Consider the following 46,145-nt stretch of genomic DNA (forward strand, 5'->3'; position numbering starts at 1 on the left):
GCTATAGAAGACTATGAAAAGCTAGTGTCAAAAGGAAAAGATGATGCTTATGTGCACATGCGTTTAGCAGAAGCTTATTATAATATTTACAATAGCAAAAATGCTGAGAAGTATTATGGGATGTATATCGCAGAAGTAGATACAGCGACAGCAGAAGCGCATGTGCGTTATGCAGAAATGCTAAAAGCCAACAAAAAACACGACCAAAGCAACCAAGCGATGGATGCTTTTGCAAACAAATATCCGCAGGATGTTAGAGCAAGAGAGTATAAAAACAATCCTAGTTATTTAAATGATCTGCTAACTAAAGAAACAAAATATACAACAATACTTGCAGGGAGTTTAAATACAGCGAACTCCGATTTTGGTGTATACGAAAAAGGAGATAAAATCTACTTTGTTTCAGCAAGAAACGAAGCTAGAAAAAACTATGGTTGGAACCAACAACCTACCTTAGATGTCTATGTTGCCGATAAAGTAGCAGACGATTTTAGTAATGCTACTTTATTGCCGGGTGAAGTGAATACTAAATACCATGAAGGTACGATAGCAATATCTCCTGATGGAAATACGATGTACTTTACCAGAAATGACTATACAGACGGTGATTATGAGAAGAGCTCAAACGGTATAGGTCAGTTAAAACTATATACTGCTAAATTAGTAGAAGGTTCTTGGGAGGATGTGCAAGAAGTGCCTTTTAATAGTTCTGAATACTCTACAGGTCATCCAGCTTTAAGCCCTGATGGTAATACGCTTTACTTTTCAAGTGATATGCCAGGTGGATTTGGGATGTCAGATTTGTATAAAGTAACCGTTAATGGCGATGGGACATTTGGAGAACCAGAGAATTTGGGAGGCAATATCAATACCCCAGGCAAGGAAAGCTTTCCATTTGTAGATCAAGAAGGAACTCTCTATTTTTCAAGTGATGGTCACTTAGGGATGGGAGGCTTGGATGTTTTTTATATCGATGCCGGGAAAACGTCTTTAGCTGATGTAAAAAATATGGGACAACCTGTTAACAGTACAGGAGATGACTTTGCATTTTCTTATGACAAAACTGCAAAAATGGGTTATGTAAGCTCTAACAGAGGAAGTGTAGATGCATTGGTAGCAAATGATGAAATCTATAGAGTAGGAGAAGTAGAGCCAGAATTACACCTTATTGTTAAAGTAATCAATGCAGAAAACGGAGCCTTGGTTGCAAATGCAGATGTAGACGTATATAGTGATGCTGGAATGAAATTGGCGGGTAAGCAAACCAATGCTAGTGGCCTGACAGACTTTAATCTTCCTGGCAAAACAATGTATGAGCTTCAAGTAAATGCAGAAGAATACGAGAGTGGTTCAGCAAGTGTAAGTGAAAATGAGGAAGGGGAACTTTCTATCGTAGTAGAATTAACTCCAATCGAAAGAATGATAACAGAAGAAGAGGTAATTCTAAATCCAATCTTATTTGAGTATGATAAAGCAAGAATTACTCCAGAAGGAGCGATGGAGCTTGATCGTTTAGTGGCAGTGATGAAAAAGCACGAAAACATGGTCATCTTCGTAAGATCTCATACCGATAACAGAGGTTCAGATTCGTACAACTTAGATCTTTCTGAAAGAAGAGCACAAAGTACAGTTCAATACGTTATTTCTAAAGGTATTGATGAAAGCAGAATCTCAGGTCAAGGTTTTGGAGAAAATGATCCAAAAATTAAGTGTGGCGGAAACTGTACCGAAGAAGAACATCAGACAAACCGTCGTTCGGAGTTTAAGATTGTGAAGCGGTAGTGCTTCACTTCGACAGGTTCAGTGACCACGGCAATCTCAGCAACCCAAGTGAGATGTGAGATTTTAGACGTGAGTAGTACACTTCGAAAAGCTCAGCACAGACCGATCAGCAACCGATTTGAGTGATGTGAAAGATGAATGATTAATTGAAATATATTGTTGAGTTAATAATTATATTTCAACAACTATAAAAGGCGTGAAAAAGAAAAATGTTTAGTTTCAGAGACTACTTTGACCCAATACCCTATACAGCTACTGGAATTTGGGTTTTGTAGTGACTTTAAGTCATTCCGATGGTCCCGTTTGCGCCTTCGGGACTAAGGAATCTCACTTAGAATTATAGAAATAAAAATATTAAATGTATAAGGAGTCCATTGTTTTCCATCCGATGTCAAAAAAACCTGAACGAGATCAGAATGATTTGAGTTTTAGTCGTACTGTATTAGTTTATAGCGAGCAATTTGATTTTATCGAATTAGGGTATTTCGATTTTGAAGATGACAGCTGGTATCATTTTGGAGCGGACTCCTTTTTATTGAAATGTTGGTGTTATGTTCCGCACCCAGATCCAAAACATTTAAATGATCGAGAATGGCCACTGATTAAACATCAAGGCTATCAAAATGATATTGTAGATGAACTCCATGAAAAAATAAAACAACGTGGAAGTAAAAAACCATCTATTGATTAAAATGAATTGAATAATAATTTTATTAAATATTCTAAACTGAACTATTAATGATTAAGATTAGTCGACATATTTCTATAATTATTTTGCTATTTTTTAGCTTAAATGAATTAACAGCCCAAAATATATACATAGGCACTGGGGATATACACTATGAGTGTTCTGGATATTTCTTTGATAATGGAGGAGAAAATGGTTACAGTGAAGATGATGGAGTTGTTACTTTGTGTCCGAACAATACTGGAAATAGCATAAAAATTGATTTTACTAATTATTCTTTTTTATTGGCTCAAGGAGATGTATTAAAAATTTATGATGGAACATCAGTTTCAGCCCCTTTGATAGGTGAATATACCACAGTTAATAATCCAGGTTTGGTTTTGCCTACCATAGCAAACACTTCAGGGTGTCTTACATTTGAATTTATTACAGATGGCAATATTTCTCCTGTTCCCGGTTGGAAAGCTTCTATTGACTGTCAAGACTGTCCTGACATTAATTTTGAAATAAATGTTAGCCCTTCTGAAATAATACCCAATGGGTATAGGGTAGAAAAAGGTGTTCCGATTACATTTGATGTTGATATTCCGAATGCTACCTATTTCTGGGATTTTGGAGATGGAGCTACCGCATCTGGTCAGAGTGTGACGCATACATTTAATCCTAACCCTCAAAATGCACAAGAAGGATTACTTGGCACCTATCAAGTCAAATTAATTGTAACTACTGCTAATGGCTGTCTATATAGTATAGTATATACCTTTGAAGTTACCCATTACAGAGTGGTTATTGATGAAAATTACTCGGTTGATGAACTCATCGAAGATGTATTTATTACTGGAAATTGTGGAAATGTTACCAATATTCATTCACCGTCGAATGCTATTTTAGGAGGTTTTGGTCTCCATAGTTTAGGGTATTTTGAAAAAGCCTATTCTAATTTTCCTTTTGAAGATGGTATTGTTCTTTCAACTTCATATATCGATTATGTTCCTGAAGGCCCGAATAGTGGAGGAGGGTGGCCTGGTGACACTGACTTAAATACAATTGCTTCTCCCACTTATGACGCTACCAGTATTGTTTTTGAGTTCACTCCTTATATAAGCGAAATAAATTTTGAGTATATTTTTGCTTCTTACGAGTACCCTCAATATATATGTAATTTTGCAGATACATTTGCTTTTATATTAAGTGGCCCTGGGATTAATAATATTAATGCTTATGATCACGATGCTAATCCCAATACTCCTGATGTTAATTTAGATTTAGGAGGACTTAATATAGCTTTGATTCCTGGTACGAATATCCCAGTAAGTGTAACCAATATCCATCAACAGATCGATTGTCCCGGCACTAATTCTTTAGGGGAATATTATACTGATGCATATTATGATTACGCTGCTGATGGACACGGAACATCAGGGATAGATATGTATGGACAAACTGTTCCGTTAACAGCTACCGCTCAGGTGGTACCCGGAGAAACTTATACCATTAAACTTGTAGTAGCAGATTATGGAGATAGAAGATATCAATCTGCTGTTTTTTTAAAAGGTCAAAGTTTTACTTTAGGCCCAGATTTAGGTGAAGATATTATTTCCAATAATGAAAATATTACTCTTCCTTGCGAAGGGGAATCTATTATACTTAATCCTTTTGAAAATGTTCAAACAATAATAGGGTTGACTTACGAATGGTATAAAGATGGAGTTTTGCTACAGGGAGAGACAGGCGAAACATTAGAAGTTACAGAAGAAGGCACCTATGTAGTATACGTTTATTTTGATAATAATTGTGCAGGTACTGATGAAATTATCGTTGAATTTTTACCACAACCAAACCTTAAAGAAGGAACATTAGCTTCTTGTGATAATGGTTTTGGTGAAAATGTTTTTGATTTACTTGCTGTAAAAGATGATATTTTATTAAATCAAAGTAGTAGTGATTTTTCTTTCTTTTTTTATCTTACAGAAGGAGATGCTATTTTAAATATAGAATCAAATCGTATACAAAATCCAGATGAATACTACAGTGAAGATAACGTTATATGGGTTCGAGTAGAAAATGACGAAGGCTGTTATGCCATTACTTCTATTGAATTGGTATTATTACAACGTCCTGCAATAAATTCGACAGCTATTACTAAGTATTTATGTGAGTATACAGAAACAGGTTTGAGTACCATTGACTTAACACAATATAATGAAATGATTAATCCTGATACTTCTAATGGCACAGAAGTAATTTATTATGCAACTGCAGATGCTTATGAGAATGGAGAAGCTATTAACAATCCTAGTACTTATAGCACTATTTCTAATCCACAAACTCTTATTGCCCAAGTTATAAATACTTCTAATTTTTGTACTTCTTTGGAGGTTACAGAATTAACTATTCATACTTTGAATTTTCCCGAAGTGGATATATCTAGGTACCATGGAGCTGTGATATGTTTAGATAAAAATCCTTTAACTCCAGTATATGGTGGAAACTATGAAACCCTCCCCATTCACACTGATTTACCCGCAGATGGAACCTATTTATTTCAATGGATTTATAACGGTCAACCCATAGAAAATGATACACCTAGTCTAATAATTGATCAAGCTGGCACCTATGAAATTGAGGTTACTCATGTGGAAAGTGGATGTACTTCTAGCAGTAAGGCTACTATCATTGAGAGTAATCCTCCAGAATTTAATATTTCACCATTAACATTTGTTTTTAGTGAAAATAATTCTTTGGAAGTGTATTCTATTAGCGGAAGTGGAGATTATGAATTTAGAATTGGAAATAGTTCATGGGTAGATATAGGTGGACAAGACCGTTTGGTATTTGATGGTATCTCTTCTGGAGAGCATATTGTTGAAGGAAGGGATAAATATGGTTGTGGCGTTACAAGGCATTCTATTGTTTTTGTAAGCTATCCTAAATTCTTCACTCCTAATCAGGACGGGTATAATGATTATTGGAGTCTTTCAGATATTCACTATAATTACGATACTATTAATATTACCCAAATCTGGATTTTTGATCGTTATGGAAAATTATTAACCACCTTTCCTCCCCATGGAAGATGGGATGGCACTTACAATGGACAACCCCTACCATCAAATGATTATTGGTTTAAGGTAGAGTATGTAGTTTTGCTACCAAATGGTATAAAAGAAAGAAAAATTTTTAAAGCTAATCTCACTCTTAAAAGATAAAAAAATAAAAATACATCTAAAGCCTTTTATCTTCACTTGTTTTATCAAAGGACAACAAATTAAACATTGCCCGCATTCTGCTTCTCACTCGATTGCCATATCTTTCTTCTAATTCTTCCGCATTGAGGTTGGTGGTGATGTGGGTGGTGTGGAGATTAGAGGGGAGTGGTGAGTGTTGAGATTTTTGGTGGGATTTTTGTCTCTGTTTATCGGTAGACAAGTTTCGGAGGAATAAATCGTAACGGGAGAGGAGAATTTCTCCCATTACATTACAGTCTTTTCCGTAATGTCTTCCTGTGGGTTCAACGCCTAAATCATCGAAACAAAAGCTACCTTCGTTTCCAAAGTCCTCAATGGTTCTAAACCCTAGGTTATTAAATCCGAATACGATATTCCGGCAAGGGGAAATTGTATAAGCTTTTTTTTGAGGTGTAATAAAACGCATTAAATTCATCAAACTTGTTTTACCACAGCCTACAGGTCCGGTTAGTAAAATTCCTTTATTAAGATCAATTTGCAGTTTTTTACAAGATTCAAAATCCTTAATAAAATAAGTACATAGTTTGTATAGTATAGGTTTGTCTTCGTGGTAAATTTTGAATTTTTTCCCATAAAGTGATTTTCCTTTTACTTCGAGATACTGGAGTATTTTTTTGAAATTGTATAGGATGTAATCTTGTTTGTGTTCACCGAGTTGGTATTCGACTCCTTTTTCGATTTTGATATGTGGTTGATGGGTGTTCATTTGAATTGAATTTTTACTCTTTACTTATTTTCATTATGAATAATTTTTATTGTTGTTTATTCTTTCTTTTTTGCATCGCCCAAAAAAGAAACAAAAAACGCTAGCCTGGAATTTTCGGCGGTCAATTTTGTTTTTGAATTCTAAAAGAAATGAACTCGCCCGAATGGATCGTTCTCAAACAGCATTTTTTTTTACGAATTCTTCAAACTATTGACGCTCGCCTGCCAAATTCAAAAGGCAATTCTAAAACTTAGATAGGCCATTTTATTTTATTTTCGCGTGCTGAATTCAAAATCCAGTTTCTTTTTATTTTTTGGACCTCTGGTTTATGAATCCGACGGTATCATTTGAGATTCCCGCTTTTACGGAAAAATTTTTAAAGCGGTTCGTTGTAATTTTTCTCTTTTTTAACTTTTAAAAAATCCTTTTTATATTTTTTATGTTTATCATGTTTATTAAAGTTTATATAATGCCCCACTACTTGTTCACTACCTGTCCCAGTAGTTGTCGTAAAAGTGGTACAAGTATCGAACATGTATATTTTGCTTCCTCTTTGAGGATTGTTTGAAGGTTGGTATTTGATGTATTTCCATTGGTGTAATTGATTGATGCATTTATGATATGTGCCCTTTGAGCCGATATGTGCCATTCGCATTACTTCCTGCCTGTTGATGTAGAACCATTTGGCAAATCTGGTATTGTTCCAAAATGAAAATAAAGCGAGGTATAAACTGATGTGTGTAGGATTTAGATTGTCATCTTCATAAACTTTTTCAAAAAAAGTTTTGAGATGAGTGATGTAGTTTACTTGTTTCATAAGATAAGATTCCGTGTCAGCCACGGAATACTTGATTAATAAGAATTATCGACTCGGTTGTCTGCGAGGACTTTTTGAATGACTTCGTATTCGTAAAGAATTACTCCACCGAGTTTTGTGTAAGGCAGGGTTCCGTTTATTCTTAGATTCTGCAGTGTTCCTGGACTGATTTTTAGGAGCTCCATCACTTCGGAAGATTTTAGGTACTTCTTGGTAGTACTAGCTTTTACCTTTAGTAATTCTTTGATTTCATTTAAGAGCTCGATTTTGAAATCGTGAAGATCGTCTGTTGTAATAATGGATGTTGGCATAATTAATTGGGTTTTAGAATTGTTAATGAAAAGATCCCCTATCAAGTAAGGGATAAAAAAGCCGTTGGTACAATAGCATACCAACGACTTTTCGTTAATTTAACCCACGAACTTTACTATTTTAATAAATTTGGTGTTCGTGAATCGTTGATTTGACTTTCGTACTACAAACTTGCATAATTGTGAAGAATTAATTTCACCAGTAGGCAGGAGGTCAGGTCAAATTTTAACACTTTTTCGTGTTTTTTGTGGATTCAAGATTTACGAATGTGCTCTTTTAGGTTGTGAGAAAGTTCATCGAGGTATTTGGTATGATTATTTTGACGATTCTTGATTTCAGCAAAAATCTTATAGTAATCGCCAATTTCAATATTAAAGAGACTTTGAAAGCACACAGCAATTTGTTTAATATCTACATTACCATTATTGATTGCTTTCTTGTGATAAAGTGCATAAATAATTTCCACTAAAGCCACTTTTGAGGCTGTCCATTGTAGATTGGATTCAATCAAAATATTAATTGATTGATTAGGGTTATTTATCATTTTCTTTTTTGCTTTGAGGTATTTCATAAATTTCAAGTAGGCTTTTGTTTTAGCAAAGAGTTGATCTTTAGAAGTGTTGAACTGAGGATCAAAAAAATAACTTCCTTTATGAAACAAATGTGTGTGTTCTTCTTGAGTCCGTGTAAAGAATATATGATCAAGATGATTTAAATTGTTATTGATGTATTGAAGTGTTTCTATATGTAATTGAAGAAATTTATAAACTTTTTTTAATTGTTTTTTGATAACTCGTTTTCTGATATGAACAGGTGTATTTTGAATTTTCAATTCAAAACTTCTTACTTCTCTATAGTAGATAAGTGAGACCAAGGGTTCACTTTTTATATTTTTAAAGAAATTAATTTCATCATCTTTTGAATCTATTTTTACGATTTCAATCTGTTTCCTCATTTTGTGCAAACAGCTATTGCAGCAAACGATGCTAAGGTTTGCTTTTTTCATAATATTATGATTGGAAATATTGATTTGTCTTAACTCCTCTTGAAATTCTTTGAGTAGGTGGCTAAGGGTTTTCATGGGGGTAAAATCGGTTAATTGATAACAGTCATCAATTTACTAATAATCAAACTTTTCACCTCGGAATTTTAGTGATTTATACAGGGTTTTTGGGTGTTTTTAATTTATAAGCTTTATTTTGTTATATACATCTCATTATTAATCTTATCTCTAACCTCATTGTAGATAGATTCTAAATATGAGAATATCGCTGCAGATAAACAGTTTTAGGGGTTGTCACAATAAAATTGCTATTACTTTAAATTGTATTTTACTGTAGTAGTGAACGACATAAGATCTATACTACCCAAATAATATATAAATCAAATCAGAGAAAGTTTTTTGATTTTGGTGGCATGAATGTTCATTGCTTATCATCACAGCTGTTCCTATAATTATTAAATAAAATTAAGCCACATTTAACGCAACCAAATCGAAAAGTATGCATCTAATAAATAAACAGAACCATGAAATACCAAATTTTAATTAGCTTGACTTTTTTCAGCATGTTTACTTCTTGTAGTAATGATGATGATAATGGAACTCCTCCAGTAAATAATTGTGATTTTGACACCATTATTAGTGACGATTTATATGCAAATGCACCTAGTGATCAACTTTCAATCACCGATCTAAGTATCCTAGATGACTGTTTGCAAATAACTTTTAGTGCAAGTGGTTGTGATGGAAATTCTTGGGTGGTTAAATTAATCGACTCGGGAGAAATATCAGATTCTTCACCCGCTCAAAGGGATTTAAGACTTTCGCTGGAAAACAACGAAGCTTGTACTGCTGTTCCTTCTAAGACCTATACATTTGATATTTCTGAATTACAAATCCCCAATGACAGTGAAGTCAATCTGAATATAACTAATTCAGACGATCAGATTCTTTATGAATATTAAATAATGAGTGTAAGGGATTGCCTTCACTATATACTTTAAGCAATATCCTTATTTTTCCTTGAGCATAGTTTTTGCTTTAGAATACTCATATCTTCACTGATTTTGGTCTCTATGACTTTTGCATAAATTTGTGTGGTTGATATCTTATTATGCCCCAATAGTTTTGAAACGGTTTCAATTGGTACTCCGTTGGAAAGTGTTACCGTTGTAGCAAAAGTATGTCTTGCCGTATGAAAGGTGAGGTGTTTATTGATTTTGAGTATAGCGGTTACTTCTTTGATGTATTTATTCATTTTTTGATTGGAATATACCGGGAGTAACTTTTGCGTATCTTCCAGTCTAGGGTAGTCTTTGTACTTTTTAATGATACTTTTTGCTCTATCTAATAAGGGAACCATCACTTTGGTAGAAGTTTTTTCCCGTTGAGTGCTGATCCATTTTTCACCATCGATACCGATCACTATATTATTATTTGTTAGGTTATACACATCGCCGTATGCTAAGCCGGTATAACACGCAAAGACGTAAATATCCCTTGCAATTTGATGTGTTTGTTTATCCAAAACAGAAGTTGTTAAAATTTCTAATTCTTCTTTGGTTAGCATTTGCCTTTGTGTTTTTTCAAACCGAAGCTGGTAGCTTTTGGATGGATTTTTATCAATCCATTCTAGTTTATAACCAAAGTGACATAGCTTTTTAAGGCGTTCCATATGCTTCATTAAGCCATTGTTATTGAGATTAGGATTTTTCTTAAGGAAATGCTCAAATTCTATTACAAAACTATAACTAAGCTGTTTTAAAGATATATCATCTATATTGAATTTTGCTTTTAAAAATTGCTTGATATAGAGTTTGGTAGTTTTATAGTTTTTTAAAGTTCCTGGCTTCAAAATACCTTGCATGGATTCATTATGGTAGGTCACAAGGTCTAATAAAGTTTTATTAATTTGATCATCACCAAAATACCTGGCTTTTATGGTCTGGGCACTTATAAAAGCATCATTTTGTTTGAGTTCTTCGTAAGCTTCAAAGATTTGTTCTTCTACCTGAGCTAAATACCTATTTAGCTTTTCCGATTTCGGGGTATTCTTTTTGGCTCTACTTTTAGAAGAATCCCAATAATTAGGATTAATTTTCCTGTTTAAACTGAAGTTAGTTCTCTTGCCATTTACCGTAATTCGTGCGTAAATAGGGGCAAGGTCGTTCTTTACTCTAGAAGCATGTACCCAGATTAAAAGGCTGAAAGTTGTAAAATGTGTCATAGTTGATGTCTTAAAAGTGTTAACCGGTGTTTAAGACGAAAATCAAATCAACTATTTCAATAACAGGGTTTTAACATTAAAAAGTGTTAACCGAATTGTTAACCTAATCATATGATTTCAAACCATTTTGTATGATAGTCCAAAAACGACAAAACCTTGATAATCATAAGATTAGCAAGGTTTTGATGTTGTTTAGCTTACGCTAAGTCGGGGTGGCAGGATTCGAACCTGCGACCTCCTGCTCCCAAAGCAGGCGCGATAACCGGGCTACGCTACACCCCGAATACAGCTATACAACTGTAAGGTATTCTTTACTTTTTTTCGAATTCTCTCGAAAGGTGGCGGAGAGACCGGGATTCGAACCCGGGCATCGAAAAACGATGACAGCTTAGCAGGCTGCTGCATTACCACTCTGCCACCTCTCCGTAAAATTTAAGAACGTGCATTAAATTTTGCGTTTGCAAATATACATGTAGACTTAGTTGATACCAAACATTTTCTCGCTTTTTTTGAAATTAAATTTACTTGAGACATTATCTATTTGAAATCAAGAATATTAGTAGGCTGTTTTTTTTCTGTTTTTATCAATCGATGTAGAGGTTTTAGCATTTTTTGGTGTTTTGATACAAAGGGATTGTTTTGATCCCAGACATAACCTGCCAATACCGAGCAGAGTTGTCTTTTGATTTCTGGGTTAGGATTTTGGTGTAGAATAATATCTTGTAGTTCTCCGGTATACCATGATTTCACGTAAGTAGAAAATACGTTTACCCCTTGTTTGATATAATCTTCATATTCCTTTTGCCAATCTACTTTTTCGCCATTTAGTTCTTTTAAAATAAGTTTTGCTGCCAAGAGTGAAGATTCCGTGGCAAAACAAACCCCTGAAGAAAAAATAGGATCTAAAAATTCGGCACTGTTTCCGGTGAGTACAAATTTATTTCCGTAAAGTTGCTTGACACTTTTAGAAATATTGTCCATTTGGATGGGTTCAAACATAAACGGAACATTCTCAAATTGCTGACGGTATTTCACGATTTTTGTAAGCAACATTTCCATTCTACTTTCTTTTGGAAATTGATTGATAGCTTCTTGTGAACCTACAAAACCAATACTGGTATTTCCGTTAGAAAAAGGGATATACCAAAACCATAAGTCTCGTTGTAAAATCTCGAAAGTGATTCTGGTTCCTGCTTCGCCAGCTGGTCGACGGATATCTTTTACTTGTGTGAAAATAGAGCTTTTGTTTTCTATTTGAGGTGGATGGTTGAGTCCGAATTTTGTAGCTAAAACACGAGCGTTTCCGCTGGCATCAATTATATATTTCCCTTCAATTTTTTGCTTTTTTCCTGCGTTATCTTCAATAGCTACAGCTACTTTGGTTTCGCTAATGTGAATATTATTAATTTTTGTTTCAAACAGAATATCAACCCCATTTTTGATGCACTCTTGTGCTAATACCTGATCAAAATCATCGCGGGGTACTTGCCAAGTCCAATCCCAACCTTCAGAAAACTTGTCGCTAAAATCAAACTCTCCAGCAATACCTTCTCTTATAAATCCTGCGCCAATCTTTTTCTGATAATTCTGCTTTTTTAAACATTCTAAGAGACCAGCTTCTTCAAAACTTTCCATGCATTTCGGTATCAAACTTTCTCCAATAGCAAATCGAGGAAATTTAGATTTTTCAATTACAATTACACGGATATTTTGCCGATTAAGATAAGAAGCGGCAACCGTTCCTGCAGGTCCTGCACCAATAATGATGACATCTGTTTTTTGTGTAGTCATTAAGTTTTTATAATGCTGTAAATATAGTACATTTGCTTTTTATAGCAGAAATTACTTGGTTTTATAGAAGATGATAGAAATTACGCAACCGATTACTTTAGACGATTTTCATAAAGTTTTGTTTGAGCAAGAGTCCATCAAATGGAGTGAAGGTATTTTAGCGCATGTCAATAAAAGTTTTGAATTTTTAAAAGCGTTTTCTGAAAACAAAGTAATTTATGGAGTCAATACTGGTTTTGGTCCGATGGCGCAGTATAAAATCAATAAAGAGGACCAAATACAGCTTCAATATAATTTGATTAGAAGTCATGCGGCCGGTTCGGGAAATTACCTTGAACCCATCGAAGTAAAATCGCTGATGCTGGCAAGACTCAATACACTGAGTATTGGCAAATCGGGTGTGCACCAAAGTATTTTTACGACGATGACCACACTTATCAATAAAAACATCACTCCAATTATTTATGAACACGGCGGAGTTGGAGCAAGCGGCGATTTAGTACAATTAGCACATTTGGCATTGGTTTTAATCGGTGAAGGAAATGTTTTGTATAAAGGAGAAGTTCTACCTACTGCTTCTGTTTTTGAGCAAGAGAACATTCAACCTATAAAAATAAAAGGAAGGGAAGGCCTCGGTTTGATAAACGGAACTTCGGTCATGACAGGTATAGGTATTGTGAATAGTATTTATGCGCGTAATTTATTGAATTGGTCTGTTTTCTGCGGAGCTTTACTCAATGAAATTGTGGCAAGTTATGACGACCATTATTCGGAAGCGCTAAATGAATCTAAGCGACATGGAGGTCAAGCAGATATCGCCCATATAATGCGCAGGCATTTAAGAGATAGCAAAACCATCAAAAAGCGAGAAGAACATCTTTTTAGTGAAACCCAAGAAGCGGTTTTTAAAGAAAAAGTACAAGAATATTATAGCTTACGATGTATTCCGCAAATTTTAGGACCTGTGTTAGATACCATTCAGCAAACCGAAAAAATATTAATAGAGGAAGTAAATTCGGCCAATGATAACCCTATTGTTGATGTCGAAAGACAAAATGTTTATCACGGAGGGAATTTTCATGGCGATTATATTTCGTTAGAAATGGATAAGTTAAAATTGGTCATCACCAAAGTGTCTATGCTTGCAGAGCGACAGCTTAATTATTTATTGAATTCAAAAATCAACGAAAAATTTCCACCCTTTTTAAACTTAGGAAAATTAGGATTAAATTTTGGAATGCAAGGGATGCAGTTTACAGCAGTTTCGACTACGGCAGAGAACCAAACTTTGTCCAACCCCATGTATGTACACAGTATTTCCAATAATAACGATAATCAGGATATTGTAAGTATGGGAACCAATGCCGCACTAATCACCAAAAAAGTGATCCAAAATGCTCATGAAGTATTAGCTATCGAGCTCATTGCTTTGGTGCAAGCGGTTTATTTAATAGAAGATGAACAAAAACTATCTTCTGTTTCTAAAGCCCAACTCAAAGCACTTCAAAAAATTATTCCACCTTTTCATGGAGATGAGGCGAAGTTTCCTTACATCCCACAAATCATCAATTACATCAAAACAAATCAACCTTACTTATGAAATATGCTGTAATTACAGGCGGTTCTCGTGGCATTGGTAAAGCAGTGGCGATTCAATTGGCAAAAGATCATCAACTCAACATTTTGTTCACTTATCATTCAAACGAAGAAGCAGCAAATTCCACTTTAAGTGAAATAGAAAGTTTAGGGGTAAAATGCGACAAGCTAAAGTTTGATGTGGCAGATCACCAGGCTACAAATACAACTTTCGCGGAATGGGAACAAGAAAACCCTGATGCTGTCGTAGAAGTTGTAATCAATAACGCGGGTATTACCAACGACAATCTTTTTATTTGGATGAATCAAGAGAGTTGGAAATCGGTTATCGATACAAGTTTAAACGGATTTTACAATACCACACAATATTTTCTTCAAAAAATGCTGAGAAACCGTTATGGTAGAATCATCAATATGGTTTCTGTAAGTGGTTTGAAAGGAACGCCCGGTCAAACCAATTATTCGGCGGCAAAGGCAGCTATCATTGGTGCGACCAAAGCCTTGGCCCAAGAAATCGCGAAAAGAAATATTACCGTGAATGCGGTAGCTCCTGGGTTTATTACTTCAGATATGACCAAAGACCTAGACGAAAAGGAACTAAAAAAACTCATTCCAGCAAATCGTTTTGGTAAAGTAGAAGAAGTTGCCCATTTAGTGAGTTTTTTAGCTTCCCAAAAATCTTCCTATATTACAGGGGAAGTGATTAACATAAACGGAGGAATTTATTCTTAAGATATATGAATAGAAGAGTTGTCATTACTGGAATGGGTATTTATTCTTGCATCGGCACCAATGTAGAAGAAGTAAGAAAATCTTTATACGAGGGTAAGTCAGGTATCATTTTCGATGAAAAACGCAAAGATTTTGGTTACCGTTCTGCTTTAACAGGAATGGTACCTGAACTCGATCTAAAAAAAGAACTGAGTAGGAGAGAACGCGTGAGTATTGGTGCAGAAACCGAATATGCTTTTACGGCCTCGCAGCAAGCGTTCCGCCAAGCGAATATTGATGAAGCTTTCATGAACTCGAAAGAAATCGGAATTTTATTTGGCAACGACAGTACCGCGCAATCGGTCGTAGAAGCTACCGATAAAATTAGAGATAAAAAAGATACGACTTTAGTGGGTTCTGGAGGTGTTTTTAAATCGATGAACTCTACATGTACGATGAACCTTGCGACTATTTTTAAACTCAAGGGAATCAATTTTACGATAAGTGCTGCTTGTGCAAGTGGTTCACACTCGATTGGGATGGCTTATTTGTTGATAAAATCAGGTTTGCAAGATTTTATTTTGTGCGGCGGAACCCAGGAAATCAACCCCTATGCGATGGGAAGTTTCGATGGTTTAGGTGTTTTTTCGGTAAATGAAGAAAATCCAACAAAAGCGAGTAGACCTTTTGATAAAAAAAGAGATGGTTTGGTGCCAAGTGGTGGTTCGGCAGCTTTATTTTTAGAAACCTACGATTCAGCAATCAAAAGAGGAGCGACTATTTTAGGTGAAATTGTAGGGTATGGGTTTTCATCGAATGGCGATCATATTTCTACACCCAACCAAGAAGGGCCAGCAAGAGCCATGAAAAAAGCTTTGGAAATGGCAAATATGAACGCCGATGAAGTAGATTATGTAAATGCGCACGCGACTTCAACACCTATTGGCGATATTAATGAAGCTAAAGCTATAGCAGAGGTTTTCCATGGTAAAAAGCCTTATGTGAGTTCTACTAAATCGATGACCGGTCACGAATGTTGGATGGCTGGAGCAAGCGAGGTGGTTTATTCTACGATTATGATGCAGAATGATTTTGTAGCGCCTAACATCAATTTAGAAGAGGTAGATGAGGCCGCAAAAGAATTAAATTTGGTCAAAAAAGCGGTAGATACAAAAATTGATGTATTTTTGAGCAATTCTTTTGGTTTTGGAGGAACAAACTCCGCCATAATTGTAAAAAAAATATAACTTTTAATTAAGTAAGATTGATGGAAAAAGCTGAAATCATTAACAAAATAAATGATTTTTTAATAGATGAATTTGAGGTAGAAGAAACAGAACTTCAACCAGATGCAAATCTTAAAGAGGCACTCGATTTAGACAGTCTAGACTATGTAGACTTGGTCGTGGCTGTAGAATCTAATTTTGGAGTAAAACTAATTGGTGAGGACTTTGTCAATATCAAAACCTTAGAAGATTTTTATACACTTATCGACCAGAAGGTTAACGCATAATCACATTTTTTATGTCCGATTGGAAAGGCAAATCAAAAGGCTCTGTTTTTGGCTATAAGGTTTTTGTTTTTCTACTCAAAAATTTAGGAGTAAAACCCGCTTATTTTTTACTCTATTTTGTAGCGTTTTATTACTTGCTTACGAGTTTTAAAACCAACAAATATACATATATTTATTTCCGTAAACGACATCAGTTTTCTATCCTAAAATCTATCATAGGAATCTACAAAACCTATTTGCAATTAGGAAAATCGCTTATCGACAGAATAGCTATTTCTACCGATTTACAAGATAAGTTTACCTTTGAGTTTGATGGTATAGATCATATTCAGAAAATGATAGATAGCGCTCAAGGCGGATTGATATTTACCGCACATATCGGTAATTTTAATGTCGCACAACGTTTTTTTGATAGGTTTACCCAAAACCAGAAAATGTATATGGTGATCACCGATGCCGAACATCGACAAATTAAAGATTACATATCACAATTGGTCAACTCAAACGTTTTGCAACTTATTGTCATTAAAGAAGATATGTCTCATATTTTTGAAATCAATCAAGCGATTCAAAACAACGAAATTATTATTTTTGCAGCAGACAGAAGCGGAAAAGGAAGACAAATCTATACAACGTTTTTAGGAAAAGCCTCTCCGTTTTTTGAAGGTCCTTTTAAACTTGCTGCCCAAAAGAAACTCCCTATTTTATTTGCTTATATTATGAGAGAGCCCAAGTCGCATTACCATTTGTACGCCAGACCTTTTATTTCTGATGATTTTTCTAAAAAAAATATTCTAAATAATTATATTGCATCTTTAGAAAAAATGGTCAAAAAATATCCTTACCAATGGTTTAATTTTTATGACTTTTGGGAAGAGTTCAATAGCTATGAATCCAACTAATTATCTGATTCCGATAAGTAAAACACAAGAATTATTACCACAAAAAACTCCTTTTGTGATGGTAGATTCTATCATCCATCAAAATAATCAAGAAGCAGTATGTAGTTTTTACATTCAGGAAAACAATATATTGGTTCAGCGTGGATTTTTGTCAGAAGTGGGTTTGATAGAAAATATGGCGCAGTCTATTGCTTTACAAAGCATTTACATGGCTTACCTCAACAGTATAGAAAAATCACAAATGGGTTTTATAGGTGCTATCGATAATTTGGTGATATACGAACTTCCAAAAACTAATTCTTACATCTTAACTAAAGTTAAAGTAATACAAGAATTTGGAGCTATAAGACTCTGCCAAACAGAGGTTTTTACAGAATCGAATAAGAAAATAGCTGAGGCCAAATTAAAAACTGCAACTCCATAATTTAAATCATGAGAAGAAGTAAACATGTAGCATTAACACCGCTTCAAAGTGAATGTAAAATTAGAGTAAGGTTTAAAGATTGTGACCCACTTCAGATTGTTTGGCACGGAAATTATTTGGTGTATTTTGAAGATGGAAGAGAAGCTTTTAATAAAAAATATGGGTTGGATTATAGCGCGATTTATGAACAAGAGGGTTTTTCTCTACCTATTGTTCAATCGTTTTGCGAACATCAATATTCACTGAAGTATGGCGATACCGCTACAGTAAAAGTTTTTTTATGCGAAAATCAGGCTGCTAAAATTCATTTTAAGTACGAGATTTACAATCAACATGAGCAACTTTGCTGTGTAGGAGAAACCATACAGGTTTTTGTGTATAAACGAAATGTTGATAAACAAAATGAGTTATCGTTGGTCATCCCTGAATTTTATAGGAGTTGGCAAAAGAAATATCAATTGTGTTGAACCAAAAAATCTACATAAAAGATGATGTCATCATTTCTGCTTTGGGGTTTTCTACCGAAGAAAACATACAACAGATTTCCAAAGGGATCTCAGCTATAAAAAAACATGGAATAGGAAGCAAAGCCTATTATACATCTATTATTGAAGAAGAGTTGATAAATCAACAATTTCAAAAAATAGGAGACATCAACGCATTTACGAAGTTGGAAAAAATATTGCTGTTGGCTACACAGCAATTGTTTGATAAAAACCCTGATATTGATAAAAACACTTTAGAAATGGTAATTGCCAGCACTAAAGGAAATATTTATTTACTAGGCGAGAACCACGATTTTTCAGAAGAAAGGGTATTACTTTCCGCTTTAAGCGAAATTCTACAAATATTTTTTGGTTTAAAGCATCAACCAGTTGTCGTTTCGAATGCTTGTGTATCGAGTGGTTTAGCTATTTCGGTGGCACGACAATTACTTCAGAAAGAAACTACAGAAAATGTGATGGTGTTGGGAGGTGATTTGGTTTCTGAATTTGTCTTATCGGGTTTCGACTCTTTTCAAGCCTTAGCAGAAGGCATTTGCAGACCTTACGATAAAGACAGATCAGGAATTAATATAGGAGAAGCTGTCGCTGGAATGTTGCTCTCAAAGCAGCCTATAAAAGGAATCAATACAGCTATTTTGGCAGAAGCAAACGTCAATGATGCCAACCATATTTCGGGGCCTTCGAGAACAGGAGAAGGCTTGTATTTGTCGGTGAAAAAAGTTATAGCATTGGCTCAAAAAACGACAAAGGATATCGATTATATTTCTGCTCACGGAACCGCAACACTTTTTAACGACCAAATGGAGTCGGTAGCTTTTAATCGTTTAGAGATGCAAGATGTGCCTTTAAACAGTTTAAAAGCCTATTTTGGCCATACGTTAGGAGCCGCGACACTTTTGGAAACGATTGTTGCTAATTATAGTTTAAAAAACAATATGATTTTTTCTTCTATGGGTTTACAAGCGTTAGATAGCAATATTCAATTGAATGTCGTAAAAGCAACTATCAATAAAGAACTCAAAACCATTTTAAAAACAGCTTCTGGATTTGGAGGTTCTAACTTTGCTATGCTGCTTCAAAAAGAAATGTATTGAAAGAAAATTTTTACATACAAGGTTCGGTTATTATTAGAAATGATCAGGTTTTTAAAAACGGAGATAAAATCTTTCAGCCTGATATAAATGTAGATAGAAAAGACTTTTTAAAAGCAGTCTATACATTCCTGGAAATAAGCTATCCAAAATTCCATAAAATGGATGATTTATGTAAACTGGGCATATTGGCGACCGAAATATTACAGCAAAATAAGCCTATCAATAGCCAAACAGGGTTGGTTTTTCAGAATAAATCAGGTAGCTTAGTTAGCGATTTCAATCACCAGCAAATAATAAACGATTTTGCTTCACCGGCTATTTTTGTATATACTTTACCAAATATTGTGATGGGTGAAGTTTGTATTATGTATCAGTTAAATTCAGAGAACTTTTTCTTTATAAATCCGCATTTTGACTGTAATTTTGTGTATCATTACACCCAAAATTTGTTGGAAAATAAAAGTTCCCAAGAAATTGTTTGTGGTTGGGTAGAAGTAAATTTAGAATCCTACGATATTTTTTTATGCCGTGTAAATAAAGAAAAATCGAGGCACATTTTTACCCCGGAAAACTTAAAAAAAGCATATCATAACAATGAGTAATTTAAGAGAAGAATTAAAATATAAAATCATAGAAAACCTTAACCTTGAAGATTTAAGTGTTGAAGATATTGGTAATAACGATTTGCTTTTTGGTGATGACATAGGCTTAGATTCTATCGATGCTTTAGAAATTATTGTACTGCTAGAGAAAGATTATGGAATCAAAATCACTGACCCTAAACAAGGGAAAGAAATCTTTGAGAGTATAGAAACCATCGCTCAATTTATTGAGAAAAACCAATAAAAATGCGAGTTGCCATTACAGGTTTAGGAATTATTTCTGCTATTGGCAATCATGCTGAAGAACATTTTTTTTCTTTAAAAAATAAGCAATCAGGAGTAGGGAAGTTGGCTTTATTAGAGACTGCTCATGATAATTTACCTTTCGGTGAAATAAAACTTACCAATCAACAACTTGAAGAAGCTTTAGACCTACCAAAGAAAAATAATTTTACCAGAGCTTCACTTTTGGGTTTATTCGCTGTCAAACAAGCTATCAAGCAAGCCAATTTGAATTTGATTGGTGAATTGAGTTTTATCAACGGAACCAGTGTTGGCGGAATGGATTTTTCAGAAAAGTATTGGAAGGAGTTCAAAGAAAACTCTCCTAAAAATAAATATATTGAAGCACAACATCCCGGATTTACAACCAATACTATGGCCGAAGCCATGGGTTTAAAAAATTATACCACCACGATTAGTACCGCTTGTTCTTCGGGAGCCAATGCGATTATCAAAGCATCAAAACTTATCGAAAATAACCAGGCCCACATTGTTCTGGCAGGAGCAACCGATTGCTTGTCTAAATTTACCATCAACGGTTTTAATTCCTTAAAAATTCTATCAGAAAAACCTTGCATGCCTTTCGATAAAAACAGGACAGGACTCAATTTAGGCGAAGGAGCTGCTTATTTGATTCTAGAATCAGAACAGTCCGCTTTAAAGCGAAATCAACCTATTTTGGCGTATCTTTCTGGTTACGGAAATGCCAATGACGCATTTCATCAAACTGCTTCTTCAGAAACGGGAGAAGGTTCTTTTTTAACGATGCAAAAAGCACTGGAGAAATCAGGATTAGAAACAAGAGATATCGATTATATCAATGCTCATGGTACGGCAACTTACAATAATGATTTATCGGAAGGAATTGCCATTTCAAAAATATTTGAGAGTGAAATCCCCGAAGTAAGTAGCACCAAAGCCTTTACAGGACATACTTTAGCTGCTGCAGGAGCGATCGAAGCGGTTTTTTCTACCTTGGCTATACAACAGCAGTGTATTTTTCCTAATTTAAATTTTCAAGATAAAATAGAAGAAATCGGTTTTGAACCCCAAACGGGTTTTGTTGAAAAGGAAATCAATCACGTTTTGTCCAATTCTTTTGGTTTTGGAGGTAATTGTTCATCTTTAATTTTTTCAAAAGCTTAAATGATGTATATCAACGGATTTTCAGCTATTAATACATTGACCAAAGCGGGAGAAAACGAGCTTTCTCTTGAGGCTGGTTTTGTAGCGGTTCCTTTTAAAAGACAAGCTTATCAAGACTATAAAAATTACATCAAAGGTGCTGCTTTACGCCGTATGTCACCTTCGGTAAAAATGAGTGCAGTGGCTGCACAACAAGTTATTTCACAAGCAAATCATAAAAACCTGAACGGAGTAATTGTAGGAACCGGAATGGGCTGCAAAGCTGATTCGGATGCTTTTTTAGAAAAGCTTTTAGAAGACGAAACCTTGTTGTCACCAACGAAATTCATACAGTCTACACACAATACTGTTGCAGGTCAATTGGCCATTTTACTCGATTGCAAAGCTTATAATATGACATTTGTGCAAAACTCGCTTTCACTGGAAAGTGCATTGATTGATGCACAATTAGAACTTGCTTCTTCTGAAGAGAAAAATATTTTGGTTGGAGGTGTCGACGAACTTTCACCAAAAACAGAAGAACATCTCCAGTTCTTACACCCCGAAAGTACATTTAATTTTGGGGAAGGAGCTCATTTTTTTATGGTTGCTAATCAAAAATATAACGAAAGTGTTGCCCAAATAAAATCTATTGAGCTTGTAAGCGAATTGAAAGCAGAAAACTTACAGACCAAAATCAATGAGATTTTAGAAAGAAATAAATTGCAAATAAATGATATTGATGCTGTGATTTTAGGAATTGATCAATATCTTGATAATTACTATGGTATTTTGCAGGAAACATTTCACAATAGTGCAGTTTACACGTATAAAAATAAGATAGGGGAGTTTTATACGACTAATGGTTTTGCCCTTTGGTTGGCTTGTTATGGTTTTAAAAATCAACAAATTCCTACGGAATTTTTGTATGGAAAAACAGTCGGAAAAAGACTAAACAATGTATTGATTTACAATCAAAATAACGGAAAAGAGCACAGCTTTATTTTAGTACAAAACCTATGAAGTACAAGGTAGTCAATCTTCTTTTTTTTGTAATCTTTATCATTGTTTTGGTGTTGATTTATCAATCAATTTTACCAATTATTTCTTTGATCTACTTGTTGCTATTATACTTGGCAGTCACTTTTGCAGGAGCAACTATTGTGCGTTGGAATTACTTTTTTGAGGCTTACCATCACAACAAAAGCACTTTAAAAAACGAAGTGTCGATTACTTTTGATGATGGCCCTACAGCAAACACCCTAGAAATACTAAACATTTTAGATAGGTTTGATGCGAAAGCCACTTTTTTTTGTATAGGTCATAAAATAGATGAAAGACCAGAGGTTTTCAAAGCAATTATCGCTAAAGGTCATACGGTTGCCAACCATACTTATTCGCATCCTAAAAATTATGGTTTTTTGAGTACTAAAACCGTGGTAAACGAAATAGAAAGCTGTAATCTAGCAATAAAAAACCATAGTGGTCTTATTTCCAAGCTTTACCGAACCCCTTTTGGAAATGCTAATCCAAAAATAAAAAGAGCACTACAAAAAACAGGGTTAACCCCGATAGGATGGAGTATTAGAAGTTTTGACACACTTATTTCTAGTAAAAAAATTATTTTAAAGCGCGTTACCAGCCGAGTAAAAAAAGGGGATATTATTTTGCTTCATGATAGTCAAATGCATACCAATGTCATTTTGGAGCAGTTATTGTTATTCTTAAAAAATAAAAATTTAAAATCGGTTACCGTAGATCAATTATTAAACCTTAAAGCTTATGAAGATTAAAGTTTTAATCCTATTATTTTTTATTGTACAACTAGGTTTTTCACAGGAAAAAATGAGTGATTCAGAAATTTCTGTTTTCAAAAATAAAGTTGAACAAAAAGCTGCATCAGTAAAAACCATGCAAAGTGGTTTTGTGCAAAACAAATACTTAAGCTATATGCAAAACCCCGTAAAAAGCGAGGGAGAAGTATTCTATAAAGAACCTAAAACGCTAAAGTGGAGTTATACAAAACCAGATCAAAACACGATCATTTTTAAAGATGGAAGTCTGTTTGTAAAGAATAATGGAAAAGCTAGAGAAATAAAAGTAGATCAAAACAAAATGTTTGAAAACCTAGTAGGTTTGCTTACCCAAAGTATGAACGGAAAAATTTTAAACAATCCTGATTTTAAAGCTAGTTTTTATAAAAAAGAAGGCTTAGTGACGGTAAAAATGTTACCCAATGAAGAAAGCTTGAGAGAAATTTTCAAAAATATAGAAATCACATTTACAAGAGAATATACCATTAAAAAAGTAAAGTTAGTTGATTTATCTGAGGACATCACAGAAATTAAATTTACAGAGATGCAAATCAATCTACCTGTTGCGGATAGTGTTTTTGGCATATAATTTATATTTTTATGGCGAAATACATCAATCTTGAAAACACTTTTAGCTAATTTTACTGAAGTTCTTCACCGGTCAAATGAAGAAAACCAACTCGAAACTACCTTAAAACTCAACGTACAGCACGAAGTTTTTAAAGGACATTTTCCTGAAATGCCGGTTTTGCCTGGGGTTTTAATCACCCAATTATTTAAAGAAGAAGTAGCGTTTTATTTGCAAAAACAACTTTTGATTGGTGAAGTCAAGCAAATTAAATTCTTAAAAGTAATCAACCCAACAGAAAGTGAAGAGGTTACTTTAAAAATAACATTAAATTTAGAAGAAAATATTTCGCTCAAAGGCGAAATGATTCATCAAAACCAAACCGCTGCCAAAGTAAGGTTAACCCTAAAGCAAAGTTAATTTGAGTGAAGTTACACCAAAATTACAAACACAGTTCGACGACTTATCTTGCGGGGTAATTATACCAACTTACAACAATCATAAAACGCTAAAAAGAGTTGTTTCTGGGGTTTTAAATTACACCAATAACCTCATCATTGTCAATGATGGTTCTACCGATAATACCCCAGAAATACTAAAAGAATTTTCCGCATATCCACAAATTCACTTTCGTGAAAACAAAGGAAAAGGCGAAGCCCTTAAAGCGGGTTTTAAAAAAGCAGAAGATTTAGGTTACGATTTTGTCATCACGATCGATTCAGATGGTCAACACTACCCTTCAGACTTAAATGTTTTTTTAGAAGCTTTAAAAAAAGAAACCACAAAACATCTTTTATTGATTGGTTCTCGAACCATGACCGGACCCAATATACCCAAAAAAAGTAGTTTCGGAAACAAGTTTTCTAACTTTTGGTTTTGGATAGAAACGGGAATTCAGCTTGAAGATACACAAAGTGGTTATCGACTTTACCCTGTCAAGGAAATGAATGATATACGGTTTTTTACCAATCGGTTTGAGTTTGAAATAGAGGCAATTGTAAAAGCTGCTTGGCGGAAAGTAGAGGTGAAAAATGTTCCTGTAAAAGTACTTTATGACCCAGAAGAACGGGTGAGTCATTTTAGGCCATTCAAGGATTTTTTTAGAATAAGCGTTCTCAATACTTTTTTGGTGGCAACTGCCTTGGTCTATATTTTTCCTAGAAATTGGTTAGCTAACTTCAAGGATGCAAAAAATAGAAAAAATTGGTTCAGAAAATTAATTTCAGTGAAGGAAAGCCCCCTAAAGAAAACACTTTCTTTGATGTTGGGTATTTTTGTTGGGATATCTCCTTTTTGGGGTTTTCAAACTTTACTTGTTTTGTTTTTAGCACAAGTTTTTAGACTCAATAAAGCTATTTCTTTTTTGGCTTCCAACATAAGTTTGCCGCCACTAATTCCGTTTATCGTCTTTTTTAGCTATCATTTTGGAGGCTTATTGATGGGTAAATCACTAGATTTTTCGGTGAGTATAGAGAGCATTAGCGAAAATATAGGTTCATTTCTCAACATCAGGCAATATATTTTTGGTGCTTTTGTTTTTGCAACTGCTGCGAGTTTGTTTCTCGGGATTATTTTTTATTTTATATTTTCGATAACGAATAAAAAATAACCTGATGCCGCGACTTTTTCTTTTACTTTTTTCTTTTTTTAAGAAAAACCAATGGTTAGGAGCAGGGTTGCTTTTTACTTTTCTCATTACAGGTTATTTAGCGTTTCAGCAGTTAGAATTCCGTCAAGAGATTACCGATTTAATCCCAAAAAATAAAGCGTCACAAACCACGCAAAATATCCTTAATACAATAGATTTTAGAGATAAAATCGTGCTGCATATCTATCAAGATAGAAAAGAAAATAAAGATAGTTTAGTTGCTTTCGCGGAATCTTTTTTAGAGGAACTGCAAGCTCAATCTTCTGGTAATATTCAAAAAATACAGGGTAGGGTTGAAGATCAAAGCCTACTGGAAACTTATCATTTTGTGTATGATAATTTGCCTTTTTTCCTTGATGAAAATGATTATACCATTATAGAACAAAGACTAGCAGAAGACAGTTTACAAAAGGCAGTAAAGGCTACCTATGACAATATTATTTCGCCTATTGGTTTTGTATCACAGCAGTTCTCGAGGAAAGATCCGCTTCACATCAATTTAATTGGAATTGAGAAGCTACAAGAAATGCAAATCGGTAAAAACTATCAACTTTACCAAAATTATTTGCTTACAAAAGATGAAAAAAACTTGTTGTTGTTTATCAATCCGGTAGATGAAAAAGAAAACAAAACACAACTTATTATAGATTTAAAGAAATTAAAAGAAAAATTCAATCTAAAATTTCAGCAAACCCAGATTGATTTTTTTGGTGCAGAATTATATGCATACGCCAATGAAAAACAGATAAAATCTGATATTACCACAACAGTGAGTATCGCCTTGCTGGTTTTATTTTTGTTGCTCACTTATTTTTATAGAAGTTTTATAAAACCTATTTTACTTTTTTTACCCACACTTTTAGGAGCCATTTTTGCGCTTATTGTTTTGTCACTTTTTAAAGGAACCGTATCGTTGATTTCTTTGGGTATAGGAGCAGTTTTATTAGGGATTACTCTCGATTATTCGCTACATATCTTTACACACTTTCGTGAAAACAAATCGATAGAAAATCTTTACAAAGAAATAACAAAGCCCATTTTAACGAGTAGTATTACCACGGCTATTGCTTTTTTGTGCTTGTTGTTTATAAATAGCGAAGCTTTAACCGATTTAGGTGTTTTTACAGCTGTAAGTGTTTTAACAACAGCATTTTTTGCATTAATACTTATTCCCCAGTTTTTGGTAGTCTTGAAAAAGCAGTCGATACCTCAAACATTTATCGATGATTTTGCCCGTATAAAATTTCAGAAACAAAAATGGTTGCTGACTGCTATAGGATTAGCCTTTTTGATAGGTTTATTTTTTTATCAAGAAGTAGATTTTCAACAAGATATTTCAAAACTCAATTACCAACCTATAGAAGTCAAGCAGGCAGAAGATAGAATCAATGCGATTACCGAAAATGAAAACTCGTTGTATGTAGTGAGTTATGGTAAAACGGTTGATGAAGCCTTAATTAGCAACCATCAACTTTATGCACATGTACAACAAGACTCGTCTAATGGTTTAAAGCATTTTAGCAGTATTGGTGGTGTAGTTTTGTCTGAGAAAGATCAACTTCAAAAAATTGAACAGTGGACAAAGTTTTGGGATTCAACCAAGGTTGACTACGTAAAAAGACATCTCATAAAGTTCGGGAGCGCTTATGGGTTTAAAGAAAATATTTACCAAGAATTTTACCAATTATTAGAAAAAGAATTCAAAACCATAAAACTGGGAGATTACCAGCAAATTTCAAATCTATATTTAGACGATTATATTCATACTTCCTCAGAAAATAATTTTGCCACGGTGGTTTCTATTGCACAAGTAGAACCCAGCCACACTGAAATAGTAAAGGAAAATTTAGAGCATCAAACAAATGTTTATGTGCTCAACAGGAAAGGGCTTAACGAATCACTGCTCGGTTTACTTCAAACCGATTTTAACCGATTAATTACGTATTCTTTTATCGCGGTTTTACTCATTTTATGGTTGGCACTACGCCAAATAGAATTGGTTATACTTACGGTTGTGCCAATAGCTATGACATGGGTTTTATCGCTTTCGCTAATGTATTACTTGGGAATTTCTTTTAATATTCTCAATATCATTATTTCGACTTTTATTTTTGGTCTTGGGGTTGATTACAGCATATTTATAACCAGCGGGTTGCAAGAAAAATATACCAATCCTGAGGTAAAATTAAAAACCTATAAGACTTCTATTTTACTATCGGTGATAACTACACTGCTCGGTATTGGTGTTTTGATTTTTGCCAAGCATCCAGCATTGCATTCCGTAGCCACCATATCGATTATTGGAGTAGGTTTTTCAGCTTTGATTGCGATGAGTATCCAACCATTTTTATTTGCACTTTTTATTACAAAAAGAGCAAATAAAGGTTTAGCTCCCTTAAAATTATTTACAACCGTTCATTCACTTTTAAGTTTTTTGTACTTTGGTTTAGGGGCTTTATTGGTTTCACTTTTCGGAAGAATTTACCTGAGAATATCACCACAGCAAAAACAAAAAAAACTCACCTCACTTTCGTGGATCAACTCAAAATTAATGGGGTCTGTTTTGCGAACCAATCCTTTTGTAAAACAAAGAAAATATAATATTTCGCAAAAGCTTTGGGAGAAACCAGCGGTTTTTATTGCCAACCATGCCTCATTTTTAGATATCCTATCTTTAGGAAAATTAAATAAAAAGCAAATATTTTTAGTGAACGATTGGGTATATAATTCGCCTATTTTTGGGAAGCTACTCAAAGAATTTGGTTTTTTACCTACTCAAAAAAACTTAGAAGACAATTTAAGTTTGCTTCAACAAAAAATTTCAGAAGGTTATTCACTTATTGTTTTCCCAGAGGGAAGTCGTTCAAAAAATAATAAAATCAATCGTTTTCATAAAGGTGCTTTTTATCTCGCCGAACAGCTTGGCTTACCTATCATTCCTGTCATTATTCATGGAACAAGTGAAGCTTTACCTAAAAATGATTTTATTATATATGGTAGTTCAATTACATTAAATGCTTTACCAAAAATTAAAAATAGTGATTTGAGCTATGGTAATTCTTACTCCGAAAAGACAAAGTTTATCAGTAAATACTTCAAAAGAGAATATCAGAAATTGAAGAATACACTAGAAAACGAGAAGTATTTTAAAAAATATATTTTGCATAATTTTTTATACACTTCGCTGCAACAGAAAATAAAAAAAGAATATGAAGAAAATATTGAAATTCATTTGCAGATAGCAAAAAAAACAAATCAATTCCAATCAATCTCTATAATTAATGATTATTATGGTTTATGGACTATTTTTTACCGACAGAAGTTTCCATTTAAAAAAATCCACGGAAGTGTACCCCAGCATGAAGATTTAAAAATAGCAAAAAATAGATTTGCAACGAAGCACTTAAACTTAAAGTTTGACTTAACAGAAAGTCTGCAAGTTTTTGCTGAAGTTGTAATATTTAGGGAAATATTTATCTCAGAATTAACTAAAAACGCTCAAATATTTGCCATTGTAAATGCAAAAGCTAATTTTGAGGTGCCAAAAGAAGATTTTGAGTTAATGAGCGACCAAAAAGACCTACAGATTTATCAACGGATTTCCCATGAAAAATAACACTTACGACATTGTGATTATTGGAAGCGGACTTGGCGGTTTGGCTTCAGGTGTTATTCTTGCAAAGGAAGGTTACAAGGTGTGTATTCTAGAAAAAAACAACCAATTTGGAGGAAATTTACAGACGTTTGTTCGCGATAAAAAAATATTTGACACAGGAGTCCATTACATTGGCGGCTTAGCTCCAGGCGAAAACCTTTACCATTATTTTAAATATTTTGGAATTTATGACCAACTAAAGCTCAAAAAACTTGATGAAAATAAATTTGACAGTATTGTATTTGACAACTCACATATAGAATATCCTTACGCACAAGGCTACGATAATTTTGTCAAGCAATTGTCACAGTATTTTCCTAATGAAAAAAAAGCTATTCGTACTTACGTGGAAAAAATACAGGAAATTTGTAGCTTTTTTCCGTTATATAATCTTTCTGCCGAAAATAGTTTTTATCCTGATGAGATTCTACAGCTAAATGCAAAAGCCTATATCAATTCACTAACATCAGACAAAACACTACAAGGAGTTTTAGCAGGAACTAATTTGCTTTATGCAGGAATAGGAGAAAAAACACCTTTTTATGTTCATGCTTTATCAGTCAATTCCTATATTCAAAGTGCTTGGCGGTGTGTAAATGGTGGAAGTCAGATAGCAAAGCATTTGGTAAAAGAAATCAGGGCTCTTGGCGGAAAAGTTTTAAAATACCAAGAAGTCACAGAGTTTTATATCGATGAAAACAAACAGCTAAAAAGTGTTGTAACAAAAGAGGGAAACAATTTTTTTGCAAAGCAATTTATAGCCAATATCGAACCAAAAACCGTAGTGGATTTAATCGGAAAACAACACATTAGAAAGGCGTATTACAAAAGGGTAAAAGCACAACAAAATGGTATTTCGGCTTTTAGTTTATATCTGGTACTAAAACCTAAAAGCATTAGGTATAAAAATTATAATACTTATTATATCAACAGTCCTGAAAATGTTTGGACGACTCAAAATCACACAAAAGCGTCTTGGCCAGAAGCCTATATGTTTGCGATGAGCGAAGATGCCAAAAACAAAGGTTTTGCAGATACAATTACTGCAATTGCTTATATGTCTTTCGATGAAGTAAAAAATTGGGAAAATTCTTTTAATACCGTCGCAGAAGAAAATGAACGTGGTCAATCTTATGATGAATTTAAAAATGAAAAAGCGCAGGTTTTTATTAAAAAATTAGCCAAAAAATTACCGGGATTAGAAGAAGCAATTTTATCTATTCATACTTCAACACCACTTTCTTACCGTGATTATATTGGGAGTTATGAGGGCTCGATGTATGGTTATGAAAAAGATGCCAACCAACCTATGAAATCTTTTTTGTCGGCCAAAACTAAAATTCCAAACTTATTTTTAACAGGTCAAAGCATCAATATGCACGGAATTCTAGGCGTTACCATAAGTGCCGTAATTACGTGTAGCGAAATAGTAGGAATGAAGTATTTAGTCGATAAGATAAAAAAAGAAGTTGAAGTCGATGCGAAGTAGTTGGCTGTATATAATTTTATCTTTCCTGCTCTTCACCTCTTGTGGAATCAAAAAGTCATTAAATAATATTCCTGATTATCAACTTGACACCCTTCATCATTTTGCTAAAAATTATGGAGAAAATTTAAAAGTTTATAAAAACAATTCGCTTTTAAAAAATCAATACGGAATTTGGGAAATGTACATCGAAGGTGATGCATTAGAAAGAGGAACGGCAATTGGTATACTTACCAAAGAATTAATGCAGAAACAAGAGCAAATTTTTTTGGAAAAAGTAGAAAGTTTGGTGCCTGAACAACGCATGAATTTACTCAAAAAAATCACGGCTTATTACAACAGACATCTCGACTATTATGTTTTAGAAGAGTACAAAAAAGAAATTTTTGCCCTTTCGCAATACATGACGCCAAAATACAACGATTTGGCTCATCCGTATAAAAGAGCTTTGTATTTGCACGCGGCTCACGATATTGGTCACGCTTTACAAGATTTGATGTTGGTAGGTTGTACTTCGTTTGCGGTTTGGGGAGACAAGTCTTACGACGGAAATTTATTATTGGGTAGAAATTTCGATTTTTATGCTGGCGACGATTTTGCCGAAGAAAAAATCGTTGCTTTTATCAACCCAGATACAGGAAATAAATTTACAATGCTCACTTGGCCAGGTTTTATAGGTGTTGTAAGCGGAATGAACGAAAAGGGAATTACCGTTACCATCAATGCCGGGAAATCTAAAATTCCTTGGAGCGCCAAAACCCCAATTGCTTTGGTAACTCGAGAGATTTTACAATATGCCAATTCGATAGAAGAAGCAATTGAAATTGCAAAAAACAAAGAAGTTTTTGTTTCGGAAGCGATTATGGTAGGAAGTGCTAAAGAAAATAAGGCTGTACTTATCGAACTTTCACCTAAAAACTTTGGTGTGTATGAAGTTGAAAATTCAGATAAATTGCTTTGTACCAATCATTTTCAGAGCGAAAATTATAAAGATGATAAACGGAATCTGATAACTATTGAAGAAAGTCATACACAACCAAGATTTCTACGTTTACAAGAATTGATAAATGAAGAAGAAAAGATAAATCCTACCAAAGCGGTTGAAATATTAAGAGATAAAAAAGGAGTTGATAACAATGAATTGGGTTTTGGAAATGAACTTGCCATCAATCAATTATTGGCACATCACAGTATTGTTTTTCAACCAAATAAATTGCGATTTTGGGTTTCAACAAAGCCTTATCAATTAGGGGAATTTATCGCTTACGATCTCGGTAGTGCTTTCGCGGATTTTGAAACAGGTCTTCACAATGAAAAGCTGATACCGGAATTAACTATTCCTGCAGATTCATTTCTAACAACACAGAGTTATAAAAACTACGAGAAATTTCGCCTTGAGCGAAAAAAAATCACCGATGCAATCGAGAATAATTTGTGGCTAGAAGATAATTATGTAGAAAGTTTTGTGGCTTTAAACCCAGAATTTTGGGAAACCTATAAATATGTAGGAGATTATTATTTTGAGCATCAGAAATTTGAAGAAGCTTCTAAGTATTACCAAATTGCAATGACCAAAGAAGTAACAACCCAACCCGATTTACAGTATTTAAAAAAGCAATTAAGAAAATCTAAACGTAAATTTTAAGTGGAAAAATCGCAACAATTATTAAAAGAACAACTGTTGTATGTACAGCAAAATTCACCTTTCTATCAGCAATGGTTCAGCAAACATGGTTTTGATGCAAATGATTTTACGTTAGCAAATTTTAAGCAATTACCACTTACCAGCAAAGAACAATTGGCAGAATACAACCAGGAGTTTGTGAGTGTGCCAAAAAACGAAATCATTGACTGGGTAACGACGTCGGGAACTCTAGGAAGCCCTGTTTCTTTTGCACTCAATGAGCATGATTTACAGCGCTTGGCACTTAATGAAGAATTGTCTTTTCAACAAATAGGGGTAACCAAAAATGATGTTGTTCAGATTATGACCACCTTAGATCGCAGGTTTATGGCTGGACTGGCCTATTTTTTAGGTCTTCGCAAGTTAGGTGCTTCGGTGGTTCGTGCGGGTAGCGGTTTGCCGCAATTGCAATGGGAAAGTATCGAGCGTTTTTCGCCTACCTACTTGGTTTGTGTTCCTTCGTTTTTACTTAAATTAGCCAGTTATGCACAAAAAAACGGTATAGATATTAATAAAACTTCCGTGAAAGCGGCTATTTGTATTGGCGAAGCATTAAGAGATGCCAACAATCAACCTACCAAACTAGCACAAAAAATAAATACTTTATGGAATATTGAGTTGTTTTCTACTTATGCCAGTACCGAAATGAGTACCGCTTTTTCTGAATGTCCAAAACATCAGGGCTTACACATTCAAAACGAACTTATTTTTACGGAAATTCTTGACGATAATGGGGAAGAAGTGGCTCAAGGTGAAATTGGCGAATTGGTAGTGACACCTTTAAAAATACAAACCATGCCTTTAGTTCGTTTTGCAACTGGCGATATGGTTAAAAAGATTAGTGAAACTTATTCAGAAACTGGGACAAATCTCATTTCTTCGGTATTAGGAAGAAAAAAGCAGATGATAAAATATAAAGGAACAAGTTTATACCCGCAACAAATTGATAATGCGCTCAATTATTTTGAGCTAATTGAAGATTACCAAATTATCATTAAAAAAGATGAATTTTTGAATGATGAAATTGATATTAAAATTTCTTTTCTAAATGAAAATTATAATCTAAAAGAAATAGAGGAATATATGCAAAGTCAACTTCGGGTAAAACCAAACCTTATTTTTATGGAATCGAGTGATTTACATAAAATTATTTTTAATGAAAACCATCGTAAACCACAGCGCTTAGTAGATTTACGTTAGATTTTTTGACAGTGAATCACTATTTTTTGTTTTTGTTGGTTTTGCGTAAAAAATAGATATTCTTTTCCGCCATCTTTTATTTTGTACTTCTTTTTGATCGCAACAACAGCCAAAGGAAAATTGCGGGTAGAAACATTTGCTTTTTGCGGAAGTAGTGCTAGGCTTTTTTTATCTAACGTAAGATTTTGTAGGACTTTAAAAACCCTTCCAGGGAAATCTATTTTTTTTTCGCTGGTATATAAATGACTGTGCTCAGCAATTTTTTGTAATTGATATTTTTCAGTAATAGCTTTAAAAAATCCAGCTTTTAAAATGCTGGAATTTGGTTCATATAAATACTGCTCTGGTTCAGAAAAATCTACTGAAGTATTCTTCTCTTCCTCTTGACTTGAATAAAACACATCATTTTCTTCCTCCTTTATATTCACGCAAGTGATTTTCGGATTTTTATTTTCTTTATTTTTTAATATCCAAAGAAGCTCTTTTACTTCATTATCTACCGCAACTACGTGTATTTCTTGTACAAAAAATTTTAATGCTTCAATGCCTTTTGTCAAATCGAGTAATGGAGAGGTCTTGATGAGCATGTGGTCTGCTTTTTCAAAAAATAAATCAAAATGCTTTAAAATATTGGGGGTGTATTGCTCAAAGTTAATCACTTTTTTACCCGCATCATCACGACGAGCAGGATCGAGGTAAAGCCAATCGAAATGATGTTTTGAACTTTCGATAAATTCAATTCCGTCTTGATTAAAAAAATGGATTTTTCCGTTATTTGGTGGTAAAATTTGATAATTATAACCTGCAATTTGGTATAAATCTTTATTGATTTCGCAGTAATAAACATTATCAAGCTTGGAAGAGAAATAATAACTATCTACACCAAAACCACCTGTTAGATCGGCTATTCTACTATTGGAAATCAGTTCTGATTTATATTTTGCAGTCGCTTCAGAAGAACTTTGCTCGAGGTTGAGCGAAGGTGGAAAAAAAATATTTTTTGTCTTGCACCAAAGGGGTAACTTGTTTTTGGATTTATGAAAACCATTGATCTGTTGTGCAATTTCCTGAATAGATACCCCTTGAAAAGGGCTGCCTTTTAGAATAACTTTAGCTAAATCTTGGTTAAGATTTTCTTTGATAAAATTTTGTACTTCTTTTTGTATGAGTAAAAGATTCATTATAAATCTTTAGTAAGTTTTTTTACAATTTTATATTCGCTAAAAGTTTCTTTGGCTATTACTTTAATAGCGGTATAAACAGGAACTGCTACCACCATTCCGATGACGCCAAAAAGAATACCGGAAATGAGGATCACTAAAAATATCTCCAAGGGATGTGACCTCACACTGGTTCCGAAAATAAGCGGTTGGTTAATAAAATTATCGATAAGCTGGGCAATTGCATAACCGCTCATGACATAAATTAATTTTGGAAAAATAACGGTTGAAAAATCTGTACCCAAGTGCGTAGAAACCACCATTAAAGCCATTAAAGCACCTGCAATAATAGGTCCTAAATAAGGCACAATGTTCAGAACCGCGCAGATCAGGGCAATAGCGATAGGATTATCTATTTTAAACACCAAGAGTAGCACAGAATACAAGACGAATAATATAAAAATCTGAAAGGTGAGTCCAACAAAATAACGAGATAACAAATGCTTGATTTTATTGAATACATTTTTAAACTTTTCTTCTTCACCGGTATTAGAAAAAACCAAAATACTATCCAGCATTAACCTGCTGTCTTTTAATAAGAAAAAGGCAATAAAAACAATTGAAAATAAACCGATGAGAATAGTGCCAATTCCACCAAAGATAAGATTTATAAAATCTGGAATAAACTGAAAGTCAAAATTCTGAACAAAACTGGTTCGCTTCAATCCTTGCACTAAATCTAGCTGACGAACTCCTAAAAACTCTTTCACCTGCTGATTCAACTCGTACAAATCGTGGCGAAAAGTGTCGATATCTATATGCGCCAGGTTTTCACTTTGTTGCAATATAATAGGAACAAAAAGCCCCATAATTCCGGCAAAGACACATAAGACTAATACCAGCACTGTTATGACGGCGAGAATATTGGGGAATTTAAGTTTATATTTTAAAAACCATACAATTGGTCTACCGATAAGCGAAATGACGGCGGCAACAGCAATATAAACCAATACCGATTGTATTTTATATATAAAAAGACATAAAATACCGATCGCTAAAATAACACCTAAAGCTCTTAAAATTCCGCCCGCAATGGTTTTTGCTCTCATAATAAATTAAATAGATGTTAGTTGATGGGTGATTTCATACAAAGCAATGGCTGTTGCTTGACTTACGTTCATACTACTGTTTTTTCCAAACATACCAATATGGCAAGCCGTATTTACTTTTTCTAAAATCGCTTGCGAAACACCATACTTTTCGTCACCAAGTACCAAACAAATTTTCTTATTTGCAAATTTTATTTGATGTATAGGTAGGCTATTTTCGGTAATTTCTAAAGCAAATATATCAAAATCATCTTTTACAAGTTTTTGAACAAGTGCTATTTTATCTGAAAAAGTTTCATAAGCTATCCAGTTTTGTGTCGATCTTGCCACACGTTTAAAACGATTGCTTGTAAAAACATCAACACTTTCGTGGATATAAATTTTTTGAACTCCAAAAGCATCTGCAATTCTAAAAATACTACCTAAGTTTGCTGGAGAAGAAATATGATCGAGCAATAAAACAAGAGGAAATTCCTTTTGTGCAAACTTATTTTGAAGGTGAGTTAATTGTTCGTTCATTTATTCCGTGAAAGCGTATTTTATAATATTAGCTCCCATTTTTAAAGCCTTTTGACGAACTTCCTCAGGGTCGTTATGCACTTCTTGATTTTCCCAACCATCACCTAAATCACTCTCGTAGGTGAATAGCAAAATGAGCTTTTCGTTTTCAAAAATTCCAAAAGCTTGAGGCATTTTGTTATCGTGTTCGTGTATTTTAGGTAAACCGTTGGGGAACGGAAAAGCCATATTGAAAATAGGGTGATTAGCAGGGATCTCTTGAAAATCCTTATTCGGAAAAAGTTTTTTGATTTCCTTACGGATATAAGGTTCCATCCCGTAATTGTCGTCGATATGCAAGAAACCGCCACTTAATAAATAGTTTCGCAAGTTTTTGATTTCTTGATCGTTGAAAACTACATTTCCGTGACCGGTCATATGCACAAAAGGATAATTAAAAAGCTCAACACTTGCAACTTCAACCGTTGCAATCTTAGTATCTATTTTGGTGTTGATCTGCTGGTTGCAGAAATTAACTAAGTTGGGTAAAGCAGTTGGATTTCCGTACCAATCGCCACCTCCATTATATTTTAAAACCGCAATTTGTTGTGAAAAAACACTGCTACAACAAAAAAGGAAAATAATTTTTAGGATTTTATTCATACGTTGAAAATATAAAAATTATTCGAGATTTAATAATGCAAATGTATGTGTAGCAGCAATCGCCGCAGTTTCTGTACGTAATCTTGTATGGCTCAGACTTACGGGTTTGAAATTTTGACTTAAAGCGGATTTGATTTCATTTTCAGAAAAATCACCTTCTGGACCAATCAGAAGGGTATAGGTTTGATTTTTTAGCACTACATCTTTTAGAAACTGTTTCTGATGATCATCCCCGCAATGGGCAATAAATAAATTTTCGCCCGATTGTTGTTGAATAAACTCCTCAAAAGAAAGCATCTCATTTATTTTCGGTAAAGTGTATTGCAACGATTGTTTGAGTGCACTTTGCAACACGCGTTCTGCTCGGTCTAGTTTTAAAACTTTACGTTCGCTATGTTCGCAGAGCAATGGTGTAATTTCATCTATACCAATTTCAGTTGCTTTTTCTAAAAACCATTCAAACCGATCGTTCATTTTGGTAGGGGCAATGGCTATGTGTAAGCGATAGTTTTTTGGCTTTCCGGTAATAATTTCTATAATTTTTACCTTACATTTTTTAATGTCTGCCAAGATGATTTCGGTAACAAATAAGCTTCCTAAACCATTAGTGACATGCAATATGTCGCCTTCTTGCTTTCGTAAAACCTTGACAATGTGTTTGCTTTCTTCCCGGTCAAAAAAGACTTCCTTATCACTTACCTTAATATTCGAATTAAAAAATAATTGCATATTTTGCTTTGTTTAAAACCCAAACCGGGCTTTAGGTGTTACATCCAAACCACAAAAATCTTTTTCTAAATATTTGTAATAACCCACTATACCAATCATCGCTGCATTGTCTGTAGTATATTCAAATTTAGGGATATGAACTTTCCAATGGTGTTTTAGAGCTAACTGTTGTAAGGTCTCTCTAATCTCACGGTTTGCCGAAACACCACCACCAATGGCAATTTCTCTAATTCCGGTTTGTTTTACTGCTTTCTTGATTTTATTGGTGAGAATTTTCACAATGGTATATTGATACGAAGCACAAATATCAGCTAGATTTTCTTCAATAAAATTTGGGTTTTCTTTTTGCGATTTTTGGATAAAATAGAGGAGAGCTGTTTTTAAGCCGCTAAAGCTGAAATTCAATTCTTTTACATTGGGAATAGGAAAATCAAAGCTTTTCGGATTACCGAGCTTTGCCAATTTATCGATTTGTGGCCCTGCTGGATAAGATAAGCCAAGCATTTTTCCTCCTTTGTCAAAAGCTTCACCAATGGCATCGTCGAGTGTTTCGCCAATTACTTCGAGCTCAAAATGATGAGTTACTTTTACGATTTGGGTATGACCGCCCGAAATTGTAATGCCCAGAAATGGAAAACTTGGTATTTCTTGTCCTGCATCATCTATAAAATGTGCCAACAAATGTGCTTGCATGTGGTTGACTTCAATCAAAGGAATCTCTAATGCCATTGCTAAAGATTTGGCGAACGAAGTACCCACCAAAAGTGAACCCATCAAACCTGGTCCGCGTGTAAAAGCAATTGCTGAAATGTGGGTTTTCTCGATTTTGGCTTCTTTTAATGCTTGGTGCATTACCGGAATTATATTTTGTTGGTGTGCTCTCGAAGCCAACTCTGGTACAACACCACCATAGTTCTGATGTACTTTTTGCGAAGCTACAACATTGCTTAACACAGTCTGGTTTTTTAAAACCGCAATAGAAGTGTCATCGCAAGAAGATTCGATACTTAAAATATAAATCGTTTGATTAGGCATAAAAGTTGTTAATAATATTGAAAAAGTCACTTACTTTGTACAATATTTTTTGATATTTGACAAAGAACAAAATTAAGATTATTCTGCTGAATTCATCATTTTTTTAAAAAAGAACCTGTATTAGAAAAGCAATAAAAATATTAGGGCGGATTTTCGTTGTTATTTTATTACTTTTATTAGTAATTGTCTTGCTTTTCTCTATCCCTAGCGTGCAGACTTACGTCGGAAAAAAAGTTTCTGAAAACCTAAAGGAAACTTATGATGTAGATATCAATGTTGGGAAAATCAGTCTTTCTTATGACGGTGAAGTGGTTTTACAAGATGTGCTCATCAAAGACCATCATCAGAACAAACTCATCAAAGCAGACCAACTCAATACGGTTTTACTCAACTTACCAGGACTTCTCAGCGGAACACAACTTGATTTTGGTTATGCCGATGCGGATGGTTTAGAATTGCATATGCGACGTTACAAAGGTGAAGAGAATGACAATCTCAATGTTTTTGTGGGTAAATTTTCTAAAGACACGACTTCGACGTCAGATTTTAGCTTAAACTTGGATAAAATAGATGTTATCAATGGGCAATACAGCTATGTAGACGAAAATCTGGAGAATTCAGAAATTTTATTTTTAGACCAACTCAACATCAACGCAGAGAATCTTTTGGTAGACAATTCAGATGTTTTCGTAAACATCCATAAACTTAATGGAAAAGAAAATAGGGGTTTTGATATCGAACAATTAACTGCTAAATTTTCTTACACACAAGATAAAATAGAGCTTAAAAATATGGTGTTGCAAACACCAGAATCGTTGCTCAACGGTGATGTTTCATTACTTTACGAACAAGTAGAAGGTCTGTCTGATTTTGAAAACAAGGTTAACTTGAAGGCAGATTTTGAGGGTTCTAAACTCGCTAATGCAGATTTGTATAAACTCTATAACGAAGTCAATCAGGAAGGAACACTTTATTTTGAAGGAAACCTTTCGGGAACACTCAACGATTTGCAATTAGACAATTGGCAAATGACGGGAATGGACAGAACGGTAATTGATGGAGACATCCATTTGAAAAATTTACTGACTGATAATCCTGATGCTATTTTAATTACAGGAAACTTTAATAACCTGGAAACTAATTATTACGACTTGGTCAATTTTTTACCCAATGTCTTAGGAAAAACCTTACCGCAAGAAATTAAACAAATTGGTAACATCCGGTTAGAAGGAGAATTAGAAGCAAGTCCGTTACACGTAAAAACAAACTCATTGGTTTATACGCAATTAGGAAATGCTAATTTAGACATTACTTTAAGTGATATCAAGAATTTTGACAATGCATCCTATAATGGAAAAATAGCGATTTCTAATTTCAATCTAGGGCGTTTACTGAATAACAACTCTTTAGGTAAAACCTCTTTTGATTTGGTCGTCGATGGTGTAGGTTTTACGCCAGAAAGTGTAAATACGACTTTAAAAGGAAATATTAAAAACTTTACTTTCAATAAATATACCTATAGAAACATCAAGGTTTCCGGAAATTTAAAAAATCCTATTTTTAACGGAATTGTCACCATAAACGACCCGAATTTAGAATTGGATTTTGATGGTTTGATTGATATTTCTGAAAATCAAAATATTTATGATTTTGATGCTGATATCAAAAAAGCAAACCTTAATGCTTTGAAGTTTATAGAACGAGATTCATTGTCTATTTTTAAAGGAAAATTAGACATCGATATGCGCGGAACAACCATAGATAATGTGGTTGGCGATATTCAACTTACGAGTGCAAATTACCAAAACCAGACCAAAAATTACGTTTTTGATACGCTAACGATTACTTCTAATTTTGAAAATGATGAGCGTATTATTTTGGTAAATTCCCCTGACTTTTTAAAAGGAGAATTACGAGGAAAATTTAAGATTGCAGAAGTTCCTGCGATGTTCGAGAACTCTATAGGAAGTTTATATACCAATTACAATCCGATACCGATAGAAGAACACCAGTATTTGAGTTTCGATTTTGATATTTATAGCAAAGGTGTTGAGATATTTGTACCCGATTTGAGCTTTGAAAACGAAACTTATTTCCGCGGAAGCGTAGAATCTGACGAAAAAGACTTTAAGTTTAATTTTAAATCGCCTTACATAAAATATGCTAACAACACCTTTAGGGAAATAAATGTTCAGATAGATAATTCTAACCCGCTTTTTAATGCTTTTGTAGAAATAGATAGCATCAATGCTGGTTTTTATAACGCTTCAGATTTCAATTTGATTAACAAAACGCTTAACGATACGCTTTTTGTAAGAAGCAGGTTTAAAGGGGGAACCAACAATGTAGATAATTTTAATTTGAGTTTATACCACACAATTAACGAAAATAATGAGTCTGTACTTGGTTTTAAAAAATCAGATTTTCAGTTTAAAGAAAGTAAGTGGAACATCAATGCAAGCAATAGCAACAACCAAAAAATTGTCATCAATAAAGATTTGAAGAGTTTTTCGCTAGATACTTTATTGATTAGTCACCAAAATGAAGTAATTGGCGTAAGTGCAAAAATGACCGATACGACTTATAAAAACATCAAAATAGATTTCAACAATGTCGATTTAGGTAAAATTACCCCAACCATAGATAGTCTAGATCTTGCCGGAAGAATAAATGGTGAGCTTAACTTTTTACAACGGGAAGGAATTTATTACCCAAGCAGTAGCCTGGAAATTAAGGGTGTAGCCATAAATGATACCGAATACGGTAACCTGAATCTTAATATCGAAGGAAATAACTCGTTGACTTCCTATAACATCGATGCGATTTTGCGTGATGACGAATATGATTTTGCAAAAGCCAAAGGCTCGATAAATGTAGATGACGAAAATCCGAAAATTAATCTCGATGTAAGTTTAGAGCAGTTTAAACTCGATGCTTTTAGTGCCTTAGGAGCAGAAATTCTGACAAATATTAGAGGATTTGCCACAGGTAAAGCAAAAATTTCGGGAGATTATAACAACCCAAATATCGAAGGGCGAATAAATTTAAGTGAGGCAGGAGCAACTTTTCCGCTCTTAAATGTAGATTTAGCTTTTGAAGAAGATGCGATTATCGATTTGTCGAAACAAAAATTTATTTTCAACGAGATTGATATCACCGATACCAAATACAACACAAAAGGAGTCATTAACGGCGATATTTCGCACGAAAATTTCGCTGAGTGGAAAATGAATTTAGGGCTCACAGCTTCCGATAGATTATTGGTTTTAGACACTCCACCAACAGAAGATGCTTTGTATTATGGTACCGCTTTTATTAGTGGTTTTGCTTCGATAACTGGGCCGGTTGATGAGCTTTTTGTAGAAGTTATAGCAACGACCGAAGAAGGCACGGTTTTTAAAATTCCGTTGAACGATGCAACTGTAATAGGAGATCATTCGTTTATTCATTTTTTAACTCCAGAAGAAAAAGAAGCCCGAGAAAAAGGGGAAGAAGTGATTATTCCTGAAGTAAAAGGCGTCGAGCTCTTCTTTGACCTCGATATTACCGATGATGCCGAAGTAGAGGTGGTAGTAGACCCAGAAACGGGAAGCAGCTTACGCGGAAGAGGAGCAGGAATCTTAAACATTGCCATCAATACCAACGGAAAATTTAAAATGTTTGGTGACTTTACGGTTTACGAAGGAGTTTATAATTTTAAATACGGCGGATTGGTAGAAAAAGAGTTTCTTGTTGAAGAAGGCGGGACCATTACTTGGGATGGCGACCCGATGAATGCCAACCTTAATGTTAGAGCAAAATACCAAACTTATGCCAATCCTGCTATTTTGCTGGAAAACCCAACAATTAATAGAGATATTCCTGTCGATGTTTTTATCAATTTAAATGGAGAATTAATTTCGACCGATTTAAGTTTCGATTTAGAATACCCTAATTTAAGTTCGATTGTACGTTCGGAGTTGGAATATAAAATTAACGATAGGCAAAGTACCGAAATTCAAGCCCTTTCTTTAATCACTCAAGGAGCATTTTTTAGTCAGCAAGATACTGGAGGTAACGCTCCAGGAAATTTATTGATAGAAAAAGCTTCCAGTTTATTCGATCAGATTTTTAAAGATGATGATGGTAAATTTCAAGTGGGTATCAATTATGTGCAAGGCGACAGAACAGCAGATCAAGATACAGCAGATCGTTTTGGGGTAACGCTTTCTACACAGATTGGCAAAAAAGTATTTGTAAATGGTAATTTTGGAGTTCCAATGGGTGGCGTTACAGAGTCTATTGTAATTGGTAACGTAGAAGTTGAATTACTATTAAATGAAGATGGTTCTTTAAGGGGAAAAGTTTTCAATCGCGAAAATAACATCCAATACATAGGCGAGCAATTAGGCTATACGCAAGGCGTAGGTGTTGCTTATTCGGTAGATTTTGATACTTTTAAAGAATTGATTTCAAAAATTTTAAACAAAGAATACAATCGTGTAAAAGAGGAGGAAGAGCAAGAAAATGAAGATGAAGAAGAAAATCAAGAATCATTAGCTCCTTCTTATATAGAGTTTCCAGGAAATTGATGTTATTCCTAGAAGGTGATCTACCTTGTATGTGCTTGTTTATGAGTTAAAAAATATATACTTTTACTTTAACATATTTTAACAATTTCCTGTATGACCAAAAAATTACTCTTTATTTTTCTCTGTATTTTTTGTTGTTTTTTAATCAAAGCCCAAAATATAACACTTTACCAACAGTTTAATGGGCAGTACGATTACACTGCGATAGGAGCGACACTCAACCCAGCTGAAAATAATTTAACAAATGACCCTAATGATCCTAACTTCTGTACCATAAATACTTCTGCTTCTGCAGCGTTAAACATTCCTGCAACACAAACGGTAGAGGCAGCTTACCTTTATTGGGCAGGTTCTGGGTCTATAAATACGGGAACAGCAGACTTAAATGTGACTTTAAACGGGAATATAAATCTTGGGCCAGATAGAACTTTTAGCCATACTATAAATACTGGAGTAACTACTTTAGATTTTTTTTCAGCTTTTAAGGATATTACTTCCATTGTTCAAACCACAGGAAATGGAACTTATACCATATCAGATTTTGATTTAACCAATGTGATTTCTACGTATTGTGGAAATGCAACAAATTTTGGAGGTTGGTCTATTATTGTTATCTATGAAGACTTATCATTACCTTATAATCAAGTAAATATATATGATGGTTTACAAGGGGTTTCTACAACTTCTCCTAATTTATTACTTAATTTAAACAACATTAACGTAATCAATAATTTAGGAGCAAAAGTTGGTTTTTTGGCTTGGGAGGGTGATGCGAGTTTGGCGGTCACCGAAACCTTAGAAATCAATGGTTTTACAGCGAGTAATCCACCACTAAACCCTGCTAATAATAATTTTAATGGAACCAATTCATTCACCAACAGCACTACCTTGTACAATATGGATTTGGATTATTATGATATCCAAAATTTTGTGAATATTGGTGATACAAATATGACTATTGAAGTTTCTACAGGGCAGGACACTATTTTAATGAACAACTTGATAACTGTAATCAATAGTCAATTACCAGATCCGAGCATTACGATAGACAATGTAACACTTACATGTAATTCTAGAAACATTATCATCGATTATACCTTGCATAATGTTGGTACAGAAACCTTACCTGCAGGGGTTCAAATAGAAATAAATGCAGGAGGGCAATCTATACATACCACAACTTCAACAGCTCCAATCCCAATAGGAGGTTCAGATACTTTTCAAGCTAATATAACTTTACAAACCAATATTCCAGATAATTTTATTTTAGAACTTATTACAAACTTAGATGCAAATGGGGTTTCTATTATTGATGAAATCACAGACACAAACAATATAGATACACAACAAATAAGCCTTCCGGTAGCATTAATAGAGAACCCTGCTCAAGACATAGCTATCTGCGATGATGTTTCAAATGACGGCGTAGAACTTTTTAATTTAACCTCTAATATTACTGCTGTATTGGGAAGTCAACAAAATGCAACAGTTACTGTTCACACCAGTCAATTAGATGCAGATGCTAATGCCAATCAAGTACTTAATTTAACCAATTATCAAAATATTACCAACCCACAGACTATATACCTACGGGTCACTTCAAGTGTAGATGCAACCTGCTATGTAACCGAAAGTTTTGATTTAACTATTTTGGCTTCTCCAAACCCAATAGTTCCTAATATTTATGAAATTTGTAATGATAGTACTGATCAAGACAGTGAAACAGTTTTTGATTTAAATATTCTCAGACAAACTATTTTAAATGGAAATACGAATTGGGATGTGACTTTTTACGACAACAATACAGATGCTTCTAGTGGAAATACAAACAATCTACCCATTAATTATACAAACAGCCAAAACCCGCAAACAATATTTATAAGAGTCGAAGACACAACAACCAATTGTGTAAATATTTTCACCACAGATTTAATAGTGAACGAATTGCCTGTATATAATGACATTGAAGATATCTATCAGTGTGATTCCAACAATGATGGTTTTGTTACTTTTGATTTAAACGAGGCTACAGCTCAAATCATAGGGGCCACCTCAAACTATAGTATAGTTTATTATAGCTCACAGATTTCGGCAGAAACAGAGGATCAAAATAATGATTTACCATACATTTACGATAACACAACTGCTTTTGCAGAACAAATTTGGTATAGAATAGAAGATATAAATACAGGTTGTTATATTGTAGATTCATTAAACTTATTAGTAGGAGGTAATCCAAATTTCAATATTCCACCACCATTAGTCTATTGTGATGAAGACAATGATGGGATAGGGGTTTTTATTTTATCCGATTTAAATCAAAGTATTTCAACCGATCCGAATATAATTATCACCTACCATCATACCCAAGCTAATGCTGAAAATGATGCGATTCCCTTAACCAGTCCTTTTGCAAACACCGTTCATTACCATCAGACTATTTATGTGAGGGTAGAAGACGCTACAAGCGAATGTTATTCTACTTTAGAAGCAACCTTGGTTGTAGAAGACAGTCCGCAGCCTGTGAGGGCACAATTTTTAGACCCTTTAGAAGCATGCGATTGGAATACTAATGGAAGTGAAGTATTCGATTTAACCCAAATGGAGCCAGCGATACTGGCCAACGATGTGCCACCTGCTGTGGCTACCGATTTTGATGTAAGGTACTATGAAGACGCAGGCTATACCCAGGAAATCACAGTGCCCACAGCCTATATCAGTAATGGTATGAACCAGACCATTTATGTGGTGGTTGAAGGCCTGAACGGCTGTACCGGGGAGACCAGCTTCGAGCTGATCGTGCACCCATTACCGCCTTTCGTGCATCCTCAACCTTTAGAGTTGTGTGATGTAAATAATCCAGGAGATGAAACCGAAGATTTTACGTTGGAAGATGCTTCTTTTGAAATATCGGGCGGAGATAACAGCTTAGAGGTGACCTATTACGCAACCCAGGCAGACGCCGATGCAGGAACCAACCCGCTAACAAGTCCGTATAC

The 46,145-nt window shown here is 34.2% G+C and carries 38 protein-coding genes and 2 tRNA genes; 26 read left to right on the forward strand and 14 right to left on the reverse strand.

The window, feature by feature from the left end:
* From DNG35_RS10645 to DNG35_RS10655, 3 genes are all read left to right on the forward strand, one after another.
* Window positions 1–1,782 (forward strand): OmpA family protein (locus DNG35_RS10645; RefSeq protein ID WP_111128974.1); only part of this gene is annotated, 1,782 nt, incomplete at its 5' end.
* Between the two features lie 358 nt (window positions 1,783–2,140).
* Window positions 2,141–2,473, forward strand: coding sequence for a hypothetical protein (locus DNG35_RS10650; RefSeq protein ID WP_146228868.1), 333 nt, complete (start codon window positions 2,141–2,143; stop codon window positions 2,471–2,473).
* Window positions 2,474–2,520: 47 nt separating this feature from the next.
* Window positions 2,521–5,679 carry a choice-of-anchor L domain-containing protein gene (locus tag DNG35_RS10655; RefSeq protein WP_111128979.1) on the forward strand — a complete coding sequence of 1,053 codons (3,159 nt, stop codon included), beginning with the start codon at window positions 2,521–2,523 and terminating at the stop codon, window positions 5,677–5,679.
* Window positions 5,680–5,695: 16 nt separating this feature from the next.
* On the opposite strand, the gene DNG35_RS10660 is transcribed toward DNG35_RS10655, so the two are convergent.
* From DNG35_RS10660 to DNG35_RS10675, 4 genes are all read right to left on the reverse strand, one after another.
* A complete protein-coding gene (locus DNG35_RS10660; RefSeq protein ID WP_111128982.1) occupies window positions 5,696–6,424 on the reverse strand; it encodes an ATPase in 729 nt (242 codons plus the stop codon).
* Between the two features lie 376 nt (window positions 6,425–6,800).
* Complete coding sequence (locus tag DNG35_RS10665) at window positions 6,801–7,241, reverse strand: hypothetical protein (RefSeq protein WP_111128984.1); 441 nt, start codon at window positions 7,239–7,241, stop codon at window positions 6,801–6,803.
* Window positions 7,242–7,276: 35 nt separating this feature from the next.
* Window positions 7,277–7,552: a helix-turn-helix domain-containing protein gene (locus DNG35_RS10670; protein WP_111128986.1), complete on the reverse strand. Its 276-nt coding sequence runs from the start codon at window positions 7,550–7,552 to the stop codon at window positions 7,277–7,279.
* Between the two features lie 254 nt (window positions 7,553–7,806).
* A complete protein-coding gene (locus DNG35_RS10675) occupies window positions 7,807–8,634 on the reverse strand; it encodes an RteC domain-containing protein (RefSeq protein ID WP_111128988.1) in 828 nt (275 codons plus the stop codon).
* 446 nt (window positions 8,635–9,080) lie between these two features.
* On the opposite strand from DNG35_RS10675, the gene DNG35_RS10680 reads away from it, so the two are divergent.
* Window positions 9,081–9,518: a hypothetical protein gene (locus DNG35_RS10680; protein ID WP_146228869.1), complete on the forward strand. Its 438-nt coding sequence runs from the start codon at window positions 9,081–9,083 to the stop codon at window positions 9,516–9,518.
* Window positions 9,519–9,553: 35 nt separating this feature from the next.
* Here the strand turns inward: DNG35_RS10680 and DNG35_RS10685 are convergent, their stop codons facing one another.
* From DNG35_RS10685 to DNG35_RS10700, 4 genes are all read right to left on the reverse strand, one after another.
* On the reverse strand, window positions 9,554–10,780 hold the full coding sequence (locus tag DNG35_RS10685) for a site-specific integrase (protein WP_111128992.1): 1,227 nt from the start codon (window positions 10,778–10,780) through the stop codon (window positions 9,554–9,556).
* Between the two features lie 207 nt (window positions 10,781–10,987).
* Window positions 10,988–11,062: transfer RNA gene (locus tag DNG35_RS10690), tRNA-Pro, on the reverse strand.
* A 57-nt stretch (window positions 11,063–11,119) separates the two neighbouring features.
* A tRNA-Ser gene (locus DNG35_RS10695) sits at window positions 11,120–11,205 on the reverse strand.
* A gap of 112 nt (window positions 11,206–11,317) precedes the next feature.
* The gene (locus tag DNG35_RS10700; protein ID WP_111128994.1) at window positions 11,318–12,571 is read right to left on the reverse strand and encodes an NAD(P)/FAD-dependent oxidoreductase; all 1,254 of its coding nucleotides are present in this window, start codon (window positions 12,569–12,571) and stop codon (window positions 11,318–11,320) included.
* A 70-nt stretch (window positions 12,572–12,641) separates the two neighbouring features.
* On the opposite strand from DNG35_RS10700, the gene hutH reads away from it, so the two are divergent.
* The 20 genes from hutH to DNG35_RS10800 are packed head-to-tail and all read left to right on the forward strand — an operon-like array spanning window position 12,642 to window position 33,381.
* Window positions 12,642–14,171 (forward strand): histidine ammonia-lyase, encoded by a 1,530-nt coding sequence (hutH, locus tag DNG35_RS10705; protein WP_111128996.1) that lies wholly within the window; start codon window positions 12,642–12,644, stop codon window positions 14,169–14,171.
* Window positions 14,168–14,899, forward strand: coding sequence for a 3-oxoacyl-ACP reductase FabG (gene fabG / locus DNG35_RS10710; protein ID WP_111128998.1), 732 nt, complete (start codon window positions 14,168–14,170; stop codon window positions 14,897–14,899). The genes hutH and fabG overlap by 4 nt, the downstream gene beginning before the upstream one ends.
* Window positions 14,900–14,904: 5 nt before the next feature.
* Complete coding sequence (locus DNG35_RS10715) at window positions 14,905–16,125, forward strand: beta-ketoacyl synthase (protein ID WP_111129000.1); 1,221 nt, start codon at window positions 14,905–14,907, stop codon at window positions 16,123–16,125.
* 20 nt (window positions 16,126–16,145) lie between these two features.
* On the forward strand, window positions 16,146–16,391 hold the full coding sequence (locus DNG35_RS10720; RefSeq protein WP_111129002.1) for a phosphopantetheine-binding protein: 246 nt from the start codon (window positions 16,146–16,148) through the stop codon (window positions 16,389–16,391).
* 11 nt (window positions 16,392–16,402) lie between these two features.
* Window positions 16,403–17,293: a lipid A biosynthesis acyltransferase gene (locus DNG35_RS10725; protein ID WP_111129004.1), complete on the forward strand. Its 891-nt coding sequence runs from the start codon at window positions 16,403–16,405 to the stop codon at window positions 17,291–17,293.
* Window positions 17,280–17,717 (forward strand): hypothetical protein, encoded by a 438-nt coding sequence (locus DNG35_RS10730; RefSeq protein ID WP_111129006.1) that lies wholly within the window; start codon window positions 17,280–17,282, stop codon window positions 17,715–17,717. The genes DNG35_RS10725 and DNG35_RS10730 overlap by 14 nt, the downstream gene beginning before the upstream one ends.
* An 8-nt stretch (window positions 17,718–17,725) precedes the next feature.
* Window positions 17,726–18,184, forward strand: a complete 459-nt coding sequence (locus DNG35_RS10735; protein ID WP_111129009.1) for a thioesterase family protein — start codon at window positions 17,726–17,728, stop codon at window positions 18,182–18,184.
* Entirely contained in the window at window positions 18,181–19,317 is a 1,137-nt protein-coding gene (locus DNG35_RS10740) for a beta-ketoacyl synthase N-terminal-like domain-containing protein (protein ID WP_146228870.1), read from the forward strand. The genes DNG35_RS10735 and DNG35_RS10740 overlap by 4 nt, the downstream gene beginning before the upstream one ends.
* The gene (locus tag DNG35_RS10745) at window positions 19,314–19,919 is read left to right on the forward strand and encodes a hypothetical protein (protein ID WP_111129015.1); all 606 of its coding nucleotides are present in this window, start codon (window positions 19,314–19,316) and stop codon (window positions 19,917–19,919) included. Before DNG35_RS10740 ends, DNG35_RS10745 begins: the two co-directional genes overlap by 4 nt.
* Complete coding sequence (locus tag DNG35_RS10750) at window positions 19,912–20,163, forward strand: phosphopantetheine-binding protein (protein WP_111129017.1); 252 nt, start codon at window positions 19,912–19,914, stop codon at window positions 20,161–20,163. Before DNG35_RS10745 ends, DNG35_RS10750 begins: the two co-directional genes overlap by 8 nt.
* Window positions 20,164–20,165: 2 nt before the next feature.
* Window positions 20,166–21,347: a beta-ketoacyl synthase gene (locus DNG35_RS10755; RefSeq protein WP_369908091.1), complete on the forward strand. Its 1,182-nt coding sequence runs from the start codon at window positions 20,166–20,168 to the stop codon at window positions 21,345–21,347.
* A 3-nt stretch (window positions 21,348–21,350) separates the two neighbouring features.
* A complete protein-coding gene (locus tag DNG35_RS10760; RefSeq protein WP_158524894.1) occupies window positions 21,351–22,349 on the forward strand; it encodes a beta-ketoacyl synthase chain length factor in 999 nt (332 codons plus the stop codon).
* A complete protein-coding gene (locus tag DNG35_RS10765; protein ID WP_111129024.1) occupies window positions 22,346–23,119 on the forward strand; it encodes a polysaccharide deacetylase family protein in 774 nt (257 codons plus the stop codon). Before DNG35_RS10760 ends, DNG35_RS10765 begins: the two co-directional genes overlap by 4 nt.
* Window positions 23,109–23,729 carry an outer membrane lipoprotein carrier protein LolA gene (locus DNG35_RS10770; protein WP_111129026.1) on the forward strand — a complete coding sequence of 207 codons (621 nt, stop codon included), beginning with the start codon at window positions 23,109–23,111 and terminating at the stop codon, window positions 23,727–23,729. Before DNG35_RS10765 ends, DNG35_RS10770 begins: the two co-directional genes overlap by 11 nt.
* A gap of 30 nt (window positions 23,730–23,759) precedes the next feature.
* Window positions 23,760–24,128: a hydroxymyristoyl-ACP dehydratase gene (locus tag DNG35_RS10775; protein ID WP_111129028.1), complete on the forward strand. Its 369-nt coding sequence runs from the start codon at window positions 23,760–23,762 to the stop codon at window positions 24,126–24,128.
* Between the two features lies 1 nt (window position 24,129).
* Window positions 24,130–25,317: a DUF2062 domain-containing protein gene (locus tag DNG35_RS10780; RefSeq protein WP_111129030.1), complete on the forward strand. Its 1,188-nt coding sequence runs from the start codon at window positions 24,130–24,132 to the stop codon at window positions 25,315–25,317.
* 4 nt (window positions 25,318–25,321) lie between these two features.
* A complete protein-coding gene (locus DNG35_RS10785; RefSeq protein WP_111129032.1) occupies window positions 25,322–28,972 on the forward strand; it encodes an MMPL family transporter in 3,651 nt (1,216 codons plus the stop codon).
* Window positions 28,962–30,500, forward strand: a complete 1,539-nt coding sequence (locus DNG35_RS10790) for an NAD(P)/FAD-dependent oxidoreductase (protein ID WP_111129034.1) — start codon at window positions 28,962–28,964, stop codon at window positions 30,498–30,500. The genes DNG35_RS10785 and DNG35_RS10790 overlap by 11 nt, the downstream gene beginning before the upstream one ends.
* Window positions 30,490–32,142 carry a C45 family peptidase gene (locus DNG35_RS10795; RefSeq protein ID WP_111129036.1) on the forward strand — a complete coding sequence of 551 codons (1,653 nt, stop codon included), beginning with the start codon at window positions 30,490–30,492 and terminating at the stop codon, window positions 32,140–32,142. Before DNG35_RS10790 ends, DNG35_RS10795 begins: the two co-directional genes overlap by 11 nt.
* The gene (locus DNG35_RS10800) at window positions 32,143–33,381 is read left to right on the forward strand and encodes a phenylacetate--CoA ligase family protein (RefSeq protein WP_111129038.1); all 1,239 of its coding nucleotides are present in this window, start codon (window positions 32,143–32,145) and stop codon (window positions 33,379–33,381) included.
* Here DNG35_RS10800 and DNG35_RS10805 read toward each other — a convergent pair.
* From DNG35_RS10805 to tsaD, 6 genes are read right to left on the reverse strand one after another with little or no spacing between them, the layout of a single operon-like run.
* The gene (locus DNG35_RS10805; protein ID WP_111129041.1) at window positions 33,378–34,562 is read right to left on the reverse strand and encodes a class I SAM-dependent methyltransferase; all 1,185 of its coding nucleotides are present in this window, start codon (window positions 34,560–34,562) and stop codon (window positions 33,378–33,380) included. The genes DNG35_RS10800 and DNG35_RS10805 overlap by 4 nt on opposite strands.
* The gene (locus tag DNG35_RS10810) at window positions 34,562–35,650 is read right to left on the reverse strand and encodes an AI-2E family transporter (RefSeq protein ID WP_111129043.1); all 1,089 of its coding nucleotides are present in this window, start codon (window positions 35,648–35,650) and stop codon (window positions 34,562–34,564) included. The genes DNG35_RS10805 and DNG35_RS10810 overlap by 1 nt, the downstream gene beginning before the upstream one ends.
* Window positions 35,651–35,656: 6 nt before the next feature.
* A complete protein-coding gene (locus DNG35_RS10815; protein ID WP_111129045.1) occupies window positions 35,657–36,169 on the reverse strand; it encodes a TrmH family RNA methyltransferase in 513 nt (170 codons plus the stop codon).
* Entirely contained in the window at window positions 36,170–36,811 is a 642-nt protein-coding gene (locus DNG35_RS10820) for a DUF4159 domain-containing protein (protein WP_111129047.1), read from the reverse strand.
* Window positions 36,812–36,829: 18 nt separating this feature from the next.
* Entirely contained in the window at window positions 36,830–37,540 is a 711-nt protein-coding gene (locus DNG35_RS10825; protein ID WP_111129049.1) for a 16S rRNA (uracil(1498)-N(3))-methyltransferase, read from the reverse strand.
* Between the two features lie 12 nt (window positions 37,541–37,552).
* Window positions 37,553–38,575 (reverse strand): tRNA (adenosine(37)-N6)-threonylcarbamoyltransferase complex transferase subunit TsaD, encoded by a 1,023-nt coding sequence (tsaD, locus tag DNG35_RS10830; RefSeq protein WP_111129051.1) that lies wholly within the window; start codon window positions 38,573–38,575, stop codon window positions 37,553–37,555.
* A 209-nt stretch (window positions 38,576–38,784) separates the two neighbouring features.
* Here tsaD and DNG35_RS10835 point away from each other — a divergent pair, with 209 nt between their 5' ends.
* Window positions 38,785–43,146 carry a translocation/assembly module TamB gene (locus tag DNG35_RS10835; RefSeq protein WP_233494484.1) on the forward strand — a complete coding sequence of 1,454 codons (4,362 nt, stop codon included), beginning with the start codon at window positions 38,785–38,787 and terminating at the stop codon, window positions 43,144–43,146.
* A 93-nt stretch (window positions 43,147–43,239) separates the two neighbouring features.
* Window positions 43,240–46,145, forward strand: a 2,906-nt coding sequence (locus tag DNG35_RS10840; RefSeq protein WP_111129055.1) for a hypothetical protein, incomplete at its 3' end; no start/stop codon positions are given.

This window comes from Mesonia sp. K7, from assembly GCF_003233725.1.
Taxonomy (GTDB): Bacteria; Bacteroidota; Bacteroidia; order Flavobacteriales; family Flavobacteriaceae; genus Mesonia.

Bases quoted from the DNA above. Each gene is read 5' to 3' on its own strand.
- DNG35_RS10660 (WP_111128982.1), bottom strand. From the start codon at position 6,424: ATGAACACCCATCAACCACATATCAAAATCGAAAAAGGAGTCGAATAC.
- hutH (WP_111128996.1), top strand. From the start codon at position 12,642: ATGATAGAAATTACGCAACCGATTACTTTAGACGATTTTCATAAAGTT.
- DNG35_RS10790 (WP_111129034.1), top strand. From the start codon at position 28,962: ATGAAAAATAACACTTACGACATTGTGATTATTGGAAGCGGACTTGGC.
- DNG35_RS10670 (WP_111128986.1), bottom strand. From the start codon at position 7,552: ATGCCAACATCCATTATTACAACAGACGATCTTCACGATTTCAAAATC.
- DNG35_RS10805 (WP_111129041.1), bottom strand. From the start codon at position 34,562: ATGAATCTTTTACTCATACAAAAAGAAGTACAAAATTTTATCAAAGAA.
- DNG35_RS10770 (WP_111129026.1), top strand. From the start codon at position 23,109: ATGAAGATTAAAGTTTTAATCCTATTATTTTTTATTGTACAACTAGGT.
- DNG35_RS10725 (WP_111129004.1), top strand. From the start codon at position 16,403: ATGTCCGATTGGAAAGGCAAATCAAAAGGCTCTGTTTTTGGCTATAAG.
- DNG35_RS10680 (WP_146228869.1), top strand. From the start codon at position 9,081: ATGAAATACCAAATTTTAATTAGCTTGACTTTTTTCAGCATGTTTACT.
- DNG35_RS10755 (WP_369908091.1), top strand. From the start codon at position 20,166: ATGCGAGTTGCCATTACAGGTTTAGGAATTATTTCTGCTATTGGCAAT.
- DNG35_RS10795 (WP_111129036.1), top strand. From the start codon at position 30,490: ATGCGAAGTAGTTGGCTGTATATAATTTTATCTTTCCTGCTCTTCACC.
- DNG35_RS10760 (WP_158524894.1), top strand. From the start codon at position 21,351: ATGTATATCAACGGATTTTCAGCTATTAATACATTGACCAAAGCGGGA.
- DNG35_RS10730 (WP_111129006.1), top strand. From the start codon at position 17,280: ATGAATCCAACTAATTATCTGATTCCGATAAGTAAAACACAAGAATTA.
- DNG35_RS10655 (WP_111128979.1), top strand. From the start codon at position 2,521: ATGATTAAGATTAGTCGACATATTTCTATAATTATTTTGCTATTTTTT.
- DNG35_RS10815 (WP_111129045.1), bottom strand. From the start codon at position 36,169: ATGAACGAACAATTAACTCACCTTCAAAATAAGTTTGCACAAAAGGAA.
- DNG35_RS10825 (WP_111129049.1), bottom strand. From the start codon at position 37,540: ATGCAATTATTTTTTAATTCGAATATTAAGGTAAGTGATAAGGAAGTC.
- DNG35_RS10735 (WP_111129009.1), top strand. From the start codon at position 17,726: ATGAGAAGAAGTAAACATGTAGCATTAACACCGCTTCAAAGTGAATGT.
- DNG35_RS10650 (WP_146228868.1), top strand. From the start codon at position 2,141: ATGTATAAGGAGTCCATTGTTTTCCATCCGATGTCAAAAAAACCTGAA.
- DNG35_RS10700 (WP_111128994.1), bottom strand. From the start codon at position 12,571: ATGACTACACAAAAAACAGATGTCATCATTATTGGTGCAGGACCTGCA.
- DNG35_RS10785 (WP_111129032.1), top strand. From the start codon at position 25,322: ATGCCGCGACTTTTTCTTTTACTTTTTTCTTTTTTTAAGAAAAACCAA.
- fabG (WP_111128998.1), top strand. From the start codon at position 14,168: ATGAAATATGCTGTAATTACAGGCGGTTCTCGTGGCATTGGTAAAGCA.
- DNG35_RS10820 (WP_111129047.1), bottom strand. From the start codon at position 36,811: ATGAATAAAATCCTAAAAATTATTTTCCTTTTTTGTTGTAGCAGTGTT.
- DNG35_RS10685 (WP_111128992.1), bottom strand. From the start codon at position 10,780: ATGACACATTTTACAACTTTCAGCCTTTTAATCTGGGTACATGCTTCT.
- DNG35_RS10675 (WP_111128988.1), bottom strand. From the start codon at position 8,634: ATGAAAACCCTTAGCCACCTACTCAAAGAATTTCAAGAGGAGTTAAGA.
- DNG35_RS10665 (WP_111128984.1), bottom strand. From the start codon at position 7,241: ATGAAACAAGTAAACTACATCACTCATCTCAAAACTTTTTTTGAAAAA.
- DNG35_RS10720 (WP_111129002.1), top strand. From the start codon at position 16,146: ATGGAAAAAGCTGAAATCATTAACAAAATAAATGATTTTTTAATAGAT.
- DNG35_RS10715 (WP_111129000.1), top strand. From the start codon at position 14,905: ATGAATAGAAGAGTTGTCATTACTGGAATGGGTATTTATTCTTGCATC.
- DNG35_RS10810 (WP_111129043.1), bottom strand. From the start codon at position 35,650: ATGAGAGCAAAAACCATTGCGGGCGGAATTTTAAGAGCTTTAGGTGTT.
- tsaD (WP_111129051.1), bottom strand. From the start codon at position 38,575: ATGCCTAATCAAACGATTTATATTTTAAGTATCGAATCTTCTTGCGAT.
- DNG35_RS10750 (WP_111129017.1), top strand. From the start codon at position 19,912: ATGAGTAATTTAAGAGAAGAATTAAAATATAAAATCATAGAAAACCTT.
- DNG35_RS10765 (WP_111129024.1), top strand. From the start codon at position 22,346: ATGAAGTACAAGGTAGTCAATCTTCTTTTTTTTGTAATCTTTATCATT.